Source organism: Acinetobacter sp. 228 (assembly GCF_048147885.1).
This window is the reverse complement of sequence record NZ_JAYWYV010000013.1, coordinates 1-57,671: the sequence shown is the minus strand read 5'-3', so window position 1 is coordinate 57,671 and position 57,671 is coordinate 1. Positions and strand designations below refer to the sequence as shown.

Annotated in this window: 56 protein-coding genes (1 of these 56 running past the window's edge); 33 read left to right on the top strand and 23 right to left on the bottom strand. The window is 44.5% G+C overall.

The window, feature by feature from the left end; translation table 11 throughout:
* Positions 1–111, top strand: the final stretch of a protein-coding gene (gene rph / locus VXQ92_RS10875) for a ribonuclease PH (RefSeq protein ID WP_005261502.1). 606 nt of this gene lie to the left of the window's left edge; only the last 111 of its 717 coding nucleotides appear in the window; its start codon lies beyond the left edge, outside the window; the stop codon is at positions 109–111.
* A 144-nt stretch (positions 112–255) separates the two neighbouring features.
* Positions 256–390 (top strand): hypothetical protein, encoded by a 135-nt coding sequence (locus VXQ92_RS10870; RefSeq protein WP_263600642.1) that lies wholly within the window; start codon positions 256–258, stop codon positions 388–390.
* 115 nt (positions 391–505) lie between these two features.
* Here the strand turns inward: VXQ92_RS10870 and nadC are convergent, their stop codons facing one another.
* Positions 506–1,357, bottom strand: a complete 852-nt coding sequence (gene nadC / locus VXQ92_RS10865) for a carboxylating nicotinate-nucleotide diphosphorylase (protein WP_416681575.1) — start codon at positions 1,355–1,357, stop codon at positions 506–508.
* Positions 1,358–1,539: 182 nt separating this feature from the next.
* Here nadC and ampD point away from each other — a divergent pair, with 182 nt between their 5' ends.
* Positions 1,540–2,130, top strand: coding sequence for a 1,6-anhydro-N-acetylmuramyl-L-alanine amidase AmpD (gene ampD, locus VXQ92_RS10860; protein ID WP_064095181.1), 591 nt, complete (start codon positions 1,540–1,542; stop codon positions 2,128–2,130).
* Positions 2,131–2,190: 60 nt separating this feature from the next.
* Positions 2,191–3,741: a murein biosynthesis integral membrane protein MurJ gene (gene murJ / locus VXQ92_RS10855; protein ID WP_416681572.1), complete on the top strand. Its 1,551-nt coding sequence runs from the start codon at positions 2,191–2,193 to the stop codon at positions 3,739–3,741.
* Between the two features lie 109 nt (positions 3,742–3,850).
* Here the strand turns inward: murJ and VXQ92_RS10850 are convergent, their stop codons facing one another.
* Positions 3,851–4,009 carry a DUF1328 domain-containing protein gene (locus VXQ92_RS10850; protein ID WP_004647174.1) on the bottom strand — a complete coding sequence of 53 codons (159 nt, stop codon included), beginning with the start codon at positions 4,007–4,009 and terminating at the stop codon, positions 3,851–3,853.
* 191 nt (positions 4,010–4,200) lie between these two features.
* Between VXQ92_RS10850 and VXQ92_RS10845 the strand changes: the two genes are divergently transcribed.
* A complete protein-coding gene (locus VXQ92_RS10845; protein WP_416681569.1) occupies positions 4,201–4,653 on the top strand; it encodes a YcgN family cysteine cluster protein in 453 nt (150 codons plus the stop codon).
* Here VXQ92_RS10845 and VXQ92_RS10840 read toward each other — a convergent pair.
* Positions 4,650–6,821, bottom strand: coding sequence for an EAL domain-containing protein (locus tag VXQ92_RS10840; protein ID WP_416681567.1), 2,172 nt, complete (start codon positions 6,819–6,821; stop codon positions 4,650–4,652). The two genes, VXQ92_RS10845 and VXQ92_RS10840, sit on opposite strands and share 4 nt — an antisense overlap.
* A gap of 263 nt (positions 6,822–7,084) precedes the next feature.
* On the opposite strand from VXQ92_RS10840, the gene VXQ92_RS10835 reads away from it, so the two are divergent.
* Positions 7,085–8,356, top strand: a complete 1,272-nt coding sequence (locus VXQ92_RS10835; protein WP_416681563.1) for a replication-associated recombination protein A — start codon at positions 7,085–7,087, stop codon at positions 8,354–8,356.
* A gap of 335 nt (positions 8,357–8,691) precedes the next feature.
* Here VXQ92_RS10835 and VXQ92_RS10830 read toward each other — a convergent pair whose 3' ends face one another.
* From VXQ92_RS10830 to VXQ92_RS10810, 5 genes are all read right to left on the bottom strand, one after another.
* Entirely contained in the window at positions 8,692–10,299 is a 1,608-nt protein-coding gene (locus tag VXQ92_RS10830) for a phosphatase PAP2 family protein (RefSeq protein WP_064095130.1), read from the bottom strand.
* Between the two features lie 463 nt (positions 10,300–10,762).
* The gene (gene purC / locus VXQ92_RS10825) at positions 10,763–11,482 is read right to left on the bottom strand and encodes a phosphoribosylaminoimidazolesuccinocarboxamide synthase (RefSeq protein ID WP_064102573.1); all 720 of its coding nucleotides are present in this window, start codon (positions 11,480–11,482) and stop codon (positions 10,763–10,765) included.
* A gap of 37 nt (positions 11,483–11,519) precedes the next feature.
* Positions 11,520–12,125 carry a lipoprotein-34 precursor (NlpB) gene (locus VXQ92_RS10820; protein WP_416681560.1) on the bottom strand — a complete coding sequence of 202 codons (606 nt, stop codon included), beginning with the start codon at positions 12,123–12,125 and terminating at the stop codon, positions 11,520–11,522.
* Between the two features lie 14 nt (positions 12,126–12,139).
* Positions 12,140–13,039 carry a 4-hydroxy-tetrahydrodipicolinate synthase gene (gene dapA, locus VXQ92_RS10815; protein ID WP_064095127.1) on the bottom strand — a complete coding sequence of 300 codons (900 nt, stop codon included), beginning with the start codon at positions 13,037–13,039 and terminating at the stop codon, positions 12,140–12,142.
* A gap of 460 nt (positions 13,040–13,499) precedes the next feature.
* A complete protein-coding gene (locus VXQ92_RS10810; protein WP_416681557.1) occupies positions 13,500–13,670 on the bottom strand; it encodes a hypothetical protein in 171 nt (56 codons plus the stop codon).
* A 92-nt stretch (positions 13,671–13,762) separates the two neighbouring features.
* On the opposite strand from VXQ92_RS10810, the gene mhpT reads away from it, so the two are divergent.
* The 3 genes from mhpT (at position 13,763) to VXQ92_RS10795 (ending at position 17,005) form a co-directional block, all read left to right on the top strand.
* Positions 13,763–14,968 (top strand): 3-(3-hydroxy-phenyl)propionate transporter MhpT, encoded by a 1,206-nt coding sequence (gene mhpT, locus VXQ92_RS10805; protein ID WP_416681554.1) that lies wholly within the window; start codon positions 13,763–13,765, stop codon positions 14,966–14,968.
* Between the two features lie 309 nt (positions 14,969–15,277).
* Positions 15,278–15,907 (top strand): bifunctional nicotinamidase/pyrazinamidase, encoded by a 630-nt coding sequence (gene pncA, locus VXQ92_RS10800; RefSeq protein WP_416681551.1) that lies wholly within the window; start codon positions 15,278–15,280, stop codon positions 15,905–15,907.
* Between the two features lie 123 nt (positions 15,908–16,030).
* Positions 16,031–17,005: a bile acid:sodium symporter family protein gene (locus VXQ92_RS10795; RefSeq protein WP_416681548.1), complete on the top strand. Its 975-nt coding sequence runs from the start codon at positions 16,031–16,033 to the stop codon at positions 17,003–17,005.
* Between the two features lie 125 nt (positions 17,006–17,130).
* Here VXQ92_RS10795 and VXQ92_RS10790 read toward each other — a convergent pair whose 3' ends face one another.
* The gene (locus VXQ92_RS10790) at positions 17,131–18,384 is read right to left on the bottom strand and encodes a hypothetical protein (RefSeq protein ID WP_064095123.1); all 1,254 of its coding nucleotides are present in this window, start codon (positions 18,382–18,384) and stop codon (positions 17,131–17,133) included.
* A 77-nt stretch (positions 18,385–18,461) separates the two neighbouring features.
* Between VXQ92_RS10790 and serB the strand changes: the two genes are divergently transcribed.
* The 3 genes from serB to VXQ92_RS10775 all read left to right on the top strand — a co-directional run bounded on the left by serB (position 18,462) and on the right by VXQ92_RS10775 (position 21,052).
* Entirely contained in the window at positions 18,462–19,682 is a 1,221-nt protein-coding gene (serB, locus tag VXQ92_RS10785) for a phosphoserine phosphatase SerB (RefSeq protein ID WP_064102579.1), read from the top strand.
* A 415-nt stretch (positions 19,683–20,097) separates the two neighbouring features.
* Positions 20,098–20,433, top strand: a complete 336-nt coding sequence (aciT, locus tag VXQ92_RS10780; protein ID WP_416681544.1) for a ciprofloxacin tolerance protein AciT — start codon at positions 20,098–20,100, stop codon at positions 20,431–20,433.
* A 139-nt stretch (positions 20,434–20,572) separates the two neighbouring features.
* On the top strand, positions 20,573–21,052 hold the full coding sequence (locus VXQ92_RS10775) for an SCP-2 sterol transfer family protein (RefSeq protein WP_064095120.1): 480 nt from the start codon (positions 20,573–20,575) through the stop codon (positions 21,050–21,052).
* A 108-nt stretch (positions 21,053–21,160) separates the two neighbouring features.
* Here VXQ92_RS10775 and dtd read toward each other — a convergent pair whose 3' ends face one another.
* The gene (dtd, locus tag VXQ92_RS10770) at positions 21,161–21,601 is read right to left on the bottom strand and encodes a D-aminoacyl-tRNA deacylase (protein ID WP_416681541.1); all 441 of its coding nucleotides are present in this window, start codon (positions 21,599–21,601) and stop codon (positions 21,161–21,163) included.
* 227 nt (positions 21,602–21,828) lie between these two features.
* Between dtd and VXQ92_RS10765 the strand changes: the two genes are divergently transcribed.
* From VXQ92_RS10765 to asd, 5 genes are all read left to right on the top strand, one after another.
* Positions 21,829–23,343 carry a catalase gene (locus tag VXQ92_RS10765; protein WP_416681538.1) on the top strand — a complete coding sequence of 505 codons (1,515 nt, stop codon included), beginning with the start codon at positions 21,829–21,831 and terminating at the stop codon, positions 23,341–23,343.
* A gap of 186 nt (positions 23,344–23,529) precedes the next feature.
* Complete coding sequence (locus tag VXQ92_RS10760; RefSeq protein ID WP_416681535.1) at positions 23,530–24,060, top strand: ankyrin repeat domain-containing protein; 531 nt, start codon at positions 23,530–23,532, stop codon at positions 24,058–24,060.
* Between the two features lie 118 nt (positions 24,061–24,178).
* Entirely contained in the window at positions 24,179–25,384 is a 1,206-nt protein-coding gene (gene pncB / locus VXQ92_RS10755; RefSeq protein ID WP_416681532.1) for a nicotinate phosphoribosyltransferase, read from the top strand.
* 179 nt (positions 25,385–25,563) lie between these two features.
* Positions 25,564–26,412: a sulfurtransferase gene (locus VXQ92_RS10750; RefSeq protein ID WP_064095180.1), complete on the top strand. Its 849-nt coding sequence runs from the start codon at positions 25,564–25,566 to the stop codon at positions 26,410–26,412.
* Positions 26,409–27,260 carry an archaetidylserine decarboxylase gene (gene asd, locus VXQ92_RS10745; RefSeq protein ID WP_064095115.1) on the top strand — a complete coding sequence of 284 codons (852 nt, stop codon included), beginning with the start codon at positions 26,409–26,411 and terminating at the stop codon, positions 27,258–27,260. The genes VXQ92_RS10750 and asd overlap by 4 nt, the downstream gene beginning before the upstream one ends.
* A 122-nt stretch (positions 27,261–27,382) precedes the next feature.
* On the opposite strand, the gene VXQ92_RS10740 is transcribed toward asd, so the two are convergent.
* Entirely contained in the window at positions 27,383–27,997 is a 615-nt protein-coding gene (locus VXQ92_RS10740; protein WP_064095114.1) for an SPOR domain-containing protein, read from the bottom strand.
* A gap of 178 nt (positions 27,998–28,175) precedes the next feature.
* On the bottom strand, positions 28,176–29,966 hold the full coding sequence (gene argS / locus VXQ92_RS10735) for an arginine--tRNA ligase (RefSeq protein ID WP_416681529.1): 1,791 nt from the start codon (positions 29,964–29,966) through the stop codon (positions 28,176–28,178).
* A gap of 263 nt (positions 29,967–30,229) precedes the next feature.
* Here argS and VXQ92_RS10730 point away from each other — a divergent pair, with 263 nt between their 5' ends.
* Positions 30,230–30,517: a DUF2798 domain-containing protein gene (locus tag VXQ92_RS10730; RefSeq protein ID WP_416681526.1), complete on the top strand. Its 288-nt coding sequence runs from the start codon at positions 30,230–30,232 to the stop codon at positions 30,515–30,517.
* Between the two features lie 80 nt (positions 30,518–30,597).
* Here the strand turns inward: VXQ92_RS10730 and VXQ92_RS10725 are convergent, their stop codons facing one another.
* Genes VXQ92_RS10725 through VXQ92_RS10715 form a run of 3 tightly spaced genes read right to left on the bottom strand, consistent with a single transcriptional unit; the run spans position 30,598 to position 33,049 of the window.
* Complete coding sequence (locus VXQ92_RS10725; RefSeq protein ID WP_416681524.1) at positions 30,598–31,899, bottom strand: DUF445 domain-containing protein; 1,302 nt, start codon at positions 31,897–31,899, stop codon at positions 30,598–30,600.
* A gap of 11 nt (positions 31,900–31,910) precedes the next feature.
* Positions 31,911–32,459, bottom strand: coding sequence for a CC0125/CC1285 family lipoprotein (locus VXQ92_RS10720; RefSeq protein ID WP_064095110.1), 549 nt, complete (start codon positions 32,457–32,459; stop codon positions 31,911–31,913).
* 50 nt (positions 32,460–32,509) lie between these two features.
* A complete protein-coding gene (locus VXQ92_RS10715; protein WP_416681522.1) occupies positions 32,510–33,049 on the bottom strand; it encodes a DUF924 family protein in 540 nt (179 codons plus the stop codon).
* Positions 33,050–33,264: 215 nt separating this feature from the next.
* Between VXQ92_RS10715 and gshA the strand changes: the two genes are divergently transcribed.
* A complete protein-coding gene (gene gshA, locus VXQ92_RS10710; RefSeq protein WP_416681519.1) occupies positions 33,265–34,842 on the top strand; it encodes a glutamate--cysteine ligase in 1,578 nt (525 codons plus the stop codon).
* 18 nt (positions 34,843–34,860) lie between these two features.
* Complete coding sequence (locus tag VXQ92_RS10705; protein WP_144724134.1) at positions 34,861–35,388, top strand: disulfide bond formation protein B; 528 nt, start codon at positions 34,861–34,863, stop codon at positions 35,386–35,388.
* 53 nt (positions 35,389–35,441) lie between these two features.
* On the opposite strand, the gene VXQ92_RS10700 is transcribed toward VXQ92_RS10705, so the two are convergent.
* Positions 35,442–36,773 carry a hypothetical protein gene (locus tag VXQ92_RS10700; protein WP_416681515.1) on the bottom strand — a complete coding sequence of 444 codons (1,332 nt, stop codon included), beginning with the start codon at positions 36,771–36,773 and terminating at the stop codon, positions 35,442–35,444.
* 247 nt (positions 36,774–37,020) lie between these two features.
* On the opposite strand from VXQ92_RS10700, the gene VXQ92_RS10695 reads away from it, so the two are divergent.
* From VXQ92_RS10695 to urtE, 7 genes are all read left to right on the top strand, one after another.
* Entirely contained in the window at positions 37,021–37,614 is a 594-nt protein-coding gene (locus tag VXQ92_RS10695) for a YqiA/YcfP family alpha/beta fold hydrolase (protein ID WP_416681512.1), read from the top strand.
* Position 37,615: 1 nt separating this feature from the next.
* Positions 37,616–39,496, top strand: a complete 1,881-nt coding sequence (parE, locus tag VXQ92_RS10690; RefSeq protein ID WP_064095105.1) for a DNA topoisomerase IV subunit B — start codon at positions 37,616–37,618, stop codon at positions 39,494–39,496.
* A gap of 358 nt (positions 39,497–39,854) precedes the next feature.
* Positions 39,855–41,135, top strand: a complete 1,281-nt coding sequence (urtA, locus tag VXQ92_RS10685) for an urea ABC transporter substrate-binding protein (RefSeq protein ID WP_144724135.1) — start codon at positions 39,855–39,857, stop codon at positions 41,133–41,135.
* Positions 41,136–41,229: 94 nt separating this feature from the next.
* Positions 41,230–42,864, top strand: coding sequence for an urea ABC transporter permease subunit UrtB (gene urtB / locus VXQ92_RS10680; protein WP_191731004.1), 1,635 nt, complete (start codon positions 41,230–41,232; stop codon positions 42,862–42,864).
* Between the two features lie 4 nt (positions 42,865–42,868).
* Entirely contained in the window at positions 42,869–43,942 is a 1,074-nt protein-coding gene (gene urtC / locus VXQ92_RS10675) for an urea ABC transporter permease subunit UrtC (RefSeq protein ID WP_416681508.1), read from the top strand.
* Positions 43,939–44,757 carry an urea ABC transporter ATP-binding protein UrtD gene (urtD, locus tag VXQ92_RS10670; RefSeq protein ID WP_416681505.1) on the top strand — a complete coding sequence of 273 codons (819 nt, stop codon included), beginning with the start codon at positions 43,939–43,941 and terminating at the stop codon, positions 44,755–44,757. The genes urtC and urtD overlap by 4 nt, the downstream gene beginning before the upstream one ends.
* Before the next feature lie 10 nt (positions 44,758–44,767).
* Positions 44,768–45,466, top strand: a complete 699-nt coding sequence (gene urtE / locus VXQ92_RS10665; RefSeq protein ID WP_191731006.1) for an urea ABC transporter ATP-binding subunit UrtE — start codon at positions 44,768–44,770, stop codon at positions 45,464–45,466.
* A 125-nt stretch (positions 45,467–45,591) separates the two neighbouring features.
* Here urtE and VXQ92_RS10660 read toward each other — a convergent pair whose 3' ends face one another.
* The 4 genes from VXQ92_RS10660 to VXQ92_RS10645 all read right to left on the bottom strand — a co-directional run bounded on the left by VXQ92_RS10660 (position 45,592) and on the right by VXQ92_RS10645 (position 48,601).
* Entirely contained in the window at positions 45,592–46,299 is a 708-nt protein-coding gene (locus tag VXQ92_RS10660) for a phospholipase D family protein (protein WP_416681502.1), read from the bottom strand.
* Between the two features lie 67 nt (positions 46,300–46,366).
* Positions 46,367–47,089: a hypothetical protein gene (locus tag VXQ92_RS10655; RefSeq protein ID WP_416681500.1), complete on the bottom strand. Its 723-nt coding sequence runs from the start codon at positions 47,087–47,089 to the stop codon at positions 46,367–46,369.
* Between the two features lie 172 nt (positions 47,090–47,261).
* Entirely contained in the window at positions 47,262–47,774 is a 513-nt protein-coding gene (locus VXQ92_RS10650) for a GNAT family N-acetyltransferase (protein ID WP_416681498.1), read from the bottom strand.
* Between the two features lie 80 nt (positions 47,775–47,854).
* Positions 47,855–48,601: an outer membrane protein OmpK gene (locus VXQ92_RS10645; protein ID WP_064102593.1), complete on the bottom strand. Its 747-nt coding sequence runs from the start codon at positions 48,599–48,601 to the stop codon at positions 47,855–47,857.
* A gap of 998 nt (positions 48,602–49,599) precedes the next feature.
* Here VXQ92_RS10645 and VXQ92_RS10640 point away from each other — a divergent pair.
* The 4 genes from VXQ92_RS10640 (at position 49,600) to dsbD (ending at position 53,277) form a co-directional block, all read left to right on the top strand.
* Complete coding sequence (locus tag VXQ92_RS10640; RefSeq protein WP_064095089.1) at positions 49,600–49,965, top strand: HPF/RaiA family ribosome-associated protein; 366 nt, start codon at positions 49,600–49,602, stop codon at positions 49,963–49,965.
* A gap of 130 nt (positions 49,966–50,095) precedes the next feature.
* Positions 50,096–50,638 (top strand): ankyrin repeat domain-containing protein, encoded by a 543-nt coding sequence (locus VXQ92_RS10635; RefSeq protein ID WP_416681495.1) that lies wholly within the window; start codon positions 50,096–50,098, stop codon positions 50,636–50,638.
* A gap of 25 nt (positions 50,639–50,663) precedes the next feature.
* Positions 50,664–51,419, top strand: coding sequence for a transporter (locus VXQ92_RS10630; protein ID WP_191731008.1), 756 nt, complete (start codon positions 50,664–50,666; stop codon positions 51,417–51,419).
* Between the two features lie 16 nt (positions 51,420–51,435).
* On the top strand, positions 51,436–53,277 hold the full coding sequence (gene dsbD / locus VXQ92_RS10625; RefSeq protein ID WP_416681492.1) for a protein-disulfide reductase DsbD: 1,842 nt from the start codon (positions 51,436–51,438) through the stop codon (positions 53,275–53,277).
* A 29-nt stretch (positions 53,278–53,306) separates the two neighbouring features.
* Here dsbD and VXQ92_RS10620 read toward each other — a convergent pair whose 3' ends face one another.
* Positions 53,307–54,503, bottom strand: a complete 1,197-nt coding sequence (locus VXQ92_RS10620) for a GGDEF domain-containing protein (RefSeq protein ID WP_064095085.1) — start codon at positions 54,501–54,503, stop codon at positions 53,307–53,309.
* 344 nt (positions 54,504–54,847) lie between these two features.
* On the opposite strand from VXQ92_RS10620, the gene VXQ92_RS10615 reads away from it, so the two are divergent.
* Positions 54,848–55,417: an FMN-dependent NADH-azoreductase gene (locus tag VXQ92_RS10615; protein ID WP_191731009.1), complete on the top strand. Its 570-nt coding sequence runs from the start codon at positions 54,848–54,850 to the stop codon at positions 55,415–55,417.
* Between the two features lie 63 nt (positions 55,418–55,480).
* Here the strand turns inward: VXQ92_RS10615 and VXQ92_RS10610 are convergent, their stop codons facing one another.
* Entirely contained in the window at positions 55,481–56,392 is a 912-nt protein-coding gene (locus VXQ92_RS10610) for an alpha/beta hydrolase (protein ID WP_064095083.1), read from the bottom strand.
* Between the two features lie 156 nt (positions 56,393–56,548).
* Between VXQ92_RS10610 and VXQ92_RS10605 the strand changes: the two genes are divergently transcribed.
* On the top strand, positions 56,549–56,986 hold the full coding sequence (locus VXQ92_RS10605; RefSeq protein ID WP_064095082.1) for a DUF2147 domain-containing protein: 438 nt from the start codon (positions 56,549–56,551) through the stop codon (positions 56,984–56,986).
* Positions 56,987–57,057: 71 nt separating this feature from the next.
* On the opposite strand, the gene VXQ92_RS10600 is transcribed toward VXQ92_RS10605, so the two are convergent.
* Positions 57,058–57,408, bottom strand: a complete 351-nt coding sequence (locus VXQ92_RS10600; protein WP_064095081.1) for a Spx/MgsR family RNA polymerase-binding regulatory protein — start codon at positions 57,406–57,408, stop codon at positions 57,058–57,060.
* Positions 57,409–57,671: the final 263 nt, after the last annotated feature.

Here is a 57,671-nt window from a genome sequence, read left to right as displayed (position 1 = left end):
ACTGCAGAAGACAAACCATTTACCCGTGCCCAATCGGATGCCATGCTGGAAATGGCCGAGAAAGGGATTCAGGAATTGGTGAAAAAACAGCAAGAAGCTTTAGGCTGGTAATTCATTAAAGCTAAAAAACGCATCTAAAAGATGCGTTTTTTTATGCCTCAACATTAGCTCACAAAAATTGAACAGGACCTGTCTACTGTAGCGCTGGGTTTCAGAAGATGATTTTAAATCTACTAACCCGTAGAGGATTGAGATATGAAAATATGGTTCATCGCACTGTCAGTGTGTACAGTTCTGGGTCTGGCGGCCTGTGATAATAATAAGTCCAAGTCCCATGATGCAAATCAGGATAGTACTTCTACACCGGCAGGACAAAATAACAATAAGTGATGACAATCCGACATCACTTCATTCCTCAATATATTTTTTGTACAAAATATGCGCAAAAAATTTTAAAAAATAAAAAAAAGGGTGCTTCGCACCCTTCTCCTATTGCGTATCAAATTTAAGCTTCAGCATTAAAACGCATCGATAGATCAATGGCTTTGACATCTTTGGTCAGCACGCCCATGGAAATATAATCAACGCCAGTACTGGCAACCTCACGTAAATTCTCAATAGTAATATTCCCTGAAGCTTCCAGCTTACAGCGACCGGCTACATGTTGCACCGCATCAATCATTTGTTGCTGACTGAAGTTATCCAGCATCACGATATCGGCATGGGCTTCCAGCGCCTGATTCAGCTCATCCCAGGTTTCGACTTCAACTTCGACCGGTTTGCCTGGCGCAATCTGATGAGCCTTGGCAATTGCCTGCGCAATACCACCCGCTGCCATAATATGATTTTCTTTAATTAGAAAGGCGTCAAACAGACCCAAACGGTGATTCTGACCACCGCCAATGGCCACGGCATATTTTTGTGCAATACGCAGACCCGGAAGGGTTTTGCGCGTATCTAACAGCTTGGTGTTTAGACCTTGCAACTGTTTGACATAGTGGGCTGTTTTAGTGGCAACGGCTGATAGTGTCTGGACAAAGTTTAGGGCAGGGCGCTCTACAGTCAATAAGCTACGCGCAGATCCTGCCAGTTTTAAAAATACTTCATTGGCTTGAACATGATCGCCATCATTTTTCAGCCAGATCACTTCAACACTCGGGTCGTAGGCCTGAATCAAGGCATTGACCCAAGGCTGACCGGCCAAAACCATGTTTTCACGGCTAATGATGGTGGCAGTGGCCTGTTCGTCTTCAGGGGTCAGCAGGGCGGTAATATCGCCTTCACCAATATCTTCTGAAAGTGCCTGTTGGATGTTGATTTGAATCGACTGGTCTAGCAAAGCTTGAGATATGCTCATGTCTACTTCCGTATCTTTTTAAGCCGTAAAAATTGCGCCTTATCTTAGCACCGTTACATAAAAGATGAGCGATTTTTCATCCAGTTTGCCGGGATGAATTGAGATTTGTCCTTGAAAGTTTTAGCATGAAGCCGGCTGCAATGCTGATCTTGCAGATTTTATTTTTTGGGGAGAACGGTTTTATGCAACAGGCAGCTGAGTTTCAGGTCAGGGACGGGCAACTAATCGGTGCACGTCAAATCCCATCTCCCAATTTTAATCAGCGGCCACAACAGACCGAGATTCAATTGCTGGTGATTCATAATATCAGCCTGCCTCCTTCCCAGTTTGGTGGCGGTTATATTGAACAGTTTTTTCAGAATCAGCTGGACTGGTCCGTACATCCTTATTTTCAAACAATTGAAGGGATGCAGGTTTCAACTCATCTGCTGATTTTAAGAACGGGAGAAGTGCTGCAATTCGTCAATTTTAATGACCGTGCCTGGCATGCTGGCCGCTCGACCTATTTGGGCAAAAAAGAATGTAATGATTATTCGATCGGGATCGAGCTGGAAGGCAGTGATGATTTACCTTTTGCAACCGCACAGTATGAAGCCCTGGTCAAAGTGACTGCCTGTTTGCAAGATTATTATCCTAAAATCCAGCAGCATATTGCCGGACATTCAGATATTGCACCGGGCCGCAAGACTGATCCGGGGCCGTATTTTAACTGGGCTGATTTTCGTACACAGTTACAGCATTATAAAAACACTTCAAACTCGCTTGCGGGATGAAATTAAGCAATGAACTTCTGACAAAAGTTTCATTACAATAGCCACAAATTTATACATTAGGTGAAGAGGATGGCGCTTTGGCGTTCGACCGTCATTGTCAGTGCGATGACCATGTTGTCACGCGTACTGGGATTGGTTCGAGATATTGTTTTACTGAATGTCTTTGGTGCTGGTAAAGACTTCGATACTTTCGTAGTTGCATTTCGTATTCCAAACTTTTTCAGGCGATTATTTGCCGAAGGCGCATTTTCACAGGCTTTTATTCCGGTACTGACCGAATACAAAACCAGTCGTACTCATTTCGAAGTCCAGATTCTGATCAGTCGGGTATTCGGCTGTCTGGCGACGGTGATGACAGCTCTGACCATGGTCGCGATGATTGCTGCACCGTTGATCATGTATATCTATGCACCGGGTTTCCATAGCGATCCTGAAAAATTCGCCCTGGCAACGGACATGTTTCGCCTGACCATTCCTTATTTGCTGTTCATGTCGCTGACTGCCTTTGCCAGCAGTATCCTGAACAGTTATGGCTCTTTTAGCACACCGGCATTTGCACCGGTCTTGTTAAATATTGCCATGATTGCCGGAGCAGTCTGGCTTACGCCTTATATGGCAGAGCCCATTATGGCACTGGGCTGGTCAGTTATTATTGCCGGTATTTTACAGCTGGCGATCCAGATTCCTGAATTGTGGCGTAAAAAGCTGCTGATTCCTCCCAAAATTGACTTCAAACATGAAGGTGTTGATCGCATCATGAAGTTGATGCTGCCGGCACTATTTGGTGTATCGGTCACGCAAATTAATCTATTGTTAAATACCATCTGGGCTTCGTTCATGCAGGATGGTTCGGTGTCCTGGCTGTACAGTGCCGAACGTATGACCGAATTGCCGCTTGGCCTGATCGGTGTTGCGATTGGAACTGTAATTCTGCCATCATTATCTGCGCGGCATACCGAGCAGAACCCGGAAAAATTTCGTGGCATGATGGACTGGGCTGCCAAAGTGATTGTGATGGCAGGTCTTCCTGCCAGCATTGCATTATTTATGCTCTCGACACCGATCATTCAGGCCCTGTTTGAACGTGGCCAGTTCACCTTTGAAGATACTCAAATGACGGCTCTGGCATTAAAATGTATGAGTGGTGGTGTGATCGCCTTTATGCTGATTAAAGTCTTTGCGCCCGGTTTTTATGCAAGACAGGATACCAGAACACCAGTACGTATCGGCTTGATAGCCGTGGCAGCCAATGCGATTCTGAACGTGATTTTTATCGGTTTCTTCAAGCTGATTCATTGGGAAGCAGAGCATATGGCGCTTGCCTTGGCATCAACGGGTTCAGCCATGGTCAATGCCGGTTTACTTTATTATTATCTGCATAAACGTCATATTTTCCGCTTTGGCTCACATTGGAAAAAAATCTTCCTGCAGTTTATGTTTGCCAATACCGTCATGATTGCCGCTTTAGCCTATGGCCTGAGCTGGTATAACGCAGATGTATCGCAATGGATGCGTGTTTTAGAAGTGGTGATCTTATGTGTTGTCGGTGTGGCAGCTTATCTTGCAGCCTTACTGGTAGCGGGATTTAGGCCTCGTCATCTAAAACCTTAAGCTTAAAACCGAGCTGGTATAAATTAATAGAGCCATAAAAAAACAAGAGCCAAAAGGCTCTTGTTTTTTTCGAAAGTTCACACTTGCCTCGGGCAAGTCTAGTGTAAATCTAGACTTTGCCGCGAGAAAGAAAACCAACGATCGCAAGAATCACCGCAATTACCAACAAGATAATTGCAAAATCCTTAGATAAGCCTGCAACGCCACCAAAACCTAGTAGACTCGCAATTAATGCAATAACAGCAAAAATAATAGCCCAGCGAAACATATATATTCTCCATGTGTTTTTATTTTCAAATTTAGTATAGAAATAAACGATTCTAGCGACTGTTAGTGTTTTGTTGATGAACTGTCTATGATTTAACAATAGTTTACGTGATAGTAATAAGAATTTGAGCGATAGGTCTGCAGGGTTCGGGCTGCTATAATAAGCTGATTTTTGAATGTGCCGACCTGATCATGAGCGATACTTTACGTCCTGAATTCTGGAAAAACTATTCACTGGCTGAACTGACGCAAGCTGAATGGGAAGCTTTATGTGATGGTTGCGGCTTATGCTGTCTGATTAAACTGGAAGACGAAGATACCCAGGAAGTTGCCTATACCAAAGTGGCCTGCAAGCTGCTGGATTGCACCACTGCACGTTGCTCCAATTATCCGGATCGCCTGCAATATGTGCCGGACTGTATTCAGCTTACCCCAGAAAAATTGCAAACCATTCATTGGTTACCATCAAGTTGTGCCTATCGCCGGGTAGAACAGGGCAAAAGCTTGCCATCCTGGCATTATCTGGTCAGCGGTTCACGAGAAAGTGTGATTCAGGCGCGCAAGTCGGCAGCAGGACGCTGCCTGAGTGAAGCTGATATTCATGAAGATGACATTGAAGATTATATCGTACGCTGGGTGCGTTAAATCTGTCTGCAGGATTGCTGAATAGTTGCTTCTTGCACTAGCGGATGCAGCAGAGCTTGGGCCGAAGCACCGGCCATCGGACGATAGAAATAGAAGCCCTGTCCAATCTGGCAGTCACAATGAATCAGGGTATCCAGCTGTTCTGTATTCTCGATGCCTTCGACCAGAACATCCAGTGCAATACTGGAGCCAATCTGGGTAATGGCTTTGACAATGGCCAGAGCAGACGGGTCACTGTTCATGCGCTCTACAAAGTTGCGGTCAATCTTGATGCAATCGACCGGGTAGTCCTGCAAGCGGGTCAGTGAAGAATGTCCGGTACCGAAATCATCCAGCGAGATCTGGATTCCGGCCTGTTTCAGCAGGTTCAGGGCACGGACCACATAATTGGCACCATGCTCGGACAGGCTCTGTTCGGTAATTTCCAGTTCAACTTTGTGGGCCGGAATATCGAAATTGGACAGGCGTGCCAACAGTTTCTCGGCATAGTCATCGCGCAGGAATTCGACCGGTGCAGCATTGATTGAAATTGGCAACAGATCCAGACCTTGAGCCTGCCAGCGGCTCATGTCAGCGAAAACTTTCAGCTGCATGGTTTCACTGATACGTGAGGCCAGCTCATAGTCCTGAAAGGCACCAAAAATTTCGGAAGGTAACTGGATATTCTGGTCCTGATCCTGCCAGCGTAACAGCGCTTCAAAACCAATCACTGCACCATCAGATAGACGGACCTTGGGCTGATAATAGGGAATGATCTGATCGGCGAGAATAATCTTGCGCGCCAGCGTCAGCTGCTTGGTCATATTTTCCAGTGATCCGCACATTTCCTGATTAAACATGCGGATACCACCACGGCCACTATTTTTCAAGTCATTCAAGGCAATATCGGCACATTTCAGCAGATTAGAGGTATTCAAGGCATCACGTGGATAAATGGTGCAGCCTATACTCATGGCACTGTTGATGCTATTGCCGACATAATTGATCGGTTGCTCCAGCTGGGCATACGCCATTTGCGCTGTTGCCAGCAGCTGTTCTTCACTTTTCAGATTTTTGACCAGCACAGCAAATTCATCACCACCCAGGCGGGCAACGATGGTATTTGACCCAAAACAGGCCTGGAAACGCTTACCCAGAATATGGAGCAGATGGTCGCCAGCAATATGACCCAAGGTATCATTGATGTGCCGGAAATAGTCCAGATCAATGAGTAGTAAACCTGCCATGGTCTGCTGTTGCTTGGCCTTTACCAAGACCTGTTTGAAGGTTTTATAGAAAGTGCTACGGTTATACAGGCCAGTCAGTTCATCACGTTTAATCACTTCTTTTAAACGGGTTTCTGCGATTTTTTGCTGACTGATATTGCGTGATACACAGAGGATATTTTGAGTAATATTCTGCTGATCCAGAATCGGGGTCAGCAGGTGATCCCAATACTGAACTGGTTGATCTTTACTCTGAACTTTGCTGGAAAAACGACTGTTTAAGCCTTGGGCAGCCTGTTTTAATGCGCGCTGCGCGGGTTTTCGCGCTTCAGGGCTTAAACGATTGAACCAGGACAATGAGCGGTCCTGATCCTGTTCTTCGGCCTCATTTGCTTGTGTCAGACAACCCGGCTGGTTGCTATGTCGAATTTCACCTTCAGGACTGATAATATTAATGCAGTCCGCACTGGCATCCAGCATATTTTCCTGGGTGGAAACAATGTGAGAAAGTTGCTGCTGGATTTCAAAATAATCATGCACATCGGTCAGGGAAACGGCCCATTGCAGCAAATGGTCCGGCTGATGATGAAATTTTACTGCCAGGCTACACATGCGATAATGGGTATCACTGCGTTTAATCCGGCACTGGGTTTCAAAATCCTGATGCTGGTCCAGCGCCGCATGCCACTGCGTTAAAAACAGCTGCAGGTCCTCTGCATGAATGAAGTTCTGCCATTGTGGATTGCTCTGTTCATTCAGGTTTACCCCAAGATAGTCAGTCATGGCATGGTTAAAATATTGCAGATGTTGTTTGTTGCTGACCCACAAGGGTTGCGGTAAGGCATCAATCAGATTTTTTAACAAAATAGATTCAGACAGGTGAACGTGTGGCGCAATCAGTGATGATGATGCCAGTGGCTCCGACCAGCTCACAGTTCCCTGTTCAAATTTATCATGCTTCATGCATTCACCACTACAGCCCAGAATTGCCCAATGGGCTAGATAAGTTTCTTTTAATTAGAATAAACAATATGAAAATTACACTGTAATTAATTCACAATTAATCATGTTCAAATTATTTGCTTTTATAGAGATTAATTCATTCAGAATTAAAAAAATAGGGGATATCTATATAAATTAATTTTTTGTGCTTGGGGCTTGCAATCTTGGAATCAAAACTGCTGGTGTTAGAATGAGATCAGAATTTAATTTGAGCCAATAATAACATGTCAGATAGTCATATCCCGCTTCCAGAACGTTTACGGCCACGCGACCTTACACAGATTATCGGGCAGGAACATTTGCTGGGTGAGCAGGCGCCTTTACGCCAGATGATTGATCAGGGACATCTGCCTTCGATCATTTTCTGGGGACCACCCGGGGTCGGTAAAACCACCATTGCCTTACTGCTGGCTCAAGCGGTAGACCGGCCTTTTATCAGTCTGTCTGCTCTGAATACTGGCGTAAAAGAGCTGCGTGAAATCATTGCCGAAGGTGGTGATCTGCTGACGCCTGTAGTATTTATTGATGAAATTCATCGGTTTAATAAATCTCAACAGGATGCGCTGTTAAACGCGGTCGAGAAGGGGAAAATTACCTTAATTGGCGCTACCACGGAAAACCCGTCCTTTGAAGTGAATAGTGCCTTATTGTCACGTTGTCAGGTATATAGCCTGAATGCTTTGAGCGCTGAATCAATTCAGACCTTATTGATGCAAGCCTTACAAAATGACTCTTTCTTACAGGAAAGACATATCCTGATTGAAGAATTTGATGCCCTGATTCAGTTCGCGGCAGGAGATGCCCGTAAGGCACTCAATCTGCTCGATCTGATCGCCAGTACCTTTGAACCGGATATGGAAAATATCATCACCAATGCGGTAGTGGTGAAAGTAGCACAGCAAAATATTGCTCGTTATGACAAGTCTGGTGAGCAGCACTATGATTTAGTCTCGGCCTTTATTAAATCAATTCGCGGCAGTGATCCGGATGCAACCCTATACTGGATGGCGCGGATGCTCAAAGGCGGTGAAGATCCGATGTTTATTGCACGCCGTATGCTGATTGCCGCATCTGAAGATATCGGTAACTCCAATCCGAATGCCTTGTTACTAGCCGGTGAATGCTTCCGTTCGGTACAGGCTGTAGGCATGCCGGAATGCCGGATTATTTTGGGGCAATGTGCAGTTTATCTGGCGACTAGTGCCAAAAGTAATAGTACCTATCTGGCAATTAACAAAGCGATGGAACTCGCAGATAAAACGTCCAACCTGCCGGTACCTTTGCATTTAAGAAATGCACCGACCAAGCTGATGAAAGAGCAGGGCTATGGGGTAGATTATCTGTATCCGCATAATTACCCTGAGCATTTTGTGATGCAGGAATATTTGCCACCAGAGCTAAAAGGGATAAAACTGTATGAATCAGCGCGGAATAAGCGTGAAGTAGAGGCCGAGCGCTTACAGCAACGTCGCTGGCAGCAACAACAGCAACAGTAAATAAAAGCCCGGGATCGGGCTTTTATTTTAATTACTATTAAATAATTTGAATCCTGTTTTAAAAATGGTTAAATATTGGTATAGATAATTAGTTGAAATAGCAGAAATAAATGATTTAAGTATTTTTAAATAGATTTAATATAATGATATTAATCTGCCGGAAAATGTTTTCAATCCAATTATTTAATCATCTAAAAATTCAGGACTTAATAATCATGATTTAACTCGGAATAGGTTGATTTTTTATGCAAAAATAATGCCCCAAAGATGATTAAATCTATGGAGCATTATTTAGAAAGTTAAAGCTCGATGAGTTTTAGTCTTTCCCAGACAGATTATTGAATTGACTGCTTGGCAGCTTGTACTCTACCCAGGTATTCAGGAGAGTATTTTAAAATATTCATAGCCATTGAAGCGATGCCTTTACTTGCTTCAGTATCACTTAACCAGTGTACCCGGCAGACTATACGACTCTTCGCATAATCAACTGCAGTGTTTTCAAACTCACTTCTTCTGCTATTGTCTACATCGGACAGGCTGTAGCCGACCAGATATCCTCTTAAGCTATGGCCTGATGGATATGAGGTATTCGTCAACAGGAAGTCGCGGTCTTCAGGGGTACATATTTCACTGTTATAGTAAACAAATGGCCGTTCACGATTATATTTCGCCTTAATTTCATTTGCGACTGGCTGTTCAAAATCAACCATATAATTGATTAGCGCGGTAACTTCAGTGGTATAGTACTTGTAATTGAAGCCGAGAAAACGTCTGGCTAAATACTGTGAGGTGATATTGGCATCTTGTTGAGCCAGTGTCCATCTTGATGCAGAAGGGTTGAGCAGTTCCTGATAGGTCTTTTTATCAAGCTCGAACGCTGCTGAGTTCTCCGCAGGCGGGTCTGGCGTTAACCAGTTTGCGGTGATTTTAATTTTTTCAAGGTTGGACAGATTTTCAAATACAACCTGGTCATGTGCACTGAAGTAGATGCGGGATGGCTCATCTACCTTAAAGTCAATTGCTAGAATAGGAAGATATTTTTGGGTGTCCTCATAATATGCTTGCTGGAAGCTTTGAGCTGCTTCTAAACCTGCTTCATTACCCAGATTATAATAAAAAGCTTCGATCGGTGCAGTGGTGGCCTTTTCGTCATTCCAGGCAGTGACCAGAATCTCGTCATTCCACCAGTCTGGGCGCAAATCAGTTGGAACACCTTTTCGGATAGCGGCAAACATACTAAAGTAATTCGCCCGAGTCGCAAATTTAGCCTGATCAGATACAGACATGGTATACGAGCAGGTCTGTCCCGGGAACTGATCTAGGGTACCTTGTGCCTTGGTAGCCCGCATGACCGGTATAAATATATCCAGCCATTTCTGTGGCGTATCGATGCCCCAGTCCTGACAGTCTTTTACTGTATAGTCGACCGAGCCATACTGGACTTCATCCGATTTCAGACAGTTATTAAATGAGCCAGTTCTGGCATCAGTATTCATGTCCATAGGCGATGCACAGCGGGTCGGTGCTACATCTTCATAATCCGGTCTGATCACAATACCTGCCTGATAGGTATCATCGGGTAACTTGAAATTCAGATCCTGGCGAATATAAGCAAAAGCTACAGCGCCTTTGTCGCGGTCTCTTTGCCGGTGAACCCAAGGTTTCGGTTGAGCTGCGATCCGAATACCTCTAAATAACAGTCCGGAACATTCATATTGTGGCGCTGAGTCAGACCCACAGTTCTCGACCACATTATTATATCTCTGCTCGTATTTTGTCGCAGCAATATAATTATTCATGTCTTCCATGTCATAAGGGGGCGGTTCAACAGGATTAGGAATTGGGGTAGGAGGCGGATTAGAACTGGAAGAGTCATTATCGCTGTCATGACATGCACTTAATAGGGCAGCAAGCAGCAATATGGTAAAGCCAGATGTTTTCATTAGAAAATCCTCAACTTATTTTAGTTTTTTCTCGATCATTATTAATTGGTTATAAATTAAGTGGTGAGCAGTGAAAAATTTATACTTCCTTATCTTTTTTAAGCAAGGATTAATTATAATTAACATGCTTTGATAAGCTAAAAAAAAATTATGTAATGAATTATTTTAAAATAAATATTTGTTTTAAAATGTAGTTTTTTATGAATAAAAATAATTAATTATTTTAATGATTTAATTGGTTGAATTTTATTTTAAATGAATAATGTGTTGAATCTGATTTAAATTAGTACACTTTATTTTAATTATCAAAAACTAATGAAAAAGTGTTAAATAAACTATTTATTTATATGACAGGTTTATTTTTAATTTCTCTCTTTAAAAACTGAATTAAATAACTGGAATGAGAAAGTAGCAGGGATTAAAAAACCGGATTTATAAATCCGGTTTTTTAATTAAGGAATAATTAGATATCGGAAAGATCAATACCTAGACGGCCAGCGACTTCTTCATATGCCTCAACCACACCGCCTAAACCTTGGCGGAAACGGTCTTTATCCAGTTTTTTCTTGGTGTCTTTATCCCATAAACGGCAACCGTCTGGAGAGAATTCGTCACCCAGTACGATACGGTCGTGGAATACGCCGAATTCAAGCTTGAAATCGACCAGAATCATGTTACCTGCGTCAAACAATGCTTTCAGCACGTCATTCACTTGGTAAGTCAATTCTTTCATTTTTGCCAATTGTTCAGCAGTTGCCCAGCCTAAAGCAATTGCTTGTGACTCATTGACCATTGGATCGCCAAGCGCATCATCTTTAAAGAACAATTCAAATGTTGGAGGAACCAAGGCCTTGCCTTCTTCCACACCCAGGCGACGGCATAAAGAACCTGCCGCATAGTTACGAATCACACATTCAACCGGGATCATATCCAGTTTTTTCACCAGCACTTCATTTGGAGTCAGCAGCTTTTCAAAGTGAGTTTCAATACCCGCTTCTGCCAGCTTTTCCATAATGAAGGCGTTAAAACGGTTGTTCACCTTGCCTTTACGATCTAGTTGCTCGATTTTTTCGCCATTGAATGCAGAGGCATCATCCCGAAAGACTAAAATCAGATGGTCTGAACTGTCTGTGGTATAGACAGATTTCGCTTTACCAGTATAGAGCAAGGTTTGTTTTAACATGAGGGAACCTTTTACAAAAAAAAATGCCTAGAAATGTCTAGGCTGGCCAATTTTGGTAAATCTGGTTGAGCAGTTCTGCGGCTTTTTCACGGTCGGCAAAACTGTTATCGGCATTGAACACAGCGAGGTTATTACTTGAACCTACAGAAGATAATCTTAATACATAGGTTTGCTGATCGACCTTAACCGTAATTTCGTAACGATCTTTGTTCTGAGCAACAATGCTATGATTCAGACTGCTGAGGGTGGCAAGGGTGTATTGCCAAATTGTAGCAGAATTTCCCTCAATTTTAAGCAGAGGATTAAGATTTCCATCAGTGACCAACTGCGGTTTACCGACAGTATTGGTTTCAGTCTGATTCGCTGCACCTGAGTTTGCAGTCTGGGCTGGCGGGCGTGGCAAGGCAAAACGGTTGCCACGCTGGTTTTCAAGCTTCGGTGCATGCTCAATTGCAAGCGGATCGACCGTTGGAGCAGGGTACAATGGCGTTGCCGGACGAACCAGAGTGCCTTCAGGATATTGTAAAGCTTCTAGGCTTGTAGTTTCTTTATAGTCTAAAGAGCCGTTGTTCACAGCCAATGAACTACAACCTGCCAAACTGAATACTGAAAGTGTAAGGCTAAGTCCTAAACGTAATTGCATAATCTTCTGCTCTTTTATTTGATAACGCCCGCTTCGACCAGTGCTTCATGAAGCGGAGCGCGATATTGTTCTGCAAGTGGTGTTAATGGAAGGCGAATACCTGTACCGATTAAGCCCATGTCGTGGAGTGCCCATTTCACAGGAATTGGGTTGGATTCGCAAAATAAAATATTGTGTAAATTTGCAACCTGAGCATTTAACTGTTCAGCAGTTGCAGCATCACCGGCAATGGCAGCGGCACATACTTCGCTCATGGCTTTCGGAGCCACGTTCGCCGTAACCGAGATATTGCCTTTGGCACCATAGCCCATCAGCTGATACGCAGTCGCATCATCACCTGAATAAACAGTCATATCCTTACCGCTAAGACCTTGCAGCAGTTCAGCACCGCGTGGCACATCACCAGTCGCATCCTTAATACCGATAATTTGTGGAATATCGGCCAGGCGGATTACGGTTTCATTGGCCATATCCACACCGGTACGGCCTGGTACGTTATACAGGATCTGAGGCAGGTCAACCGCTTCAGCAATGGCTTTATAATGCTGATACAAGCCTTCCTGAGTCGGTTTATTATAATACGGCGTTACCAGCAACGCGGCATCTGCCCCCAGCTCTTTGGCTTCGCGGGTCAGTTCGATTGCTTCACGAGTCGAGTTTGCACCTGTGCCGGCAATAATAGGAATACGTTTGTTGGCCACACGAATGATTTCTTTGATCACCTGGGTGTGTTCACTCATGCTGAGAGTAGAGGCTTCGCCTGTTGTTCCAACGGCGACAATACTGTTGGTACCCTCTGCAATATGCCATTCAACCAGCTTCTCGAGACCCTTCCAATCTACGCTGCCATCTTCAAACATAGGGGTGACGATTGCGACTATGGAACCTTGAATGGTCTGTGCTTGCTGAGTCATTTTAAAAAACTATCCTATTTGTCCATCCGAAAGGAATGAGAAAACATAAATTGGGATGGATTTGTATTTTGATTTATAGCAAATTCAATAGATTTGCATTGAATTGAATATTGCTTATGCAAATTATGACTGATCAAACGCATAAGAACAATATGCTTTAGTAAAAGCTACTGAATTCTTTATACAAAGCCTTCTGGAAACAATCAAGTAATAAATAAGATGATTTATAAAGCAAAATCCTGAGACTAAAGTCCTGCCTCTAGCTACATAGCAATAGATAATCCAGCAAATCGACTCAAAAATGCTAACGCTTGTGCAAAACGATCAGCTCAAAACTGCCGTTTCAGTATGTTTTGCTTATGGATTAATAGTTATATTGGATAAATTGAGATATTACACATCTTGATAGCCTCTTTCGACCCAGACAAATAAAATCAAAAACTGTTAAAACTAATCTCTTTTAAATATCAATATATTGAGGAATTTTTTTCTTATCGGTTGATTTTTTAACTTGATGTATAAGCCTTAAGGTCGAAGTCTTGCATTTTATGCTGTTCTGATTAAGTGTTTTTGCGACTTTATCTGGTCGTATCCTCTCTTCACCCGCTTCTGCTCCTTTAGGAATATCCAAGCAAAACCTTCCACTTATTGATAGTTATTTCTGCAGTCAGGCTCATAGATGATGACTCTCTTTTGTAACGCTGATTAAACAAGGATAATCCAATGGAAAAATCAGACAATAAGCATGCTATCGTCACGGTCGCGATCTGTTTTCTGATTGCGGTGATCGAAGGCTTAGATATTCAGGCAGCCGGAATTGCTGCTGCAGGTATTCGTGAGTATTTTGGTCTCGATAGTTCCCAGTTGGGTGTGTTTTTTAGTGCAGGGATTCTGGGTTTATTACCTGGTGCACTGATTGGTGGTCGGTTTGCGGACCGCATTGGCCGTAAAAAGGTCTTGATCTGGTCGACAGCAGTATTTGCTGTATTTACCTTATGTACCGTCTGGGTGAATAGCTTTAACAGCTTGCTGGCAGTGCGTTTTCTGGCCGGGGCCGGTCTGGGCGGCGCGATGCCAATTCTGATTACACTCGCTTCTGAAGCTGTCTCTCCACAAAACCGTGGCCGTGCAGTCGGCTTGATGTACTGCGGCATGCCAGTCGGCGCAGCAATTTTATCTTTAATTGCGGCGACTGAATTTGGTGCCAACTGGAAGAATGTTTTTTATCTCGGTGGTCTGTTACCGATTTTTGCCATTCCGCTGATGATGCTATTTTTGCCTGAGTCGAAGGAATACCTGAAAGCACAGAACAAAACTGCAGCAGAACTTGCCGTTACACCGAAGGGTTCATTCAAGGACCTGTTTAATTCGGACAACCTGTTGCGTACGCTATGTATCTGGGTGAGCTACTTCTTTACCTTGATGGTGGTTTACATCATGTTGAGCTGGCTGCCATCATTATTTATGGAACTTGGCTTTACCCGTAAGGATGGTTCAACCGCACAGTTCTACTTCATGGTTACAGCGACGATTGGTACGATTATTCTGGGTATGCTGACCAATCGCTGGAAGAAAGCCTATGTGATCCTGTTGATGTACGGTGGTATCCTGGCAGGTCTACTGGCGCTGAATGGTGCAAGCTCGCTGAACCAGATGTATATGGCAGCCGCATTGGCCGGGGCTTTTGTCATTGGTTGTCAGGGTGTACTGTATGCCTTTGGCAGTATCGTGTATCCGACAGAAGTGCGTGGGACCGGTGTCGGTGTGGCATCGGCCGTTGGTCGTATTGGTGCCATGCTGGGTCCAGTCATTGCCGGTCAGTTACTGACGGCTGGTTTTGGGGCTGCGGGAGTCATTACCGCTGCGATCCCATGTATCATTATCTCTGCATTATGTATGCTGTTTTTAGTGAACCGCACCAAAGTGTAATGTTCAAAAATAAAAAAGCCTGCAATGAGCAGGCTTTTTTATTTTTGGAATTTAAGAACGAGCCAGGGCTATATGATTAAAAATCCGGATTCCTTATCTACGACAATCTAGAATTCATTTTTGTACAGGTCTAGATCGGTACACATCCGCAACTCATCCCATATTTTCAAAAAGAAGAAGTCTCTCGATCTGCTTCTATGAGCACATTCAGAATGCACAGTCATGCCATTTTTAACCGTAGGGCTAAAAATTCTGGGGTATTTTGCGCTATGCTTGGGTATAAATCGAGATTTCAATGGGTGAAAACAGATGCAGAATAATATCGCTTTACTGGTCGTGGACGTACAGAGAGGATTTACCCCAGGAGGTAATCTAGCTGTAGCCAATGCTGACCAGATTATTCCAAATATCAATCAATTGGGACAGCATTTTAAGCATATTATCCTGACTCAGGACTGGCATCCGGACAATCATATTTCTTTTGCAGACAACCACCCGGGCAAAGCAGCCTATGACAGTATTCAGCTGGATTATGGCACTCAGGTCTTATGGCCAAAACATTGTGTGCAAGGGACACTCGATGCCGAACTGCATCCGGATTTGAATTTACCGCAAGCACAACTCATCATTCGCAAGGGTTTTCATAAGCAGATCGACAGTTACTCGGCCTTTATGGAAGCTGACCGGAAAACCATGACGGGTCTTGCTGGCTATCTGCGTGAGCGTGGGATTGATACCGTATTTGTGGTCGGGATTGCCACGGACTTTTGTGTGGCCTGGACTGCCATTGATGCCTGCAAACTGGGCTTTAAAACCTATGTGATTGCCGATGCCACCAAGGGCATTGATCTGAATGGTTCCCTGCAACATGCCTGGCAGGATATGCTGTCGCATGGAGTGAAACGGATTTATGTCAAAGATATCGTCCAGACAGTTTAAAAGCTTACAAGAATAGGCTTTAGATATCTCGTTAATTGTCTTTGTATTTAAATCTATAAACTCAGGTATCAAGAGATACCTGTTTTATTTAATCTCCCTTGATGTCATACCTGGATGAAACCCATGTCAGCTTTGCTCCAGTTTAGCCAATTTATCCAAAAAACCTTTGCGCTATGGGTCGTACTCTTTTCTGGCATTGCCTTGTTGGTTCCTGAAGCTTTTGTCTGGTTGAGGGCTTATATTCCGTGGATGTTGGGCATCATCATGTTCGGCATGGGTATGACCATGACGGTAGGCGATTTTAAAAGTGTCTTGCAAAGTCCGAAAGCTGTGGCAATTGGAGTCGTCGCCCAGTTTGTGGCGATGCCAGGCTTGGCTTATCTGCTGTGCAAACTGTTTCAGCTACCGCCAGAGATTGCGATCGGGGTAATATTGGTGGGTTGCTGTCCGGGCGGAACGGCATCCAATGTGATTACCTATATGGCCAAGGGCAATACCGCCTTGTCTGTCGCCTGTACCTCGGTTTCGACTTTACTGGCACCCATTTTTACTCCAGCAATTTTCTATTTGCTGGCCAGTCAGTGGATTGAGATTAATGCCTTATCCATGCTGGTATCAATCTTACAGGTGGTGTTATTTCCGATTATTCTGGGCTTAATGGTACGAGCGCTACTCAAGCAAAAAGTCAGCACCTATATTCAGTTCATGCCCTTGATTTCTGTAATTGCGATTGTGGCAATTGTCGCGGCGATTATTGCCGGCAGCAAAACCCAGATTTTACAATCGGGGCTAATAATTCTGGGGATTGTAGCCTTACATAATGGTATGGGCTATCTGCTGGGTTATTGGGCCAGTCGCATGTTCAAGCTGGCAGAAATAGACTGTCGTGCAGTATCGATTGAAGTCGGTATGCAAAACTCTGGTCTGGGTGTGGCCTTGGCGGCAACTCATTTTGCTGCTTCTCCATTGACGGCTTTACCAAGTGCCATTTTCAGTCTGTGGCACAATATTTCAGGTCCTGCATTAGCCACTTACTGGGCTGCCAAAAGTAAAGACAGTGCCTCAGTGCCAAAGCAGAATCTGGATACAGACCGCTAGAATTTTAAAAAAGTTCATGTCTAAATTCTGCTGAGAAGCTAAAAGCAACATCCAGCCAGTGAAAATTTGCAGAACCAAGCTATAAAAAAGCCCGATTCAATATCGGGCTTTTTAATTTAAAAAATTTATGAAGCTTTGGACTGTTTGGATTTTAAAATCTCGGTTCTAAAAGTCTGTGCCAGCTCTGCCGTTTCTGCATCCATTCCGTTCACCACAAAGGCATGACGGGTCAGGACATTGGTTGGATTAGGCATACTCACCAGCTGGAAGTGATCACTTACATCTTTTAGCAAATGATTCGGTACATGCAGGGCACTTTCTTTCGAGACCAGATGCTGTGTCAGACGCTCAGAGGCTTGTACTGAGCTGAGCTGCATCTCCTCGACTTTAGAGGCAATTGCGCTGCGGGTTTGCAGCACAAAACGTTTTTCTTCCCGGTAACGTTTATACAGCACTTCGGACAGCAGCTGGAACACGGCACTGATCATGGTCAGGCAAGCCAGGGCATTTGGTTTATCTGCCGCAATACTGATCGTGGCCCCTTTTTCATCAAATTTATGTACGGTACAAATATCAGAACTATTCAATTTATAGCGTTGCACACAGAGTTCGGTGGCTTTATTCAGGAAAATCTGACAGAGATTAAAATAAGGTACCGAAACGGTTTTATTGACGCTATCCAGTAACTGTTTTGGATCATAGAACTGGATATTTAAGCTCAGGCTATCCTGCTCCAGGACCGCCGGCTTATGTTCTTTTTCTTTGGCTTTGTTTTTCACTGCCTGTTGAGCCTGGGCAATGGCCAGTGCTGCATTATGCTTTTCCTGCTCCAGTGCCTGGGTCAGGGTCTGAATCTCAAATTTTAGCCGCGATTCGTTATTGATGCGCGCCAGATATTCGGTGCGGCTTGGACGTGCCACAGCACGATAAGCAACCCAGAGCAGGGCATGAATGATGAATGAGAACAGAATCGCCAGCCATTGCGTTCGTAGAATTTCACCAATACTAGGCTCAATCAGCGTAATTTCAATCACACCGACTTTTTTCTCGTTTTGCAGGGCATCACGGACAAAAACTTCACCTTCCCGGGTTTTGGTCAGTCCACCTGTGGCTAAAACCTGACCTTTCGCATCCAGGATCCGAATTGAAGCTACGCTTGGATTGGTGGCGTAACGATTTGCCAGTAAAGCCAGAGATACACGGTTAGGCGGTTCAAGCTCGGACAGGCTGTCTGTCACCAGCTGACTGGTCATCAGCTGTCCCTGATTGGCACGGTTTTCATTCAGTTGGTGAGTGGTTGCCAATACCAGTAAAAAGGTATGCAGAGCAAAACTTATAATCAATAGGCTAGCAAATAGCCCTTGTCTAGGCGCATTCAACGTAAACTTCCAAGGCAATTCTGTTCAATTTCGATTATGATTCTAACAATAGTTGTAGCTCAGACCCGAGTCAATTCATGCGAGAAATCATTCTTATATCATTCTTAGGACCTGACCAGCCTAATCAATTTACACGATTAATGCAGGTTTTGTCCGCCCATTCCCTACAGATTTTAGATGTAGGGCAAGCGGTTATTCATAATCAGTTAACCTTAGGTATTGTTGTAGCCTCTGAAGACCAGACAGCGACAGCATTAGCCATGAAGGAGATCCTGATTCTAGCACATGATATCGGGTTAACTGTGCGCTTTAAACCGATCTCTGCGACTGAATATGATCAGTGGGTCAAAGAGGGTGGACGCACACGTTATATCGTAACGGCATTGGCTCCTGAATTAAATGCCTCTCATCTGCAAGCCGTGACCCAGATTGTCTCGGCTCAGGGTTTTAATATTGAAACCGTGACCCGTCTGTCTGGCCGTCCGGCTCTGGATGGTCACAGCAGCGGGCCGAAACGCGCCTGTGTGGAGTTCGGTTTAAAAGGACAGATGCTCGATGCAGCCGCAATGCGTGCTGCCTGTTTGCGTTTATCCACTGAACTTAATGTCGATGTCGCGGTACAGGAAGACAATGCCTACCGCCGTAACCGTCGTCTGGTGTGTTTCGATATGGACTCGACCCTGATCGAGCAGGAAGTCATTGACGAACTGGCAATTGAAGCCGGTGTCGGTGCACAGGTTGCAGAAATTACCGAACGTGCCATGCAAGGCGAGCTGGACTTCCAGCAAAGTTTCCGTGCGCGTGTCGCCTTGTTAAAAGGAATGGACGCATCGGTACTTCCAAAAATTGCCGAGCGCCTGACCATTACAGAAGGTGCCGAACGTCTGATTTCAACTTTAAAAGCATTGGGTTACCGTACCGCAATCCTTTCCGGCGGTTTCCAGTATTTTGCTGAATACTTGCAAAGCAAACTGGATATTGATGAAGTACATGCCAATGCGCTCGATGTTCAGGATGGGGTCGTTACCGGTGAAGTCAAAGGTCATATCGTTGATGGCGCGCGTAAAGCATTCTTGCTCGGTGAGATTGCTCAGGAGATGGGAATTTCTCTGGAACAGACTATTGCGGTCGGTGATGGTGCCAATGACTTGCCCATGTTATCCATTGCAGGACTGGGGGTGGCTTTCCGGGCCAAGCCACTGGTTCGCCAAAATGCCAATCAGGCGATTTCTAGCGTCGGTCTGGACGGAGTGCTATATTTGCTCGGTGTCCATGATAAAGACCTGAACCGTGCATAAATCAAGGCTTTAACAGATTTTAAAGGCGACCTCAGGGTCGCTTTTTTTATCCTGAATGAAATGGCTTAAAGGCGTGAAGGATGAAACTTGACTACAAAAACATCGATCATCTTAAACGGAAAAATAATTTTTTCCCTCAAAAAAAGCACTGATAATTTTGTAATGACACGCCAACATTGGCGCAGTCATTAATCCACAAAAATGTGAAAAGCAAAAATTGTAATGACAATATAATATCGCGACAAAGTATGTCGTTAGGCTGGATGGCAGGACTTTTTTTATGCAAAAAACTCAGCATAATGCAGACATAGAGATACAAATCAACAGATTCCATTTTATTGATGTAACGAAATTCAATAGATAGAAACTTTGCAATATCAGGCGGAAAACTATCTATCTGGATGGAGGGGGTTATATGGTAACAGCGAATTTAACAACGATTGTGGGCTTCAGTTTAGTCGCTGTAGCTGTGCTTGCTGTATTCTTCTCGCCTTATCGTCGCTGGTTAAGCTTTATGGCTGCCGGGATGCTGGTTTGGGGCCTGATCGAGGTGATTCGTATAGGGACTCAGACCTGGTTTGAGCTGCCAATGACGTATAGTTATCTGAGCGCATTAACTGCGGTCATGCTGGTGGTGACCTGCCTGTTATTGCGTGAAGATCGTCGTGCCGAGCGTGCTTTGGCAAAACGTCGCTATATCGAACACACACCAGTCTATGAAGATGACCAGCAGCAGCTTTCTAGCCGTTAAGTTCTCTAATATCAGTGAAATAATGCACCTGCGGGTGCATTTTTCGTTTAGAAATATGATACAAACTGCTGCATCCACCTAACCCGGAACTATGCTAGGATATTTGTCAATTTTCGTACAATTAGAATAGGCATCCTTCATGAAACTGTCCTCCATTCCTGTGTTAAAACTTCCTCTTGTTGATGTAAGTACAGATCCGCTGGACTTACTGGTCGCAGGTTTAGCATTACGTATGAAGCAGTTGGCACGTACCAGCCCAAAATTCATCGAACTGGTACATGGGCGTCAATTCCGCATCCAGATTGGTACGGATGAGGGTATGGCACGTCAGATCATTGTGAATAACGACCATATCGAGACCGTTTCTGGTGATGCTGAAAAAGCAGATTTTGTTTTGCAGTTTGCTGATAGTGAGCAGGGCGTAAAGACTTTAATTAAAGGTGATCCGACTGCATTTATGACCGGCATGCAAAGTGGCACCATCAAAATGGAAGGTGACTTCGGTTTGCTGGTCTGGTTTAACCAGGTGGCGAAGATGATTCCACCAAAACTGCCAAAGCCAGTCAAAGAAAAAGTGAAAATGGTACGCCAGTTTATTAAAGAAAAAACTGGTAAATAAGAAACTTCCGCTTAGTTCCCCCTCCTTTTTAAAGGAGGGGCTAGGGGAGGATTAAATAGAAAAAGCCCTCAAATATGAGGGCTTTTTGAATTCTGAAATAATTAAAACTTATTCAACTTCTAAATTAAATGTCACAGGTCCATCATTGACTAGATGTACTTTCATGTCGGCGGCAAAAATACCGGTTTGCACATGTTCAAACTGGCTTCGGGCATATTCCACCAGCTGCTCATATAAGGCTTTTGCTTCAGCCGGTCGCATGGCCGGACCAAAGTCGGGACGCAAACCTTTCTGGGTTTGTGCCATCAGGGTAAATTGTGAAACCAGCAATATACCACCGCCCACCTGGGCAACGTTCCAGCCCATTTTGCCCTGTTCATCATCAAAGAAGCGGTATTTCAATATCTTATCAATCAGCTTTTTGCCTTTTTCCAGATTATCGTCTTTGCCCAACCCCAGAAAAACCAGAATTCCTTTTTCAATTTCTCCGGTAGTTTCACCCTCGACCACGACTTTAGCTTCTAAAACTCTTTGTAATAAGGCACGCATTTTACATATTGACTGAAAACCACAGATAGACGTGATTGTAGCAAGAAAAAAATCTGGAGCAGTATGAGATGCTGTTTTTATGAACTTTAAATATCTGAAAATCAATTGATTAATTTTTATAAATTCATTAAAGCGATTGAATTTATAAAAATAATCTGTTTTATCTATTTATTGTGCTCGCGTATCTTAGTCTGTGCAGGAAAGGTAATAAATTAAGAGATTTAGAAATGTTTAAGCGTTCATTACTGGTTGCAATGCTTGCAACTGTCACAGCCGCACAAGCTGCTCCTTTAACGAAAGACAATGGCGCGCCAGTGGGCGATAACCAGAACTCGATCACTGCGGGTCCAAATGGTTCTGTACTCCTTCAGGACGTTCAACTGGTACAAAAATTACAACGTTTTGGTCGTGAACGTATTCCTGAGCGCGTGGTACATGCACGTGGTACGGGTGCCTATGGTGAGTTCGTCGCAACCAAAGACCTTTCTGATCTTACCCTTGCTTCATTATTTAAAGCCGGTACTAAAACTCCAGTTTTCTTACGTTTTTCTACCGTAATTCACGGTAAGGGTTCACCCGAAACCCTACGAGATCCGCACGGTTTTGCAGTGAAATTCTACACTCAGGAAGGCAACTGGGACTTGGTCGGTAACCAGACCCCGGTATTCTTTATCCGTGATGCGATCAAATTCCCGGACTTCATTCATGCCATGAAGCCAAGCCCGGTGACGAATGTTCAAGATGCCAACCGCGTGTTTGACTTCCTGTCGAGCCAGCCATGGGCCACCAACATGCTGACTTATGTGTATGGCAAGCAAGGTGTTCCAACCAGTTACCGCGAACAGGACGGTTTTGGGGTACACGCTTACAAACTGTATAACGACAAAGGCGAATACAAATACGTGAAATTCAACTTCCGTTCAAAACAGGGCGTGAAGGGCTTGAACGTAAAAGAAGCGGCTGAGCAGCAAGGCAAAGATTTCAACCACTTGACCAATGATCTTTATCACAACATCTATGCAGGTAATTTCCCGAAATGGGACCTGTACATTCAGGTGATTGATCCTAAAGACTTGGGCAAGTTTGATTTCGATCCGCTAGATCCAACCAAAATCTGGCCAACCGAGCTGGTGCCGGAAACCAAAGTCGGCACCTTGACCCTGAACCGTATGCCGAAGAACTTCTTCAACGAGACTGAACAGTCGGCATTTGCGCCAGGTAATCTGGTACCAGGTATCGAGCCGTCTGAAGACCGTCTGTTACAAGGTCGAATCTTCTCTTACTCAGATACCCAAATGTACCGTCTGGGTGCGAATCACCAGCAAATTCCGGTAAACCGTCCAGTGGTGAATGTGAACAACAATAACCAGGATGGTTACATGAATATCTCTGAGCGTGACTCGGATGTGAACTATGAGCCAAGCCGTAAAGAGCCAAAAGCTGCTACTGAAAAAGCACGTGCAGTACAAACTCCTTTAACTGGCCATATTCAGCAGATCGGGACCAAAGAGCAGAACTTCAAGCAGGCAGGTGAGCTGTACCGTTCATATACGGCCAAAGAAAAAGATGACCTGATCATGAATCTGGCTGCTGACCTTGGTAATGTCAAAGATTCAGAAACCAAGCACATCATGTTGTCTTATTTCTACAAGGCAGATGCGGACTACGGTACCCGCATGACCAAGGCTGTAAACGGTAATATCGCGACTGTTAAAGCCAAAGCTGCAAAGTTAAAAGACTGATTTCGATTGGTCTTGAGGAATTGGTGATTAGGGCATAACGCATCACCTCCGAAAAGTCCTGTAAAACTCCAAACCTTTCCTGCACCCTAGGGGGAGTTTTACAGGCACTCCGTTTTTTATCTCATCTCAGGTGAATATGGTCCTGAGTGACTGAAATTTTCTTTTCGATTTCTGTTGGAGTTCATCATGAACATTATGCCACACGCATTTTTAGCCAGTATTCTTGCCTTCAGTTCTATATTCGCAACGGCTGTTGAAGTGAAGAATGTCTCCCTTGCAAAAACAGCGGCAAGCATTCAGATGAACTCACAACAGGAATTGGTCAACCTGTTCTTTGCTGCGGCTAAAGTTGGCAATAGTGAAGTTATCAACGAATTTCTGAAACATGGCTTCCCGGTCGATGTACGCAATAAAGACGGTTATACGCCGCTGATGATGGCGACTTATTATGGCCATCAGGAGATTGTCAGCAGTTTGCTTAAACATGGTGCTGACCGCTGTGCCCGGGACAATCGAGGCAATACGGCCTTAATGGGTGCCTTGTTTAAAATGGAATTTGCCATTGCCAAGCAGCTGCATCAGGCTGACTGTGATGCCCAGGCCCAGAAAACCGGGCAAAAGACTACTGCTGAGTTTGCCAATGTGATTGGTCAGGAAAAACAGTTACAGCAATTGATTCAGGAGCAGGAAAAAACCCAGGTCAAAACCCAGAAATAAGCCGGTTTATGTTGGGATACTGTTGTTGAAAATCCGGCCGGCTGTACGTAAATCCTGCAATATTGCATGACTTTTTATGCTTTAATGCAAAGATAAGCACAGCGATATTCCTTTAGTTATGGCTCCAATTATCCATTCTCTGTTAGATACTGACTTGTACAAATTCACCATGTTGCAAGTGGTCTTACACAAGTTTCCACAAACACATAGTGTCTACCATTTCCGTTGTCGTAATCTGGAAGATACAGTTTATCCCCTGACGGATATTCTGGATGATCTGAACCATCAACTCGATCTGCTGTGCCAGCTTAAATTTAAAGAAGACGAATTACAGTATTTACGCAGTCTACGTTTTATCAAAAGTGACTTTGTTGACTATCTGGAACTGTTCCAGCTGAAACGCCGTTTTATCAAGGCCAGTATTGACAGTCAGGGGCGTCTGGATATTGTGATAGAAGGTCCGATGGTTCAGGCCATGATGTTCGAGATCTTTGTCCTTTCCATTGTCAATGAGCTGTATTTCAGCCGGATTCGTACCCCTGAAGTGCTGGTCGAAGGCGAGCGCCGTTTAAAGGCTAAAGTGGAGCTGTTAAAACAGTATGCTGCCGCACAGGACCCAAATGATCCCCCATTTCTGGTGTCGGACTTCGGTACCCGCCGTCGTTTCAGCTTTGCATGGCAGAAGCATGTGGTTGAAGAATTTAATAAAGCTGCGCCTTATGTGTTCCGTGGTACCAGTAATGTACTGCTGGCCAAAGAGTTGGGCATTACTCCAATTGGCACCATGGCGCATGAATTTTTGCAAGCTTTTCAGGCACTGGATGTACGTTTGCGGAATTTCCAGAAAGCCGCACTGGAAACCTGGGTACAGGAATACCGTGGTGACCTGGGAATTGCCCTGACTGATGTGGTGGGAATGGATGCTTTCCTGCGTGACTTTGACCTGTACTTTGCCAAGCTGTTTGATGGCCTGCGTCATGACAGTGGTGATCCTTACGAATGGGGTGATAAAGCCTATGCCCACTATAAAAAGCTGAAAATAGACAGCAAAACCAAGATGCTGACTTTCAGTGATGGCCTGAATCTGGAAAAAGCCTGGAAATTACATCAATACTTTAAAGACCGTTTCCAGGTCAGTTTTGGAATCGGGACCAATCTGACCAATGATATGGGACAGACACCACTGAATATTGTCCTGAAACTGGTGGAATGCAACCGTCAGTCGGTGGCCAAGATTTCAGACAGTCCGGGCAAAACCATGACAGATAATGATACCTTCCTGGCCTATTTACGTCAGGTGTTTAGCGTTACAGAAACTACTTAACAAAGACACCTTCTATTTAAAAACTGCTTCAGTATTGAGGCAGTTTTTTCTTTCTGAGTCAGCTTTTTCTACTTTTCTTTAGCTAAAATTATGCTAAGGATCTTGATAAAAATATCATAATTGAAAAAATGAGCTGTGCTAAGATCAAAAAGATTTGACCGTGACGACACCTGATAATGATGACAGCTTCAGCCTTGGATTTTGGCCTGCTGATTGAAGCAGAAGACCTGGTTCCGTATCTGGGACATGAGAAACTCAGAATTGTGGATTTAAGCCGGGCTTCAGTCTACGAGCAATTGCATATTCCACATGCCTTACATTTAAAGCCTAAACTTCTGGTGCGCCAGGAAGAAACGGCGATGGGACTGTTACCGGATACCGAAGGCTTACAGGCGCTCATCAATTATCTGAATATTTCTCCAGAACATCATGTCGTGGCTTATGATGATGAGGGCGGTGCATGGGCCGGACGTTTACTCTGGAACCTGCATTGTCTGGGCTTTGAAAATACCAGCTTACTCAATGGCGGGATTCATGCCTGGCTCGGTGCCAGTCTGCCTACTTCATCTGATCAGGAAACTGTTCAGCCGGTCGAGCATTTAGTTCAGGTACAACTCGAGCACAAGGCCCAATTCCAGATTGGCTATGAGGAATTAAGACAACAGGTTGAAAATGAAAATATTCAGCTCTGGGATTGTCGTACAGAAGAAGAATATACCGGCCTGCGTCTGGCAGCGCGACGCGGTGGTCACATTCCAGGTGCACGTCATTTTGAGTGGAGTACTGCCCTTAACCGGCAAAATCATTTAAAATTACATCCTTTACCACGTACACAGCAGCGTCTGGAACAACTGGGTTTTGATTTGAATCAACCGGTTGTAGCGTATTGTCAGTCCCATCACCGTTCAGGTCTGGCTTATATTCTGGGCCGGTTATTGGGCTGGAATATCCGGGCCTATGATGGTGCGTGGAGTGAATGGGGCAACCGCCTCGATAGTCCAATCGCTACAGGAGAGGTGCCATCTTGAGCATCACATCGCGTCTAAAACAACAACTGTTTATCCAGGCCCAAAAAGTGGTGCCGCAGCATCGCCTGTCACGTGTGGTAGGAAAAATTGCAGCCAGTGAAAATCCGATTGTAAAAACAGCGGTCATTACAGCATTCAAGACCAAATACGGGATTGATATGTCGATTGCTGAGCAAACTAATGCACTGAAGTTTAATTCATTTAATGACTTCTTTACCCGTGGTCTGAGAACAGGTGTACGTGCGGTAGATGCGGATTCAACTGCGATTGTTTCTCCTGCGGATGGCGCGATTTCCCAACTGGGTAAAATTGAAAATGGCGATGTATTTCAGGCCAAAGGGCAGAAGTTCACTGTTGAAAATCTGATTGCCGATCCGCAACTGGCCGAACCCTTTAAAAATGGTGAATTCGCGACAGTGTATCTGTCACCACGTGACTATCACCGTGTACATATGCCATTTGCCGGAACACTGACTGAAACCCTGTATGTACCGGGTGAACTGTTCTCGGTTAACCAGACGACAGCAGAAAACATTCCGGGCCTGTTTGCCCGTAATGAACGTATGGTCTGCCTGTTTGATACAGAACTCGGCCGTATGGCAGTGGTATTGGTGGGTGCGATGATCGTTGCAGGGATTGAAACGGTTGCTACGGGTAAGGTGAAACCGTCTGGGCGTATCGAACTGAACCAGCATGATTTATTTCTGGAAAAAGGTGCTGAGCTGGGCCGTTTCTACCTCGGTTCAACCGCGATTATCCTGTTTGAAGAAAACAAAATGCATTGGGATGAGAAGTTTAAAGCCAACTCAACTGTATTGATGGGCGAAGCACTCGGGCATACGGTTTAAAAATTTTAGCTTCCCTTTTGAAAAAGGGGAAGGTTGCCTCTCCTTGTAGGAGATGAGCAGCACTGCTGCGCAGGGGAGAGGTTCAAAAAAAGCGCCATCAGGCGCTTTTTTATTGCTAAGGTTTATCGTTTTACGACGATTGAATCGATTCCGCTATTTTGCAAGGTTTGCTGCGCGATGATTGCAGCTTCTGCTGAATCGTAAGGACCAGAAACCACGCGGTACCAGACTTTACCATTTTCCACACTGCGCACTACATCGGCAGATAAGCCATTAAGAATAATTTCTGCACGGCGAGCATCCGCCTGATCTGGGTCATCAAAACTGCGCACCTGCAGAATATAACTGGCCGGTGCGGCAACAGGAGCTTCACTGGCTTGCAGGCCAGGCTCAGTTGTGGTCGCCTCAGGTTCAGCCGCTTCAGGGCGGGGGGCTTCAACAATGACTACCGTATCCTGCTTTTTGTTTTCAGGAACTGCCTGTTCAGGAATTGGCGTCACTTGCTGCTGTGGTAACAGGTCATAAAAACGGTAATCTTTGTTGGTGTCTTCTTCTTGGACAGATTCACTTGTTTGAGTCTTCGGTTTGACTGGTTCCCATGGCTTCCAGAGCATGAGCGCCATCAAAAAACTTAACACGATTAAAATGATCACGAGTGTGCCGAGCCAGGTTGGAATAAGTGGCTTTTTAGGCTTATTCGGTCTTTCAGATACACCGCGCTGCGTTTTTCCAAACACTTGGGATTTTCCTCTTATTAATCGGGGCAAATAGAAAAGGCATAACAGCAGTTATGCCCCTACTATCATTTCATCCTATGTGATCAGGATCTAAAAGTCATCCTCTAGATCATAAATCACACAGAATTTTAATTTTTCTGTATCTTCAAGCATATAGCTAAAGTTACAAGATTCTTATTTACATGCTCTCAGGAGCAGACACACCTAAAAGCTCTAAACCATTACGTAATACCTGGCGAACATTCACAGATAACAATAAACGTGCCTGAGTTAATTCTGCATCATCGCCCAGAACCTTGTTGTCGTTGTACCAGCCATGGAACAGCGCAGCCAGCTCTTTCAGATAATTACCAATCTGATGTGGTTCATAGCTATTTGCAGCACGAACAACAATCTCTGGATAAGCTGCCAGTTTTGCCAGAATTTCGGTTTCCGCTTCCAGCTCAAGTTTGGCTGCCAGACCACGTGCAGTGGCTGCATCAAAGTTCACGCCTGTAGACGCTGCCTTTTCTAACATACGGCAGATCCGCGCATGCGCATACTGGATATAATATACGGCGTTGTCCTTGCTTTGAGATACAGCAAGGTCCAGGTCGAAGTCAATGTGCTGTTCGGATTTACGCATGACATAGTAGAAACGCGCTGCATCGTTACCGACTTCTTTACGCAGGTCACGCAGAGTCACAAACTGGCCTGAACGAGAGGACATTTGTACCATTTCGCCACTACGCCATAGGCTGACAAACTGAACCAGAAGTACAGTCAGTTTTTTCGAGTCATAGCCCAGAGCATCAATCGCTGCTTTTACACGTGCGATATAACCGTGGTGGTCTGAACCCCAGATATCAATAATATCGGTATAGCCACGTTGCAACTTGTTCAGGTGGTAGGCAATGTCAGACGCGAAGTAGGTGGTCTGGCCATTACGGCGTTTCACCACACGGTCTTTTTCATCACCAAATTCAGTCGACTTGAACCAGATGTTACCATCTTTTTCGTACAGGAAACCGCGCTGATCCAGAGTTTGTAAGGCTTCTTCAATTTTTTCAGTGAGAGAAGCTTCGCTGAACCACTGGTTGAAAGTCACTCCGAACTCACCCAGATCGTCTTTAATGTCATCCAGAATGGCTTTTAAAGCAGCCTGATGGAAAACACGGTAGCCTTCATTTAATAAGGTTTGTGAATTGAAGATCAGGCCATCGATATGCTTTTCTTTATCGCCAGAAACAACGACTTTATTGCCTTCAGCATCGGGCTCTGCAGCATATTGCACATCTTCCGGTACATCTTTATAAACATCTGCAACAGGGCGGACATAGGCATCACCATCCTGGTCAATAATGCTTTGCGCGATTTCTTTAACGTAGTTGCCCTGGTAAGCATTTTTCGGAAAGACCAGTTCCTGACCGGTTAATTCTAAGTAACGCAGGTAAGTAGAAGTCGCCAGAATATCCATCTGACGGCCAGCGTCATTGACATAGTATTCACGATCGACTTTGGCGCCGGTCGCTTCAAGCAGATTCGCCACCGTCATACCATATGCAGCCCCACGACCATGACCCACGTGCAGGCTAGAGGTTGGATTGGCAGATACGAACTCAACCTGGATACGTTTGCCGGCATTGACCTGGGTACGACCATACGTTGCCTGTTGGGCCTGAATTTGATCTAGGACTGCAAAGCGCTGGTCGGCATTCAGAAAGAAGTTAATAAAACCGGGGCCGGCAATTTCTGCCTTGCTGATATCTGCCACTTCAGGTAGGGCAGCAAGAATCTTTTCTGCTAAATCACGTGGCTTCATACCTGCAGCTTTCGACGCGATCATGGCAATATTCGACGCAAAGTCACCATGGCTTCGGTCTTTGGTACGCGTCAAATTACTTGTATTATTCCAGTCAGATGGGAGTACGCCTTGTGCCTGTAGAGTGTGCACTGCATGATCGAGAGCTGCTTGTATTGCCGTATTCATAATCAGTCGAAAATAGAGATCGCAGAAAAACAGCAAATATAGCAAATTTCCGGCTGTTTAGGTAAAAGCATTTATAGAGAAGAAAAACTATACAATTAACCGTCATGAATTTTCTAATTAAATTAATAGAGAATAACGGGATAAATCTCATGAAAATTGAATTAATGTCAGGCAAAACTATCTGAATAAAAAAATCACTCAGCCAAGTCTGAAGATTTGGCTTATATTGTTGGTAGTCGAAGAACAAACAAAAAAGAGGCAGTATGGCTTCACTACAACGTCCAACTATTATCGGGAACATTCCTAAACTTCCTGCAAAATGGGCACTGATTATTGTGCCTTTTATCCTGTCCTGCCTGATGAGTGGCATTATTTCCATGATCAATATGCTGCGTACCCTCGGCTGGATTGAAGGATTTATCGCTCTATGGTTCCATAACTGGATGATTTCCTGGGCGATTGCTTTTCCAATTGTGGTGACCTTATTGCCGTTTGTACGCAGATTTACCGGGCTATTGGTAGATATGTCCGGACCTCAGCCACCCAAATGATCATTTTTAAATTTAATCAGGTGGGGAACAGCTCTCTGACGACTTAAAAGCTGGGCTGTATGGGGCAAACAGCCTCACCTTTAAATTAAATGCTCCACCGCCGCCCGGATGATCCCGAGCACCAGACCGATACAGGCCCCAACTACCACGCCATTGACCCGGATCATATGCAGGTCACCACCGACCTCATTTTCAATCTTGTCAATCATCTCGCTTGAATCCCATTCGTGGATGCGCTCGCTGATAAAACGGATGACTTTTTCACTGTACTGGTCGCTCAGGTCCACCGCGATTCCGCTGAGACGTTTATTCAGCAGCTCACGAACTGAGGCGTTCGAGATAATATTTTCTCCGACCTGCTGGATAGCAATCCTGAGATTTTCCGCAATACCCGAGTCTGGTTTTTGCAAGTCTTCCTTGATTGCATCACATAAAATCACCACGGCACCGCTGATAAAATTCAGCACTTGTGGACTATCCAGTAAGGCATCTTTGGTTTCATTCAGACGCTGGCTGGCTTCACTGTCATTATCCGACAGCTGTAACATCCAGTTATGTCCCATTTCCTCAATTTTAAGTCGCCATGGATGATCTGGATCGGCCAGCATGGCTTCAACCCGCTGAATGACAGAGTCGATACTGCGTTGCTGCACATCAATCCCGATCCAGCTGGCACCTTTGGCCAGTTTCCACACGCCCATTTCCTTAAACAGGTTACGGGTCAGTTCCCGGGTCTGTTCGGGATGAGAGGTCATCCAGGCATGTACCACATCCAGTCCTCGCTGTAACACATCCTGATGGAAATCATTGTCCAGTACTGCGCGTAGCATTTCACTGGCCAAGGTATTGATCTGGGTGTTTTTGACCCATTGCACGCTGTTGCTCTGGATAAATCCGGCAATCTGTTCCTGCCCGACAAATTCAAAGATTTTCGGAGCTGTCTGCTGGATGACCTGAGTCACCTGGACACTGTTCTGTGGGTTGGCCAGCCAGCGCCCCGCAGCCAGACTGAGGTCGGTACTCTCCAGACTGCGCTGTACAATTTGTGGAGAAAGAAAGTTTTCCTGGACAAAACGGCCCATCGATTCTGCAATTCGGGCCTTGTTGCGTGGAATAATTTCGGTGTGGTCACGTAAAAACTTGGGAATAGGCAGACGACCAAAGGGATTGCGGAACAGAACCGTAATCGCATACCAGTCTGCCAGGCCACCAACTACCCCTGCTTCTGCAGAAAGCATCAGGATCTGAAGCAGCCAGACATATTCTGGCAGCAGTTTGGCTGCCACCATCAATGCCAACCAGATCAGAACCGCAACCACCAGGGCAATGGTCGCGAAACGTTTACTTCGTTGTAGGCTCGGGGAAATACGCTCTGTCTGCATGAATCATCCTGTCAGGAGGGATTGGCCGGTTGCGGTTGCAGCACTGCACCAGATGGACTTAAACCATATTTAGCGCCAAGTGACTGTAAAATCAAGCGGGCATCAAAAGCATCTTGAGGTGCCTGATTGGCTTTGAAGCATTCAATAGTATAGGCCACCTGGGCAGGATCCAGAGTCACGGTATAAGGACGGTCATAGAATGGGTCAGGCCAGAAACCCGGATAACGGCGGTAATAACCAAACGGATAGTAGCTCGGTGCTGGATAAACCACGGCCTGCCGCGGCGGTTGGGTCCGGTTACTTGGATCATTGAGTACCCTGAAGAACTGAAAGCCATTCTGTACGGTGGTCTGGGCGGCTTTGAGCAGGGTAATTTCTTCCGCTGTACCAAAACTCATATTGGGGCGTGCCTGAAAGCTGATGCGATAGGTATTGGCATTCAATGGCGTGGTGCTGTACTGGCCGAGCTGGTCAAAGGTCAAGGGTTTAGAAGGTGTGGTGGCACAGCCCGTCAGGCTAAGGGCAGCAACTATACCTAATCCCAGTAGTGTATTTTTCATGTTCGGTCTCCTGATGCAATGATCCAGTCCGGACAGCCTGTTAAAAAATCTTAAAAGCTGCTGTCAGGCTGGGTCAGGAAAATAAGTTCTTCATTGGTCGATTCACGGCCCAAGATTTGATTTCTGTGCGGGTAACGTCCAAAGCGGTCAATAATGACCTTGTGCTTTTTCTCGAATTCCAGATTGGTCGGATTACCCAGACGCTGGAAGAGTTTCAAAGCGAATTCATGAATCAGTCTGGATTCACTGTGCATAAACGGCATATAAAGAAAAGCACGCTGTTCCGGACTGAGCTGTTGATCCAGGTTCAGGCTGATGGCTTCCTGAGCCAAAGCCAGTGCCAGACTGTCTTGGGCAAAAGCCTGGGGAGAATCCCGGAATAAATTTCGTGAAAATTGATCCAGAACAATAATTTCAGCCAGACGGCCTTCTGCGGTTTTACGCCAGGCCCAGAGTTCAGCTTGGGTTGCCTGCCGATGGGTGCTCATGAACTGCTGTGCAATACTTTGGTCGAATTCATGACTCTGGCTAAACCATAATGGCTGGCTGTCCGCATGAAACCAGAAGTCTAAAATATCTTGATAATTCATAATATTTACAATTCATTAGCATCTATTTGTTAATAAAATCACAAATTATCCATGTCTTATAGAGGAAGTTTGTGTTAAATATTTGCCAAATTAAAAATCAAAGGTTTGCCTGAAAACTAGGCAGCCTGTCATATGCCGGCATGAAATCACGTTATACTGATTAAACTGATGATTTTAATTTATTTAATAGTTTAGCCCCCTTAAGCGAGATTGTAATGAGTCAACCTGAATCGACTTCCCTAAATGTGTTACCGACCTGGGTCGAGTCGTCACTCATCAAAGGCATGCTGCGTGGTATTGAGCGTGAAAGCTTACGCATGCAAAGTGATGGATTCCTGTCACAGGCAGCGCATCCTCGTGCCTTGGGTTCAGCCTTGACTCATCCCCATATCACGACGGACTATTCTGAAGCATTGATGGAGTTCATTACTCCGCCACAAGACAGTATTAAAAAAGCGCTGGATTATCTCAGTGATATTCATGCGATTGTGCATCGTCATCTGGAAAATGATGAAAAACTCTGGCCCTTGTCGATGCCGTGTATGCTGGACAGCAGTGATGACAGCATTCCGCTGGCACAGTATGGCAGCTCAAACATCGGCCTATTCAAGACCTTGTATCGTCATGGTCTAGGTGTACGTTATGGCCGCCGTATGCAGACGATTTCAGGCGTGCACTATAATCTGTCTTTTCCGGATCATCTGTTCGAGGCCTTACAGCAGCAGGAACAGGACGAATCTCTCAAGGCATTAAGCTTGCAGGATTATCGCAGCCACCGCTATATGGGGCTGATCCGTAACTTTATCCGCCTGACCCCACTGGTCATGTTCCTGATCGGGGCCAGTCCGGCAGTCTGCCAGTGCTTCATGACCGGCCGTGACCATTTCTTGTTGCCATTGGTCAAAGGCACCCTATATTCTCCATATGCGACTGCACTGCGTATGGGGCGTTTTGGTTATCAGAACTCTGCGCAGAAACAGCTCGGTATTCACTACAATAATTTGCAGGACTATCTGGATGGACTGCAAAAAGCCGTCAAAACGCCCTATGAGCCGTTTAGCCGTTTAGGATTGGACGATGCAAATGGTCAGCCGATCCAGATCAATGATCATGTGCTGCAAATCGAAAATGAATATTACAGCTTAGTGCGCCCGAAACAGGTACCGCAAGCGGGCGAAACACCCTCCCAGGCCTTGGAAAATCGCGGAATTGCCTATATCGAGTTGCGTGCAGTCGATGTCAATCCTTATAGTCCGACTGGTATCAATGAAGATACAGCCGGTTTTCTTGAAGTACTGGCCCTGTACTGTCTATTACAGGACAGTCCGGCACTACTCGGTGATGAACAGGACCTCATTGAGCAGAATCAGGCCGAGGTCGTCAACCGTGGCCGTGCACCTAATGCAGCGATTATAGAAAATGGTCAGTCTTATCTGATTGAAGCCTGGTGTGGCATGCATTTGCAGCGCATGCTGCCCCTGGCCAAGCTGCTTGATTCGACCTATGACATCACCGTGTATACCGATGCCCTTAAAACCATGATGCTCCGGGTCGATGAAGTTGATGCTACCCTGTCTGCCCTGGTGGTCGGGGATATACGTAAACAGGGCGGTATGTGGCATTTTGGCCAACATCTGGCACAGCAGCACAGCCTGGTCTATGAAGAACATCAGCTCAGTCCCGAAACACTGGCTTATTTTGAAGAAATGTCACAAAAGTCATTGCAGCAGCAACAGCAACTCGAGCAAGATAGCAGCATCAGTTTTGCTGATTATTTAGCCCAATATCGATAAAAAACAAGAGGATTCACCATGCAATGGGGTTATCGCTTCGTGAGTGGGGTGTTGTTTCTGGCTGCTGTCATCGGCATGGCATTTGCCTTATATCTTGAGCATGTACAAGGGCTTGCACCTTGTCCGCTCTGTGTGTTTCAACGTGTCGGATTAATCGGACTGGGGATTATCTCCCTCATTGCATGTCTGCATAACCCTGCATCCAATCTCATGAAACGGTTTTATGCCTTGCTGGGTTCGCTCAGTATTTTGTGGTCTGTGGGGGTGGCGGCGCGGCATGTCTGGCTGCAGAACCTGCCCCCAGATCAGGTGCCGAGCTGTGGTCCCGGTCTGGAATACTGGCTGGAAACCTTGCCGTTGCAGTCTGTATTACAACAGGTGCTCAATGGTTCAGGGGAATGTGCCACGGTTGACTGGACCTTCCTGGGCCAATCCTTGCCTGTCTGGTCCTTGATCTTTTTCAGTATTTTACTGCTGGTCAGTGTATGGCAACTGCTGCGTAAATATAAAACCGTACCGGTTAAACGACTGAGAGACAAATATTAATTCAGTCAGTCATAAAAAAGCCCTTAATCGAGGGCTTTTTTATGTGCTTGAGTTTAGGTCAGGGCAATGCCTTCCAGGCTGTCCAGGTCCATTAGATATTCATGAATCTGATCAAAGGCTTCATCTTCTACACTTGGATAAAACCAGCGTACGATCTGTTCGGCCACCAGTGGATGATACTGAATTTCAAAATGGTTCAGGCCATAGAAAATAGCCTTATGTGCATCCGGGACTTTGAGCTGGAAACGAGGATTAGGGTGCTCGCCCAAAGCACTTTTCAAACTGACCAGATAATCGCCAATCATATGCAAGGTCTTGTTCTTGCGGTGTTCAAACTCAATGGTACCTGCAACCAGATAGGTATCGATATGAGAGGGAATCGGGGCAGGTTTGCGGTGATCATCCATAAGGCCGATCCGAAGCGGATTATGCTCCCAGTCATCATCACGAACACTACCATGGCGTAAATCCAGAATCCCGTTACTGCGGATATTGACCAGATGGCCAATTAGCCGGATCAGTGGAAAATGTCCAAGTTTGTCCTGCAGGCTAAAGCCAAAACGTTCCAGTACCGCACCATGATGCGGTGAACCCAGACAGACCAGATTCTCCACCATGTTGACCCAGCCATACATATTTTGCTTGCCATAGAACAGTGCACTGCGTGAGACCAGTCCACCCATACTATGTCCAATCAGGTCAATACTGGTAATTCGCGGATTGCGGGTGACCAGTTCCTGTAAGGTATTTGCCAGACTGTGACCATTGGCAGAAATCCGGCGTCCGGTATTGTAGTTCAGGTAGAGCATGGTATTGCGGCTGCGCTGCGCCAGTAATTTTTCACCGATTCCTTCATATTTGCGATTTGACCAGTCTAAATGGTTCATGCACAGGCCATGTACAAACAGGGTAATACGGCCGCTCAGCTCACCTTTTTGCAGCGAACCATAATGGTCATAGATCACCATCGGTAGGGCGAGAGGATTTTGATATTTCAGCAGGTAGTCCCCGATAATGCCATTTAAGGCACTGACCAGGAAATGCAAGGAAGGAGTCAACGGTTTGTTGTGCAGTTTTGGAAACCGTTCAATAATCTGGCGCAAAGCGGGAGCAATCAGGGTATTGCCATAATGAAACAGCATGTCATAAGACATTTGGTAGAGCCGCACAATCGAAGGAATATTCTGAATTTTCTGTGAATTGTTTTCACTTAAACCAAAAATACTCATTAAAATTTCGCGTTGAAGACTCTTGACCAGCTCCTGGATCACATCATTAAAGCGCATCGTGACCAGCTGCGCCAGACCTTCCAGTACATCGGCCTGACTCGGCGGGGTTCGGTCCCAGCGACAATAGGTTTCATGTAACGGTGTCAAACTTGGCATCTGATCCTGTCCTTTCATTGAGCCGCGTGTAGTACTGTCTTTCTTTTTAAAGAACTTCGCGGTATAAATTCTTTTTCTTGTTGGGTTTCCAGATTTTTTAAGAGCCTTCGATTAAAATAACGAGAATGAGAAAAGATTTTGAGCTTTTTTGTCAGACAATTTAAGCAATTAACAGGTTATAAAAAGTAGTGTACTTCACATTTTTAAATTAAATTTTGATGATTGATGGGTTTTTTGTTGATAGTTGATGAATATCATTTATTTGCATGGATTTAAGAGTAATTCGAACTCGATCAAGGGGAAATTGCTGCAACACTACTGTGCACAGTATCCAGAGATCCGGGTACATTTACCTGATTTAAACATGCCACCGAATGCTGCCATTGCACATGTGTCCGCGCTGATTGAGTCAATGCAAAAGGTCGCATTGCTGGGCAGCAGTCTCGGGGGATTTTATGCGACACATCTGGTCGCACAGCATGCTGTGCCTGCTGTACTGATCAATCCGGCAATGCGACCATGGCAACTGTTTCGTGAACTGTTTGATGAGCAGTTACCTTATCAGGTACATCCAAACTGGTGTCTGGATGAGGCAGATATGGCACAACTGCAACAATTGGCCCTGCCGGTTGCACAAGATGCAGACAAAATACTGGTTCTGCTGCAACAAGGTGATGAAGTTTTGGATTATCGTGAAGCACATCGTTATTATAGTGCTGCGCATCCCCCGGCTATGCTGATGACTGAAGCGCATGGCAGTCACGGGATGGATGATTTTGCGGAAAAAATTCCGTTCGTCTTACAGTTTTTATTGGACTGCATAAAAAAGGAAACCGAATAACGTGTCTCAATATACGGCTCAATCTCTCGAAGTTCTGTCTGGTCTGGACCCGGTCCGTCGTCGTCCGGGCATGTATACCGATACTTCTCGTCCCAACCATTTGGCCCAGGAAGTGATTGATAATGCTGTCGATGAGGCACTGGCAGGGCATGCCAATAAAATTACCGTCACGGTCTATAAAGATGGTTCTTTGTCAGTCGAAGACAATGGCCGTGGTATGCCGGTAGATATACACCCGGAATATGGCCAGAGCGGTATTGAAATCATCATGACCAAACTGCATGCCGGCGGCAAGTTCAGTACCGATAACTACCAGTTTTCCGGTGGCTTGCATGGGGTCGGGATCTCGGTGGTGAATGCACTGTCGACCCGTGTTGAAGTTGCGGTACGGCGTCAGGGTAACCTGTATAAAATGGCCTTTGAAAATGGCGAACCGGTTGCACCACTTGAAGTACTGGCAGGTAAGGCACCAAAACGGGTATCCGGGACAACAGTTCACTTCTGGCCAGAAGCTAAATATTTTGATTCGCCTAAATTTGCCTTAAAAGCGTTAAAACATAATCTCAAAGCCAAAGCTGTTCTGGCCGCAGGTTTACAGATCAATTATATTGATCAGATCAATGATGAAAAGATCACCTGGCAGTTTGAAAATGGTCTGGTTGACTATTTGATGGATGAGTTGGAAGACCGTGAAATTATTCCGGCACCAGCTTTTGTCGCCACAGGTGATGCAGAGCGCGCCAGCGCAGAATTTGCGATTTGCTGGAATGTTGAAGGTGGTGAAAGTGTTCAGGAATCTTATGTCAACCTGATTCCGACCGCGCAGGGCGGCACCCATGTGAATGGTTTGCGTTCAGGCGTGACTGATGCGATGCGCGAGTTCTGTGAACTGCGTAATTTGCTGCCGCGGAATATGAAACTCTCTGCCGAAGACGTCTGGGACGGCGTGAACTATATCCTGTCACTGAAATTCCAGGAGCCGCAGTTCTCAGGTCAGACCAAAGAACGTCTGTCGAGCCGTGAAGCAGTAGGGATTGTGCAGAATATTGCCAAAGATGCCTTTGCATTATGGTTGAACCAGAATTCTGACATTGCCATGCAACTGGCTGAAATGGCCATTTCCAAAGCCGGTCGCCGTCTGAAAGCGGCCAAGAAAGTTGAGCGTAAGAAGATTGTCGCGGGTCCAACTTTGCCGGGGAAACTGTCGGATTGTGTAGGCCATGATCTAGACCAGTCAGAATTGTTTATTGTGGAAGGGGATTCTGCGGGCGGTTCGGCCAAGCAGGCGCGTGACAAGAATTTTCAGGCGATCATGCCAATTCGTGGCAAGATTTTAAATACCTGGGAAGTCTCTTCTGATGAAGTACTGGCATCTCAGGAAGTACACAACATCGCGATTGCCATTGGCGTGGATCCGGGTTCAGATGATCTGTCTGAGCTGCGTTATGGCAAGATCTGTATTCTGGCCGATGCCGACTCGGATGGTCTGCATATTGCGACCCTGCTTTGCGCCCTGTTTGTGAAGCATTTCCCAACTCTGGTCGAAGAAGGGCATCTGTATGTCGCCATGCCGCCTTTATTCCGGATTGATGACAACAAAGATGTGCACTACGCTTTGGATGAAGACGAGCTGAACAGCATCCTGAAAAAATGCAAAACCAAGAATCCGCAAATTACCCGATTTAAGGGTCTGGGCGAGATGAATGCCAGCCAGTTGCGTGAAACTACACTTGATCCGAACACGCGCCGTCTGGTGCAGCTGGATCTGGATGATGCGCATTTTACCGCAGGTCTACTGGATAAACTCTTGGCAAAAAAACGTGCCAGTGACCGCAAAGACTGGCTGGAGCAAAAAGGTAATCTGGCAGATTTGGTGGTTTAAACTATCGAATTTGAGCAATCAAAAAATCCCGCAAGCGCGGGATTTTTTGTTTTAAAACAGTGCAAAAAATATTCAATGAGCTGCACTTTTTTTGTACACGCTCTTCCGTTTTAGTTTGATCATATTTTCATTGGTCTTTACCAAAGCTATTTAAGGATGGATTGGGGCTCAGTATTTAAATAGACCATGATTTCTTTTCAGTATTACTAAATCTATGATTAATAATACAAATAATGAGGTAGGTTAAAGTAATTTTTTTATTTTTCGAAGTCTTGGCACAGAAATTGAATCACTCCAAGCAGATGTAAAACAAGACAAGCATGAAACATGCACCATTATAAAGTTTGGAGAAAATCTGATGTTCCAACGCAATTTATTTTCAAAAAGTATTTTAGCCGTAACTATGGCAGGGGCTGTTACATTAACAGGATGTTCAAAATCAAATGATGCAGCACCAACAGGTGAGAGTGAGCCAAAAGCAGCCGCCAGTGGTGACACGATTAAGGTCGGTATCCTGCATTCATTGTCAGGCACGATGGCAATCTCCGAAACATCACTCAAAGATACTGCCTTAATGGCTATTAAAGAAATTAATGCCAATGGCGGTGTGCTCGGTAAAAAATTAGAGCCTGTGGTCGTTGATCCTGCATCTGACTGGCCGCTATTTGCAGAGCAAGCACGGCAGTTGATTACCCAAGACAAAGTTGCGGTGATTTTTGGTGCATGGACATCGGTATCGCGTAAATCTGTTTTGCCCGTTGTTGAAGAACTCAATGGTTTATTGTTCTATCCCGTACAGTATGAAGGCCAAGAACAATCAAAAAATATTTTTTATACCGGTGCTGCACCAAACCAACAGGCCATTCCTGCGGTGGAATACTTGATGAGTGAGGAAGGAGGTAAGGCTGAGCGTTTTGTATTGCTCGGTACGGACTATGTGTACCCACGGACCACCAACCAGATTTTACGTGCTTTCTTAAAGTCTAAAGGCGTTGCAGATGCCGATATTATGGAAGAATACACTCCATTTGGTCATAGCAACTATCAAACTATTGTGGGCAATGTGAAGAAATTTGCAGCCGGTAAAAAGACTGCCGTGATCTCCACCATTAATGGTGACTCGAATGTACCGTTCTATCGTGAATTGGGTAATCAGGGCATTAAAGCTTCTGATATTCCAGTGATGGCGTTCTCGGTGGGTGAAGAAGAACTGCGTGGTATTGATACCAAACCATTGGTGGGACATTTAGCCGCATGGAACTACTTCATGTCAGTGAAAAATCCAGGTAATACTGAATTTATGAACAAGATGAAGCAGTATGCGGTGGAATACAAACTGCCAAATGCAGCCAAGTTTGTGACCAATGACCCCATGGAAGCGACTTATGTCGGTATCAATATGTGGAAGCAAGCGGTTGAAAAAGCGGGCAGCACAGATGTCGATAAAGTGCGCGAAGCGATGGCAGGTCAGGAATTTAAAGCACCATCGGGTTATACCCTCAAAATGAATGCAAGCAACCATCACTTACACAAGCCAGTCATGATTGGTCAGATTCGTGGTGATGGTCAGTTTGATGTGGTCTACAAAACATCTCAAACTATTCAAGCAGAGCCTTGGAGCCCGTACATTCCTAAATAAGACCTATCTTTTGCCTGCTACAGCCGTAGCAGGCATTCCCTGATTTTTTTCTTACTCTCCACGGAAAACTTCCAATGGAATAGGGGTGTATATAATGAATATTCGTGTGAATATCGCCACTATTTTTCTGTTTTTTATACAAATATTTTGTATGCAAATGGCAACAGCAGAAACCTCTTTACAAGACAATAATTCAACCATAGCGATACAACAACAAGATGCGATTCAGCAATTTGTGCAAGGTGATTTTGCTCAACGTCGTGCTTTACTCAATCAATGGCCAGGCAGTATTGAACAGTTAGATCAGCTTGCAGAATATGTTGAAAACAACCAGCTTTATAGCGGTTCTCAAGGACAAACTTATATTTTAGAAGCCGATAATCAGTTGCTCAGTTATCCAAGTTTAGATGTCGTTGCAGATTGGCCAAGTGACCTTGCACAAGTCACTTTGGTGAATACCTTGCGTAAAGCACTGACCTTTGGTTTGGCACAAAGCAAGTTGAAGTCGGATGATGCCTCTGAGCGTTTAGAAGCGATTGATATTTATGAAAGCAATCTTGCAGAACTTGATATAGCACATATCAATGCGCTGTATTTAAAAGAACAAAACAATAAAGTCAAAGCCCGTTTGGCACAGTTGAAAGCGCGTCTGGATTATCAAAACTCAGATGTGCTCGTCAAAATTCAAGCCGCAAAAATTTTACAAGATTCTAATCGTCCTGATGTCTTGGCGATGATTGACAATGAGTTGGCACAGCCGAATATCCATCCTGAACTGAAAGCGGCTTTGCTTGAAGCGAAAAGCAGTATTAAAACCCGTATTCAAGCCAGCGAATGGACAGGACATTTATTTTCAGGTTTAAGTACCGCCAGTATTTTGTTGCTTGCTGCACTGGGTCTTGCGATTACCTACGGTTTGCTCGGTGTCATCAATATGGCACATGGCGAGCTCATTATGATTGGCGCCTATACCACTTATGTGGTGCAAAGCCTGTTTAAAAGCTATTTGGGCAGCTATGTCGATTGGTACTTAATCGCCGCGATTCCTGCGGCATTCTTGGTAAGTGGGCTGATCGGCATGTTGATTGAACGTACCGTGATTCGTCCACTCTATGGTCGCCAGTTGGAAACCTTGCTTGCCACTTTTGGTGTCAGCCTGATTCTGATGCAATTGGTACGCATGACTTTTGGTGCGCAAAATGTTGAAGTATCGAACATTTCCTGGCTGTCAGGCGGGATCTCGATTACTCCAAGCTTGATGCTGCCCTATAACCGTATTGCGATTATTGTCTTTACCATTGCAGTGCTTTTGTTGTTGGTTTACCTACTGAATAAAACCCGTTTTGGTCTCTTCGTTCGTGCGGTGACACAAAACCGTCAAATGGCGCGAGCAGTCGGTATTCGTTCTAGTCGTATCGATATGATGGCCTTTGGTTTAGGTTCAGGTCTTGCAGGGTTAGCCGGATGTGCTTTGGCACAAGTGGGTAACGTCGGGCCGGATTTAGGGCAAAACTACATTATTGATGCCTTCTTGGTGGTGGTTGTCGGTGGTGTAGGTCAGGTGTGGGGTGCAGTCCTTGCAGCGCTTGGTCTAGGTATTAGCGGTACCGCCTTGGAAATTGGCATTGGTGCGGTACTGGCAAAAATTGTTCTCTTGGTGCTTGTGATTTTGTTTATTCAAAAACGTCCACAAGGTTTGTTTGCCATCAAAGGTCGTTTTGTGGAGTAAGCACATGAAGATTAAACAATTATTATCCGACAAACCACATAGCGGGATTGCCATAGCCGTGTGCTTTGCCATCTTATTGGCATTGCCATGGCTACATTTATTACCTGCCGATTCAACCCTGCATTTATCTGCTTATTGGGTTACCTTGATTGGCAAAATCATGTGCTTGGCCTTGGTCGCTTTGGCACTGGATTTAGTCTGGGGCTATGCCGGCATTTTAAGTTTGGGGCATGGTTTGTACTTTGCCCTTGGCGGTTATGCCTTTGGGATGTACCTGATGCGCCAGTCTGCAGGGGATGGCATTCCTGACTTTATGCGCTTCCTCAGTTGGACGGAAGTGCCATGGTTTTGGGTGGGTACGGAGTACTTTCTTTGGTCGCTCGCACTTGTAGTGTTAGTGCCGGGCATCATTGCCTTTATTTTTGGCTTCTTTGCTTTCCGCTCGAAAATTAAAGGCGTGTATTTCTCGATTATTACTCAAGCCATGACTTTTGCCGCTGCATTACTTTTCTTCCGTAATGAAACCGGCTTTGGTGGCAACAATGGTTTTACCGGTTTTAAAACCATTTTAGGTATGGACATTACCTCGGCATCTATGCGTGCCAGCCTGTGCTTTATCACTGCACTGGTACTGCTGCTCTGTTTTGTGGGTTTACGTCATTTAATGAATAAACCTTATGGCCGGGTGTTGGGGGCGATTCGTGACAGCGAAAATCGTCTGCAATATTTGGGCTATCGCACGCTTTGGTACAAGCTCTCGGCATGGGTGCTTTCTGCGGTGATCGCCGGGATTGCAGGGGCGTTGTATGTGCCGCAAGCCGGCATTATTAACCCAAGTGAAATGAACCCGGTGAACTCCATTGAAATGGCGGTTTGGGTGGCAGCGGGTGGACGTGGCACACTGATTGGTCCATTGATTGGTGCAGGTGTCATTAACGGGGTAAAAACCTATTTCACCTCGGCTTATCCTGAAGCATGGTTACTCATTTTGGGTGCGCTATTTATTGTGGTCACCATTTTCTTACCGAAAGGCATTATTGGTCTGTTTGACCGTTTTAAAAAGGAGCGTAGCGAATGAGCGAGATCCTACAACCTCATGGTGGTCATGCTTCTGAAGGCTATGGTCGTCCAAGAGAACAAGGCGCAGACTTTACTCACGGCATTGCGTTATATCTGGAAAAAGTCAGTGTATGGTTTGATGCCTTTCGTGCCCTAAATGATTTGTCGTTGTATATCGAAGAGGGTGAATTGCGCTGCATCATCGGGCCGAACGGGGCAGGGAAAACCACCCTCATGGACGTGATTACCGGCAAAACCCGACCAACCGAAGGCAGCGCTTTTTTTGGGCAAAACTATGATTTGTCGAAAATGAGCACCGAAGAAATTGCCGAAGCTGGTATTGGGCGCAAGTTTCAAAAACCAACAGTGTTTGAAAATTTCACAGTGATGGAAAATCTGCTGCTGGCTGCACCCAAAGACAAGCGGGTGAAAAAGAGTTTCTTTAGCAAGCTCGATCCTGATGCACAAAATGCTTTAGATGAGTCCTTAACGCAAATTCGTCTGCAAGAATTTATTCATAAACCTGCTGGCTTACTGTCACATGGTCAAAAGCAATGGTTAGAAATCGGCATGTTGCTGATGCAACGTCCAAAACTGATTTTACTGGATGAACCTGTAGCAGGCATGACCGATGCAGAAACTGAACGCACGGCGGAGCTGTGTTTAGAACTCAAGAAAAATCACACCCTAGTCGTGGTCGAGCATGACATGAGCTTCATTGATACCATTAGTGAAAAAGTCACCGTGTTGGCACAAGGCGCAATTTTAGCAGAAGGCACATTGGCAGAAGTACAAACCAATGAAGATGTCATTGAAAAGTATTTAGGACGTTAAGGAGACCGCGATGTTAGAAGTCAAAGACGTCAATCAATTTTATGGTGGCAGTCATATTTTACGTGATGTGTCGTTGGCTGCACCTGTGGGTGAATGTTCGGTGGTACTTGGACGCAATGGTGTGGGGAAAACCACGCTCCTTAAATGCCTGATGGGTATTTTACCGATTAAATCCGGACAGATTTTGCTGGATGGTAAAGACATATCCAGGCTCAGTCCTGAACAGCGTGTACGTGAAGGTTTGGCTTATGTGCCACAAGGTCGAGATATTTTTTCAACGCTGACGGTGGAGGAAAATATTCTGATTGGCATGGCGAAATTTAAAGGAGCAAAGACACGTAAAGTGCCTGAGCATTTGTATGAAATTTTCCCTATCTTGGAGGAAATGAAGCACCGCCGCGGCGGAGATTTGTCCGGTGGTCAGCAGCAGCAGCTTGCCATTGCACGAGCCCTTGCTTCTGAACCGCGTGTGCTGATTTTGGATGAACCGACTGAAGGTATTCAGCCATCCATTATTAAAGACATTGGCCGGGTCATTCGTAAACTGGCGGATGGTGGTGAGATGGCGATTGTGCTGGTTGAGCAGTTTTATGACTTTGCTGAAGAACTTGCCGATGGTTATACCGTGATGGCACGTGGGCAAGTCGTGGCGCAAGGTGTAGGCAGTGAAATGCCGGAGAAGGGAATTCGGGAGTTGGTGGCGATTTAATGCTTCTGAAGCCTCCCTTTTTTAAAGGGAGGTTTGGAGGGATTAAATTTTAAATCTCCTCTTACCAAGCAGAGTTTCTCATCTCCTAAAGAGAGAGGGGAAATCTTTTTTTAATAATGGAAGGATTAGATTTCTGTATTTTCATTCCAAAGGAAGTACATGCCAAATTGTCCGGTTCTAAATTCACCGCCTATCGCTTTGCCCGTATCCGTTAAAAAGTGCTTATCATTTTCAAGTTTAAGATAGCCTTTATTCACCAGCTGTTCGAGCAAATCAGGAGTCTTGATTCCAAATTTAGAAGCAAGTTTTGCTGTGGTTAATTTCTTGAATTTTACATTTTCTTGTTCTATTTCGCGCTCATTTTGCACTTCAACCTTATCTATTCTAACTTCATCTAAGCTAATGCGAACTTCTTCACTAATCCGAATAATGCGCTGCGCTTCTTCATACGCATCTTTGAAAACGTCATCATCTTCATACTTACGTACTGAAATGCCCATTTCATTGTTATTGACCTGGCTAAATTCATAGAGGTTTAAACTGGAAATAATACATTCTGATTCATTGAGATAGCATTTCGCATGCAGGTTTTTGCAGAAACTTAAACGAACATAATCTAATTTTTGAATCCATTTAATTTCTTCAGGATGTAAATCACTTTTGCCATAAACAATTCGAACATCAATTTTTAACCGGTCTTTGTCTTCAAGAAGCTCTTTAATACGATCATTCAGACGTAAATAAGGACTGATTAAAATTAAACGCTCTTTGGCATTTTTAATCAGTTCTTCTAAGAAAAAATTGGTTGCACTGGTATTTAAAAATTTAGCCATATTTTCCCTATAATATTTTGAATATTATGTTTTTTTATAGGGCAATAAGATATCGCTGAATCGGCAATCACTCAACCTTTAAATAAATGCCATCCGCCGAGACATTATGTCCAAAACCACAAGACATCGGATTGCTGCTATTCACACCAATCTGTTGTCCAATTTGAGCGTTAAACTGAAATTTTAAATCAATTTTGCAATCTTCTACGCTGTAATTGGCTCGAGCTTTATTCAGCGGCATCCGGGTTGAAAATTCTCCCATATTAGGACCATAAATCAGACTGCGTAAACCCATATAGAGTCCATTAAACTCAATCTGGTAGGCATTCGAAGCCTGTTTAACTTCCATCGTATTCCACTGACCAAAACCTGCATAGCGGACATATTTCCCTGCAAGACTCTTCGGTTTTTTTGGTACAGGTAACTGTTTTAGATTGAACTGGCTGGCTTTAGCATTCGGGAAAACGGAAAACCAGGCGCGTGCCCATTGCGGCTTGCCTAGCTTGGCATAACTTATACCGACATTATTAAACGCCGTGGTGATATCACGTTCAGAAAAAGCTGTACCGCCATCTTCTACATTCATCGCACAAAAGGATGACCAGGCCGCTTGTTGCTCAAATTGCGCGATGGCCTTTTGATATTGTTTCTGGTCGTAGAATTTCTTGCCATTATTTGCGTAACTTTGCACTTTGCTACAGCCTGAATGCAATTCTTTCTCGAACTCTGAATCAGCAAAAGTGAGCGCGCTTAAACTTAAAAGAGCAATAGAAAATAGAGATTTGTACATGGTGTTATTCGGTATGAGTTTAATTCGAATAAAACATAGCAAGCCTGTGAAGTAAATAATATCTCTGTTGTAATCCAATCTAGTAAAAATCAGATAATATGAAAGTGATAAAGACAGTGGGAGGCTGATGTTAAGAAAATAGATCAAGAGAAGAATTTAAAATAAAAGTTAATTAACCCTGATCCAGATTGAGTTGTAATAGGACCAAATCACGCCATTGCCCAAACTTCTGTCCAACTTGTGGCATATACGCAGTTTGAATAAAGCCCAGTTTTTCATGCAGGCGAAGTGACGAGGTATTTTCTGAATCAATTGCGGCAACCATAATATGCAATTTCTGTACTTGAGCCTTTTCAATTAAATACTGCAATAATTTAGAACCCAGACCTTGTCCTGCATAATCCGGATTTAAAAAAATGGAATGTTCAACCGTCTGTTGAAAGCCCTGAATACTGCGAAAATGATCATAACAGGCATAACCAGCCACGACCTGATTTCGAGTATCTTCAACCACAAAAACTGGAAAATTCTGATTTTTAAGCTGCTTAAACCAGATTTTGAAATAGTTCAGATCAAAAGCCGTTCTGTTCCAGGTCGCAGTGCCATAGAGCACTTCCTGATTATAAATCTCAAGGATGGTTTCAAGATCAAGTTCGGTCGCAGGGCGAATGTCAAAATCAGGCATATTCTTGTTCTGTTAGGGTAAAGCTGAAATTATGGTTTAAAAAAAGCAGAACCGAAGTTCTGCTTTTGATCATACATCAATTAGAAGTGATACTTCACAAGGGCACTGACATTGTTTTCGTCCGTACCTTTCACAGCATATTTGTTATTCCAGACTGAATGTTCAATACCCAGGTATAGACGGGTTTCTGGAGAGATATGTTTGCCCAGATTCCACTTGTATTGGGTAGTCCAGTTAAGCTCGCTCGCATGACCATTTTTTTCAGCAGTAGACCAGTCAAGGAATCCATCAACAAGAAAGTCTTCGGTGCCAACTTTGAAAGGAATAGCGTACACCACAGTCATTTGGTAATCGTCTTCAGAGCCTTTTTCATTATCGGCCTTGTAGAAGTTTAGCTGAGTATACTGAAAATACGGAATTTCAAGGTCAAAGCCAACACCATACAGATAATTGTTAAAATCACTGCCAGGATAGTTAGCGCTATTGCCTTCCCATGTACCCGCAATCAATACATCTTTAATCGGTCCAAGTTCAAGCTTTTGACCGGTGACAGCACCCAGACTCAAACGAGGTGATACTTCAAAATACGTTGCATTACCTGAGTCATTATGAGTACGGTCAGCAAAACCGAAGAAATCCCCGTAGTTCAACTTGGCAGCATATTCAAAGGTTGCAGTGGTTTGCTGGTTATCGTCACCTGCACCCGGGAAGGCATAGTGTTCACCATAAAGACCAGTAATGCTGAAGTCCTGCCATACAGGTTTTGCTTGAGCAAATACTGCAGTTGAAGCCAATGCACAAAGTGCTGCGAGTTGTGTAAATTTCATTTAAATCTCTCCCCCAAGAAAGCAGAATAAGCATACAGATTAATAAGTAAAAATAAAGTTAAAATTGCGGATCTAGCCAAAATATTCAGGGAGTCATGACCGCGGAGGAATCAGTCTTATTACTGCTATTCCGGTCTGAATTTTCTAAGTCTTTATTTTAAAAAGTCGAAAAAGAGTGATCTTTGTTTGCTTGTTAAGACGGCAAAACATTATTTATCTATAAACAAGCATAGAACATTCAGTAGGTATAAGAGGCTTATGAGGAGATTAAGTTATTAAAAATAATTGGATTTTTATCATAAAATATTATTTTTAGGTAATAGCAGATGAAAAGAACTCATGGCTTGGCACTTAAATCTTGAAGGTATTGCTCTTTTAGATTTTATTCACCATTGATGTCATAAAACCGGGGCTATAATTTTAGATTATTGGCTATTTGTCCAGCTTTAATTCAGATAAAAAAACATCTGGATTGTTTAATCTTGCTGCTTAAACAGCCAAAACTAAACTTTTTGCAAAGTTGTTTCTGCTACCGCGCACTAGACTGAAAAAATAATCTGCTTATCCGTAGTGATTCTAAATATAAAATCTATTATTTTTAATAATTTTCTCTCATTTTTTGTATTCTTGAGGCTAATGGGCGGCTGCAAGTTATAAGCAGATTTTATAATGAAGAGTTCAATACCCAGTCACATAAATAATATTGCAACTACACCATAACTCATCAGTTGTTTTTAACTCGGTAAGTACTTGTCGCAATCAATTATTCTTTTGCTAAAAATCCAAAATACCACTTGCATATTTTCCAGATAGGGCCGATATTCTAGATATAAGGACACGATTCTGCAGACTCAAAAAATGTGTTCATCATTCAAAGTGGAGGTTAGAAGTCCAGTCATTTGGAGATGTAAAATACAATGTGAAACAGCAAGTTAAGAGCGTGCCAAGATAAAGAATTTTGCACTAAAAAAGTTACAGAGATTCGAGGGTGGTAATTTATGAATATTGAAATCCGTACAGATAAGCACATTCAGAATAGCGATCGTTTAATTGAGTATGTACGTGCAGAATTGAATCAGGAATTCCAGCGCCACAGCGAACGTATTACCCATTTTTCAGTCCATCTTAGTGATGAAAATGGTGCCAAAGGCGGTGAAGACGATATTCGCTGCATGATTGAAGCACGGCCTGCAGGATTGAAACCAGTAGTGGTCAATCATCGTGCACCGAGTGTAGCGACTGCGATTAGTGGTGCTATTGACCGGCTGAAACGCAGTCTGGAACATGTTATCGAGAAAAATGATGACCCTCGTGCAGGTACACTGGAACTTGCAGATACGGATACAGTAGATACAGAAAACTGATTTCGGAACGATTTGAAAAGAGCCCTGCGGGGCTTTTTTCATATTAAAACCAAAATATACTTGCTGGAAATACAACAAAAGCCTCTTTATTCGGCATAATAGTCGAAAACGAATTAAAGTGAGTTCCATCATGTTAACTGCGCAACAACAGCTTTTTGTGCAAGCACTCGAAGAATTGAATCTGGAACAGGTCAAACAGCTGCTGGCAGGTGGACTCAATCCAAATTTTGTAGATCATGACAAAGGACCGGTGATTTCGGTCTGGTCGGATGGCCTGTTTAAATGGTGGGAAGAGGTGTGCGAGTTGTATGAAGCCGGCACCCCACTTTTAGAAGATGAAAAGCAAGCACGTTTGCAAGTGCATTTACAGATTCTGGAAGAGCTGATCCAGGCTAAAGTAAATCTGCATCTCTGGGATGCTGAAGAAATTTATGGTCCGCTTTGGGATGCTGCAAGTGCCGCATGTGCACCTGCCGTACAGCGTTTACTTGATGAAAAAGTAGATCCGAATAGCAAAGATGAAGATGGCATGACAATTTTATCTTCAATTAGTGACCTGTTCTTTGACTGTGATTTTGATGAAATTAACTGGTCAGAAGCCCTGCAAGAAGAAAAACAGACGCTCGAACTACTTCGTAGTCATGGCGCAAAAATGACCAAAGAGCTTGGTTAAATACATTTTATAAAAGAGCCTGAATATGACAACATTAAGAATTTTGGGTCTGATAGCACTGGCGAGTTGTAGTGCCCAAATTTTCGCAGCTGATTTTGAATTTGACCGGCCTGGTGAAGGTCTCGGTACCGGCATCACTCCCGTAGGAAAGGTAGCCTGGGAACAGGGATTGCCCACAGTTCAGTATAGCGATTCAGGCGAGCAGACGATTACCAGACTTAATGCAGATATGTTGTTACGTACCGGGATTGCCAAGGATTTAGAACTACGTCTGGGCTGGGATGGTCCTGGATGGAAGCAAGTAAAATCCAATGGTCAGACCGATGACGAAGACGGCTTGGGTGATATCAGTATCGGTCTAAAAAAAGCCATTGATCTGGATGATGACAAACTAAGTATGGCCTTGCTGGCTGAAGCAATTATTGCGACAGGAAATGCCGGTTTTAGTAATGAAGAGGATATTTACAGCCTCAGTTCTGCAGTTTCTTATCAGTATAATGAGTTGGTAAGCACAGCAATCACCATGCGTTATGAATGGCAGGACAGTCACTGGGCAGTTGTGGCAGTTCCATCTTTAGGCTACCAGATTAAAGATCGCTGGTCAGGCTATTCTGAACTGGTTTACCGTAAGGCTGAAGGAGTCAATAATGAATACGCGCTTGGCACTGGAGTGATGTATGCATTAAACGATCGTGTCCAGTTGGACGCCAGTGTAGGTGTAGATCTGAATGGTATAGATCGAAGCTACTTCTCAGGCCTAGGCTTATCTGTCCTGTTCTAAGCGGTTTAGTTTACAGATGATCAAATACTCGCAGTTTCCGGTCTGGGGGAAAGTACTTGTCCCGCTCATTTTAGGCTGCTCTGTATTCAGTAGTCCTGCTCAGGCGGAAACGGCATTGTTGTCTGCCGAGCAGGCTTTTCCGTTAACTGTGATCTCCACCAGTCAGCAGCAGGCTGAACTGAGCTGGCAGATTCCAGACAACTATTATCTGTATCAGCATAAAATTGAAGTGCGGCAGGGGAATCAGGCATTAGCGCTTGAATTGCCGCCAGCTGAAGATTTATATGATGACAACTATGGGCATACCCAGGTTTATTATCAGCAGTTAAAGTTTCAGATTCCGACCCAGGCGGGGCAATCCTATCAGGTCAGTTGGCAGGGCTGTGCTAAAGACCGGATCTGTTATCCGCCACAAACCATCCAGTTCAAGACCGATTTATCTGGTCTGGTACAATTTGAAGCAGCCGGATCAGGAACAAAACGTTTACTTGATTTGAATAGCGCCTCACCGCAACAAAATACCCTGTTTAATACAGCAGGTTCCTCAGAGTCTGCTGTAGATAACCTCTCCGCATCAGACTGGCAAACCGGACCCTATGCAGCACAAGACCAAAAATGGTCAGCCCAGCTGCTTGAACGCTCTTTAGGTTATGGGCTTTTGCTGTTCTTTGGTTTGGGAATATTACTGGCTTTTACCCCATGTTCCTTGCCGATGCTGCCGATTCTGACGTCGCTGATTGTACGAGACAGCAAAGGTCTGAAAGCCTGGATGATTGCACTGACTTTCGTCAGCAGTATGGCTGCTGTCTATGCGGTACTTGGCTTAATTGCATCTTCAGCCGGCCTGAACTTCCAGCGCTGGTTGCAGCAACCCGCCACCTTGATCGGATTTAGTCTGCTATTTGTCCTGTTTGCCCTGAATCTGTTTGGCCTGTTTGAAATCAAACTGCCACAACGTCTGGTTCATCGTCTGGACCGGGCACAGGCCATGCAGCAGGGAGGTAGTCTGGTCAGTGCGGGTATTATGGGAGTGATTTCGGCACTCCTGGTCGGACCCTGCATGACTGCACCGCTGGCAGGTGCATTGTTGTTTATTTCCCAGACCCAAAGTCAGTGGCAGGGAGCTCTGCTACTGTTTACCCTGGGTTTCGGAATGGGCACACCTTTACTACTGGCCAGTATTCTGGGGGCGCGGATTCTACCGAAAGCCGGGCACTGGATGAACCAGATTAAAGTGCTCTTTGCCTTTATCATGCTGGCGCTGGCGCTGTATTTTATTCGGCCGCTGATTTCAGAAGCTGTTTTACAGTGGTTATCCCTAGCTTTGGGCATGGCCTTTGTTGCCTATGTACTATTCCGGATTTTCTGGCATCGTACTGGTCTAAGATGGCTGTATATCCTGTGTCTGGCATTGGCCGTGCCTTATATTGCTTATAGCCAATATCAGCACAGTCAGCGGTTTTTTGTGGAGCAGGCGAGTACAGAAGCCAAGTGGCATGTGGCCCGTAATGCGGCAGAATTTCAGCAGATTTTGGCCAAGGTCCCACAAGGACAAAAGGTCATTATTGATGTCTATGCCGACTGGTGTGTCGCCTGTCAGCCGATCGAACACCGGATTTTAAAATCTGCAGCGGTACAGCAGGCCCTTGCGCCATATTTCCTGATCAAGCTGGATTTAAGCCAATATAATGCTTCTCATCAAGCACTGTTAAATCAATGGGAAATTCTTGGACCGCCGACGTATTTATTCTTGAATGCGCAGCAGCAGGAAATCCGGGGGTTGCGATTGACTGGTGCATTTAGCGAAGCTGAATTGCTGGCCCAGTTGCAAAGTTTGGCGCAAAGCGAAAAGCCTTAGTATTCAATATTATCCAGAAATTGGGCTGTTTAGGAAACTTGCATCTGGGCAGTCAATGGCTCAACATAGGCTTTGACCAGATTACGTCCATCCGCTTTAGCCTGATAAAGTGCCTGATCGGCCTGACTCAATAATTGTTGTGGGCGTAAATCAGCTGTCGAAATGGCAATCCCGAAACTGGCCGTGACCGGAATCAACTCACCCTCATCACTGAAAATCTGCAATTGCTGAATGGCAATGCGGCAGCGTTCAGCCACTTGTTCGGCTTTTTCCAGACTGGTATTTTTAAGCACCAGAATAAATTCTTCCCCGCCAAAACGGCCGACCACATCACTTTCACGCAATTGCTGGTTCAGCACGGCGCTCACTTCTACCAGGGTTTCATCACCCTTATGATGGCCAAAATGGTCATTAATCTTCTTGAAATGATCCAGATCCAGCAACACCAGGGCATAATTGGGAGTCGCTGCGGCATTCAGTTTGTCCAGACACTGATTGATGCTACGACGGTTAAACAGGTTGGTAAGCGGATCGATCTGGCTCAGCTGTTTGATCAGCTGCTCGCGATGCCGCCACTGACTGAGCAGAATCTCGAATAATACCATGCAGACGGCCAGAATTGGCAAAATGAAATACAGCATCGATAACAGCCAGAAACCATTATAAAAAAGCTCGCCATCGAGATTAAATAGCGGTGAATAAGGCAATTGATGGCTGAAACTTAAATAGGCACATCCGCCTAGGAAAATGGATGCTGGAATCAGCATGCTATAGACCAGTGTGCGATGGAACAGCACCAGTCCCACCATAATTAAACAGACATAGGAGGTCGTGGCCACAGGGCTGATCACCCCGACGAGATAGGCGTCACGACACAACGAGATAACAAAAGTACCCACTGCCATGTAGGGCAGATAACGTTCAATCAGCTGATTCCCCTGAAATTTATAACAGGGAAAAATCAGGAGAAATAGAATTACCAGAAAGCTGCTGTTCAGAGTAATTTGTGTATAGACCCGTTCTAGATGAACATATTGCCAATATTCGGGATTTAATAACACGAAAATATCCCAGCCGAGCCAGGTCAGATGTACTCCGCATCCCAATGCCAGCATCAGGATGCACTTTTTTAGAATACTCCAGTTCATCACGACTTCATCTTCGACCAGATATTTCGTGATTTTATGCTTCAGTATTTTTTCTGGTACAGGCGATATTCGCTTCATGGTCCCGGCCTGATTTTAATTGCTATGGCAGTTTTTTTTAAGACTTATCGGATATTTATGGCGTTATTTACATAAGATAACATAAGTTGGAGTACTTGATAAACAACAATATTTAATCCAGTTTGGTTATTTTTATATCTGGTTTGGTGGGCTTTAGCCTGTGATGCAGGCGCTCAGTGCTATGTCAAAGCATCCTTAATTAAAAATCGGAGAGCTTAAGCAGTATACAGTTTTGTTCTAAATTCAGGATGATGTGTTTTATTGGTGCTAATTATTTCATTATGACGAATATTTAAAATAGCTGGATTAATTATCCAATAGAACCGTAAAGAAAGAGCCATATCATGAAAGTTTTACAGATAGATTCCAGTATTTTAGGAGAAGCCTCAATTTCGCGTCAGTTGACGCAGGCTGTGGTAGAGCAATTACAGCAAAAATATGCTGAGGCAATTGAAGTTGACTATCTGGATCTGGCTGCACAGCCCATTCCACATCTGAATGCTGAGATTTTAATGGGTCAAAATGCAGAACAGACCGCCTTGGGTGACAAAATTTTAGAGCAATATTTGCAGGCTGATATCGTGGTCATTGGTGCCGCGATGTATAACTTTGGTTTACCCTCGACTTTAAAGGCCTGGATTGATCGGATCTGTGTCGCAGGACGTACCTTTAAATACACCGAACAAGGTCCTGTGGGGCTGGCGGGAAATAAGAAAGTATATATTGCCAGTAGCCGTGGTGGGGTTTATGGCGAGCAGAGCCCGGCTGATTTTCAGGAAGCTTTCCTGAAAACCGTATTTAACTTTACTGGTGTAACGGATATTGAAGTGATTCGTGCCGAAGGAGTTAACATGGGCGAAACTGCCAAAGCACAAGCGCTGCAAAGTGCATTACAGCAGGTTCAGGCTATTTAACTCAGCCCTTTCCTTTCTGAATAAAGTCAGCTGCGGCTGACTTTTTTACATGCTGAATTATATTTAATCCCGATCCAGACCATGGGCAAATTCAGCAAGATCACCTAAGGCCTGTTTGGCTTCATCGAACCAAGCACTGAACATCTGGAAATTATGCCACATGCCGGTATACAGTTTGAATTCAACCTCGATACCTGCCTGTTCGGCTTTTTCTTTAAAACGGGTCGCATCATCCAGCAGAATTTCCTTGGAACCCACCTGAATATGGATCGGGGGCAAGCCGTTTAAATCGGCAAAAAATGGGGAAACTTCCGGATCGCCACGGTTAATTGAGCGCGGGACATAATATTCAATTCCGGTTTGAAGTGTTTCCAGAGAAAGCAGGGAATCATGTTTCTGGTTATAGCGTAAAGATTCGCTGGTTAAGGTCAGATCCAGCAGGGGAGACAGGAGAATCAAACCGCTAACCTGTGGGAGATTTTCCTGCTGTATTTTAAGTGCCAGCGCCAGTGCCAGATTGGCTCCACAAGAGTCGCCGGACAGGATGATATCTTTGGCCTGCACTCCTTGATCCAGTAGCAGGTGATAAACATCAAACAAGGCTTCCAGGGCTTCCGGATAGGCAGATTCAGGGGATAGTGGATAATCTACATGTAGGACCTGCATTTGGGTCCGAGCTGCAATTTGCGTCATAAAAGCACGATGGGTTTTTAAGGAGCCTAAATAAAATGCACCACCATGAATATGAAAAATCAGCTGGCTGGATTCCTGCTGTGGTTTGATCTCCTCAGCACGTAGCCCCGCCAGACGGAGGGAGCGAATCTCCACAGTTTTGTCCTGAGGGAAAAGTTTGCACATTTGTTCCAGTGCAAGACGCATGGAACTAGGTGGAAGATTCAATCTGCTCGGGGCACGAATGGCTGTTTTTAAAAAGCTTTCTGTAATTAATTGTTTCGTTAGCGCGTTTATCTTCATTTTCCTTCCATCTTTTTGTGCTTTTATTAATCATGTAGATTATTTACCAACCATATTTACAAGGTTACACTAAATAGTCACAGCTAAAAATTGAAAATTTGTTGTGACTTTTTAATACTAGATTGGTCTATTTTCAGACTAAGGAAATGAAGAAAAATGAAAAAAATAGCGCTTATGTTAGGACTACTAGGCTTATCTGCATTGGCTAATGCTGCGGATCCTTTAAATGGCACGGTATGGAAAACCATTGATGACAAAACCAAGCAGCCGAAGGCGATGGTTAAATTCACTGAACAAAAGAATGGCACTTTGTCAGCTAGCATTCAGTCGGTGTTAACTCCAGGTGAAGAAAATGCCTGTACCAAGTGTGAAGGCCCTTACAAGAACAAGTCACTCAAAGGCTTGACTATTGTCAAAGGTCTTAAAAATACTGGTGGTACCAGCTATGACAGCGGTTCAATCCTGGATCCACAATCTGGTAAAACTTATAAGTTGAAAGGTCAGCTAGCTGATGGTGGCAAGAAGCTTGAGCTACGTGGTTTCATTGGTGTAGCGGCATTGGGTCGTAACCAGACCTGGATTCGTGCCAACTGATTTATTTAAGTAGATATTTAAAAGCCTGACGGATGTCAGGCTTTTTTTATGGCGCTTGTTTAAAAAAGGAATCAAGAATCTAAGTTACGATAGGCAGATTCATCAAAACCCGCAATAAATCCTGCAGAGGTCGCCAAGATAGGGCGTTTAATCAAACTGGTGTGGGTGGTTAATGCATTAATTAAAGCATCTTCACTCGATAGGGCCATCTGTTGTTCTTCTGCGCCGAGTTTACGCCAGGTAGTGCCTTTTTTGTTCAAAACTACATCCTGACCCAAGGCGTCCAGCCAGATTTTCACTGTTTCAGCATCGATGCCCTGTTTTTTATAATCATGAAATTCATAAGCGAGACCTTGCTCATTAAGCAGATCAAAGGCTTTTTTCATTGAACTGCAATTTTTAATTCCGTAAATTTTTAACATAGCTGTCATCTAGAAAATTTAAATCATGCATTAGCTTAACCAAATTGGCCACAGCAGACCATGTAAAACCCAAACAGGAAAAGGAAATTTTTTTAAATATCAGTTTTAAATACCCGCCAAGCCCTGTCATTAAAATGACATCAAGCTGCTTTAACATTGGTGGCAAGAAAAAGAATAATCTGCATCCTCTGCACACGACAAAAAAATCATCCCCACCCGATTTTCATAGGTTTAGGGGTTAAAAAGCTAACTAACTGTCGAAA

What these genes read in the sequence shown, in the direction of transcription:
- VXQ92_RS10870 (WP_263600642.1), top strand. Translation starts at nt 256, where the DNA reads ATGAAAATATGGTTCATCGCACTGTCAGTGTGTACAGTTCTGGGTCTG.
- nadC (WP_416681575.1), bottom strand. Translation starts at nt 1,357, where the DNA reads ATGAGCATATCTCAAGCTTTGCTAGACCAGTCGATTCAAATCAACATC.
- ampD (WP_064095181.1), top strand. Translation starts at nt 1,540, where the DNA reads ATGCAACAGGCAGCTGAGTTTCAGGTCAGGGACGGGCAACTAATCGGT.
- VXQ92_RS10850 (WP_004647174.1), bottom strand. Translation starts at nt 4,009, where the DNA reads ATGTTTCGCTGGGCTATTATTTTTGCTGTTATTGCATTAATTGCGAGT.
- VXQ92_RS10845 (WP_416681569.1), top strand. Translation starts at nt 4,201, where the DNA reads ATGAGCGATACTTTACGTCCTGAATTCTGGAAAAACTATTCACTGGCT.
- VXQ92_RS10840 (WP_416681567.1), bottom strand. Translation starts at nt 6,821, where the DNA reads ATGAAGCATGATAAATTTGAACAGGGAACTGTGAGCTGGTCGGAGCCA.
- VXQ92_RS10835 (WP_416681563.1), top strand. Translation starts at nt 7,085, where the DNA reads ATGTCAGATAGTCATATCCCGCTTCCAGAACGTTTACGGCCACGCGAC.
- VXQ92_RS10830 (WP_064095130.1), bottom strand. Translation starts at nt 10,299, where the DNA reads ATGAAAACATCTGGCTTTACCATATTGCTGCTTGCTGCCCTATTAAGT.
- purC (WP_064102573.1), bottom strand. Translation starts at nt 11,482, where the DNA reads ATGTTAAAACAAACCTTGCTCTATACTGGTAAAGCGAAATCTGTCTAT.
- VXQ92_RS10820 (WP_416681560.1), bottom strand. Translation starts at nt 12,125, where the DNA reads ATGCAATTACGTTTAGGACTTAGCCTTACACTTTCAGTATTCAGTTTG.
- dapA (WP_064095127.1), bottom strand. Translation starts at nt 13,039, where the DNA reads ATGACTCAGCAAGCACAGACCATTCAAGGTTCCATAGTCGCAATCGTC.
- mhpT (WP_416681554.1), top strand. Translation starts at nt 13,763, where the DNA reads ATGGAAAAATCAGACAATAAGCATGCTATCGTCACGGTCGCGATCTGT.
- pncA (WP_416681551.1), top strand. Translation starts at nt 15,278, where the DNA reads ATGCAGAATAATATCGCTTTACTGGTCGTGGACGTACAGAGAGGATTT.
- VXQ92_RS10795 (WP_416681548.1), top strand. Translation starts at nt 16,031, where the DNA reads ATGTCAGCTTTGCTCCAGTTTAGCCAATTTATCCAAAAAACCTTTGCG.
- serB (WP_064102579.1), top strand. Translation starts at nt 18,462, where the DNA reads ATGCGAGAAATCATTCTTATATCATTCTTAGGACCTGACCAGCCTAAT.
- aciT (WP_416681544.1), top strand. Translation starts at nt 20,098, where the DNA reads ATGGTAACAGCGAATTTAACAACGATTGTGGGCTTCAGTTTAGTCGCT.
- VXQ92_RS10775 (WP_064095120.1), top strand. Translation starts at nt 20,573, where the DNA reads ATGAAACTGTCCTCCATTCCTGTGTTAAAACTTCCTCTTGTTGATGTA.
- dtd (WP_416681541.1), bottom strand. Translation starts at nt 21,601, where the DNA reads ATGCGTGCCTTATTACAAAGAGTTTTAGAAGCTAAAGTCGTGGTCGAG.
- VXQ92_RS10765 (WP_416681538.1), top strand. Translation starts at nt 21,829, where the DNA reads ATGTTTAAGCGTTCATTACTGGTTGCAATGCTTGCAACTGTCACAGCC.
- VXQ92_RS10760 (WP_416681535.1), top strand. Translation starts at nt 23,530, where the DNA reads ATGAACATTATGCCACACGCATTTTTAGCCAGTATTCTTGCCTTCAGT.
- pncB (WP_416681532.1), top strand. Translation starts at nt 24,179, where the DNA reads ATGGCTCCAATTATCCATTCTCTGTTAGATACTGACTTGTACAAATTC.
- VXQ92_RS10750 (WP_064095180.1), top strand. Translation starts at nt 25,564, where the DNA reads ATGACAGCTTCAGCCTTGGATTTTGGCCTGCTGATTGAAGCAGAAGAC.
- argS (WP_416681529.1), bottom strand. Translation starts at nt 29,966, where the DNA reads ATGAATACGGCAATACAAGCAGCTCTCGATCATGCAGTGCACACTCTA.
- VXQ92_RS10730 (WP_416681526.1), top strand. Translation starts at nt 30,230, where the DNA reads ATGGCTTCACTACAACGTCCAACTATTATCGGGAACATTCCTAAACTT.
- VXQ92_RS10725 (WP_416681524.1), bottom strand. Translation starts at nt 31,899, where the DNA reads ATGCAGACAGAGCGTATTTCCCCGAGCCTACAACGAAGTAAACGTTTC.
- VXQ92_RS10720 (WP_064095110.1), bottom strand. Translation starts at nt 32,459, where the DNA reads ATGAAAAATACACTACTGGGATTAGGTATAGTTGCTGCCCTTAGCCTG.
- VXQ92_RS10715 (WP_416681522.1), bottom strand. Translation starts at nt 33,049, where the DNA reads ATGAATTATCAAGATATTTTAGACTTCTGGTTTCATGCGGACAGCCAG.
- gshA (WP_416681519.1), top strand. Translation starts at nt 33,265, where the DNA reads ATGAGTCAACCTGAATCGACTTCCCTAAATGTGTTACCGACCTGGGTC.
- VXQ92_RS10705 (WP_144724134.1), top strand. Translation starts at nt 34,861, where the DNA reads ATGCAATGGGGTTATCGCTTCGTGAGTGGGGTGTTGTTTCTGGCTGCT.
- VXQ92_RS10700 (WP_416681515.1), bottom strand. Translation starts at nt 36,773, where the DNA reads ATGCCAAGTTTGACACCGTTACATGAAACCTATTGTCGCTGGGACCGA.
- VXQ92_RS10695 (WP_416681512.1), top strand. Translation starts at nt 37,021, where the DNA reads ATGAATATCATTTATTTGCATGGATTTAAGAGTAATTCGAACTCGATC.
- urtA (WP_144724135.1), top strand. Translation starts at nt 39,855, where the DNA reads ATGTTCCAACGCAATTTATTTTCAAAAAGTATTTTAGCCGTAACTATG.
- urtB (WP_191731004.1), top strand. Translation starts at nt 41,230, where the DNA reads ATGAATATTCGTGTGAATATCGCCACTATTTTTCTGTTTTTTATACAA.
- urtC (WP_416681508.1), top strand. Translation starts at nt 42,869, where the DNA reads ATGAAGATTAAACAATTATTATCCGACAAACCACATAGCGGGATTGCC.
- urtD (WP_416681505.1), top strand. Translation starts at nt 43,939, where the DNA reads ATGAGCGAGATCCTACAACCTCATGGTGGTCATGCTTCTGAAGGCTAT.
- urtE (WP_191731006.1), top strand. Translation starts at nt 44,768, where the DNA reads ATGTTAGAAGTCAAAGACGTCAATCAATTTTATGGTGGCAGTCATATT.
- VXQ92_RS10660 (WP_416681502.1), bottom strand. Translation starts at nt 46,299, where the DNA reads ATGGCTAAATTTTTAAATACCAGTGCAACCAATTTTTTCTTAGAAGAA.
- VXQ92_RS10655 (WP_416681500.1), bottom strand. Translation starts at nt 47,089, where the DNA reads ATGTACAAATCTCTATTTTCTATTGCTCTTTTAAGTTTAAGCGCGCTC.
- VXQ92_RS10650 (WP_416681498.1), bottom strand. Translation starts at nt 47,774, where the DNA reads ATGCCTGATTTTGACATTCGCCCTGCGACCGAACTTGATCTTGAAACC.
- VXQ92_RS10645 (WP_064102593.1), bottom strand. Translation starts at nt 48,601, where the DNA reads ATGAAATTTACACAACTCGCAGCACTTTGTGCATTGGCTTCAACTGCA.
- VXQ92_RS10640 (WP_064095089.1), top strand. Translation starts at nt 49,600, where the DNA reads ATGAATATTGAAATCCGTACAGATAAGCACATTCAGAATAGCGATCGT.
- VXQ92_RS10635 (WP_416681495.1), top strand. Translation starts at nt 50,096, where the DNA reads ATGTTAACTGCGCAACAACAGCTTTTTGTGCAAGCACTCGAAGAATTG.
- VXQ92_RS10630 (WP_191731008.1), top strand. Translation starts at nt 50,664, where the DNA reads ATGACAACATTAAGAATTTTGGGTCTGATAGCACTGGCGAGTTGTAGT.
- dsbD (WP_416681492.1), top strand. Translation starts at nt 51,436, where the DNA reads ATGATCAAATACTCGCAGTTTCCGGTCTGGGGGAAAGTACTTGTCCCG.
- VXQ92_RS10620 (WP_064095085.1), bottom strand. Translation starts at nt 54,503, where the DNA reads ATGAAGCGAATATCGCCTGTACCAGAAAAAATACTGAAGCATAAAATC.
- VXQ92_RS10615 (WP_191731009.1), top strand. Translation starts at nt 54,848, where the DNA reads ATGAAAGTTTTACAGATAGATTCCAGTATTTTAGGAGAAGCCTCAATT.
- VXQ92_RS10610 (WP_064095083.1), bottom strand. Translation starts at nt 56,392, where the DNA reads ATGAAGATAAACGCGCTAACGAAACAATTAATTACAGAAAGCTTTTTA.
- VXQ92_RS10605 (WP_064095082.1), top strand. Translation starts at nt 56,549, where the DNA reads ATGAAAAAAATAGCGCTTATGTTAGGACTACTAGGCTTATCTGCATTG.
- VXQ92_RS10600 (WP_064095081.1), bottom strand. Translation starts at nt 57,408, where the DNA reads ATGTTAAAAATTTACGGAATTAAAAATTGCAGTTCAATGAAAAAAGCC.